Raw genomic sequence first — 51503 nt, 5'->3', positions numbered from 1 at the left:
CCCCCCCCCCTCCCACCCCACCCCCTCGACGCTGGGCCGACACCGTGCCGACACTCGCTCGGCGCTCGGCGCTCGGCGCTCAGCGCTCAGCGCACGGCACACGGCACACGGCACACGGCACACGGCGCTCAGCCGGCACACCTACCCGGCACCCGGCGTCGGGGCTGCGCGACAACCCCGACGCCGACCGCAGCGTCCACTGTTCGACTCGCCGAAGCCGGCGACCACTAGCAGCCCAGCTCTCACAGCCCGACCGCCTCCGCCGACCGCCCCCAGCTACATCACTTCGCTCCTCTCACTCACCCTCTGACCGCTCTCCGCTCACTCCCTGTCTGGTTACGCCCGTCGGCTGCTCTCCTCCAGCACTCCTCTTCCGGCACTTCTCCTCCGCCCCTCCCTCTCCTCGCACCCAGCTCCCCTGCTCACCCCTTCATGGAACCCACCTCAGCCAGCCCCCTCCAGCACTCCCTCACCCACCCCCAGACATCAGCCCCGTCACCCCAGCCGCTACCCCCGCCCGTTCGCCCCCCGCCCGCCCTGCGACCGCCGACCGTGCCTGGAGCTCCGCAACGGCAACTGTCCGCTCGGCCCCGGACCGAGCCCCGCCCCGTACGGCGCCCGCGACCCGCCCGGCCCAGCCCCAGGCCGCCCGCCCCGCGGGCGAACAGGCAGAGGCGGCCGCCCAGCACCCGCCGGCCTCCCCGCCCGGCCGGCCGGACCTCCCGCCCCCGAGGGCCGAGCCAAACCGGCCGTCCCGCCCCGCCATCCAGCCGCCCTCAGCGCCGAGGGCAGCGGAACCCTCCGCCGCCGCGAGGAGGACGCTCCCTCGGCCTCCCCGCCTCCTCCCCAACCGGGCGCATCCGCTTCCCCCGCCGTTCCGGCTCCCCCAGCGACCACCTCACGGCCCCGGTCCTTCCCGGCCCTGCGCAGCACGCGGCGGATCGACTCGGCGGCCAGCCCCTCGTCGCAGGCGTGGTGGAGGAGGAGGGCGAAGAGGTAGTCGGGGTCGGCTCGCAGTGCGAGGGCGAGGGCGACGCGGGCCTCGGTGCGGTCGCCGCTGGACCAGGCCACCCACCCGGCGAGGGCGAGCGGAGCGGCCGCGTATTCGTCGTAGGCGCCGGTGCAGCGGCGGGCGAGGGCGCGCCAGAGGCGCAGGGCGGGCGGGGCGAGTGGTCCCTCCATCCATTCGGCGGCGCGGTCCCTCGTTTCCCGGTCCTGGAGGCCGACGATGACGGTGGCTGCCTCCTCGATGCCGATCGCGCGGTCGTCGCAGGCGTCGGCCGCCTTCAGGTCCCGCACCTGGGGCAGGCGGTGGAGCCGGGTGAGGAGGTCGGCGGTGGTCGTGAGGGTCAGGTCGGCGACCTCCGCCGCCTCGCGTTCGTCCACGAGCCGGGGCAGCAGGTTGGCGCAGGCCGTGTCGAGGGCGGTGGTCCACCTCGGGTCGCCGCCGTCGTCCGGCGGGAGCAGCCGGCGTTGCATGGCGCGCAGGCTGCCGCGAACGGTCATGCCCGCGTAGGCCGCCGCCGCGGCGACGGCGGAGGTGCCCGGCGGTTTCTGCGCGTTCCCTTCCGGTGGGCAGCAGGCCGGATCGGGGCAGCAGTACGACCAGCAGCGGTGGTCGCAGAGGCAGAGGGCGTCCACCACCGGTACGTCGCGTGCTCCGGCGGCCAGCCGGACGTGCTGGGCGAGGGGGCGGAGGTACTCCATGACGGTGGTGCCGTTCTCGCCGGGGCCGGGTTCACGGCAGAGGAAGGCCACGATGCCCTCCGGCAGGCCCTGGCGGCGGGTGCTGCCCGTCACGAGGGCGTCGGTGACGGCGTCCGCCACCACCGCCCAGTCGGCGGGGTCGGTGGGGATGCCGACCGTGACCCGGCCGCCGAAGCGGCCCCGGGATCCGTGGACGGCGACGAGGACGAGGCTCTCGTCGGGCTGGAAGCCGAGGAGGTACGGCAGGGCGTCGGCCAGCTCGGTGTGGGTGCGGACGGTGACGCCGGGCTCGTCGGAATCGGTGGGCGTGGTGTTGGTGTGTTCGCTCATGCCGCCGACTCTCGCCGGGTTCCGGCGAGGCTGCTGGAGCCTGTGGACAGAGCCGGGTGACGGAGTTGTCCACAAGTGCCGGGTTGTCCACATCGGGGTGGTTGTCCACAGGTGGCCGGGCCCGTTCGCGGTTTGTCCGACCCATCGGGTTGCATGGAGGCCATGAGCAACGAAGAGCTGCGGACCACGGCCGACTCCGTCCTCGCCCGGCTGGTGGGCGACCCGACGGGCTCCGCCCGGCTGCGCGAGGACCAGTGGCTCGCCATCGAGGCGCTGGTCGCCGAGGGCCGCCGGGCGCTGGTCGTGCAGCGGACGGGCTGGGGCAAGTCGGCGGTGTACTTCGTGGCGACGGCGCTGCTGCGGGCCCGGGGCGCCGGGCCGACGGTGATCGTCTCACCGCTGCTGGCCCTCATGCGCAACCAGGTCGAGGCGGCCGCCCGCGCGGGGATCTCCGCGCGCACCATCAACTCGGCCAATCCCGAGGAGTGGGACGAGGTCCAGGCCCAGGTCGCGGCGGGCGAGGTGGACGTCCTGCTGGTCAGCCCCGAGCGGCTCAACAACCCGGACTTCCGGGACAACGTCCTGCCGAAGCTCTCGGCCGCCACCGGGCTGCTGGTGGTGGACGAGGCGCACTGCATCTCGGACTGGGGCCACGACTTCCGGCCGGACTACCGGCGGCTGCGTTCCATGCTGGCGGAGCTGCCGGCGGGCGTCCCGGTCCTCGCCACCACGGCGACGGCCAACGCCCGGGTGACGGCCGACGTCGCCGAGCAACTGGGCACCGGTTCGGGCTCGGACGCGCTGGTGCTGCGCGGGCCGCTGGACCGGGAGAGCCTCAGCCTCGGTGTGCTGCGGCTGCCCGACTCGGCACACCGGCTGGCGTGGCTGGCCGAGCACCTCGACGAGTTGCCGGGGTCGGGGATCATCTACACGCTGACGGTCGCCACCGCCGAGGAGGTCACCGCCTTCCTGCGCCAGCGGGGCCACACCGTCGCCTCGTACACGGGCCGGACCGAGAACGCCGACCGCCAGCAGGCGGAGGACGATCTCCTGGCGAACCGGGTGAAGGCGCTCGTCGCCACCTCCGCACTGGGGATGGGGTTCGACAAGCCGGACCTCGGCTTCGTCGTCCATCTCGGCTCGCCGTCCTCTCCCATCGCCTACTACCAGCAGGTCGGCCGCGCCGGACGCGGCGTGGACCACGCCGAGGTGCTGCTGCTGCCCGGCCGGGAGGACGAGGCGATCTGGACGTACTTCGCCTCGCTGGCCTTCCCGCCGGAGGAGCAGGTGCGCCGCACCCTCGACGTGCTGGCGGCGGCCGAGCGGCCGCTCTCGCTGCCGGCACTGGAGCCTCTGGTGGAGCTGCGCCGGTCCCGGCTGGAGACGATGCTGAAGGTCCTGGACGTGGACGGGGCGGTACGCCGGGTGCGCGGCGGCTGGGTGTCGACCGGCGAGCCGTGGTCGTACGACAGCGAGCGGTACGCCTGGGTAGCGAAGCAGCGGGCGGCGGAGCAGCAGGCGATGCGTGAGTACGCGGGGACCGGCGGGTGCCGGATGGAGTTCCTGCGCCGGCTGCTGGACGACGAGGAGGCGGCGCCCTGCGGCCGCTGCGACAACTGCGCGGGCCCCCGGTTCGGCGGGGACGTCTCCACCACCTCGCTGGAGGCGGCCACCGGCGAGCTGCGCCGGGCGGGTGTGGAGGTGGAGCCCCGCCGGATGTGGCCCACCGGGCTCGCCTCCGTCGGCCTGGACCTGAAGGGGCGCATTCCGCCGGGCGAGCAGGCCGCGCCGGGCCGGGCACTGGGCCGCCTCTCGGACATCGGCTGGGGGAACAGGCTCCGTCCCCTGCTGGCCCCGGACGCTCCGGACGAGCCGGTGTCCGAGGAGGTGACGCGTGCGGTGGTCGGGGTGCTGGCCGACTGGGCGAAGGGTCCCGGGGGCTGGGCGTCGGGTGACGCGGGCGCCCCGGCGCGCCCGGTGGGGGTGGTGACGGTGCCTTCGCGTCGCCGGCCGCGGCTGGTCGGCGCGCTCGGTGCGCGGATCGCCGAGATCGGGCGGATGCCGCTGCTCGGTTCGCTGGAGCTGACGCCGGAGGCGGCGGAGCGGATGCCGTCGCGGAGCAACAGCGCCCAGCGGCTGCGCGCGTTGGAGGGGGCGCTGACGGTGCCCGCGGAGCTGGCCGGGGCGCTGGCGGCGACGCCGGGTCCGGTGCTGCTGGTGGACGACACCACGGAGAGCGGGTGGACGCTGGCGGTCTCGGCGCGGCTGCTCCGGCGGGCCGGGGCGCAGGCGGTGTTGCCGCTGGTCCTGGCCGTGGAGGGCTGAGCGGGGCGTCAGTGGGCCGTGCGCTGGGAAGACTGAGGGAAAGGCGTATCGGCGGATACCGGTCGGCCGCCCGATTGCTCGTTGCCGCGGGCCGGTGCGGGGGCAAGAATGGGTTTCGCTCCCCGCGGCTCCGGTGGTCCGGCAGGGCTCTGCCGCGGTGCGCTCTCTCCTCGTCACCTCCTCGCCCGCGTGTGGGCGTGTACCCGAAGGGAGGACCGTGACCTTCGGATTGGCTCCGTCCGCGACGGCTTCGACGTCCCGACCGCTGATACCCGCCGGTGCGTCCGACCGGCTGGCCCGGATGCTGGTGCCCGCCCAGTGGGCGGCGGCGGGCATTCCCCTGCTGCGTGATCCCCGGGAGGTGGTGAGCGCGCTGCACGCCTTGCACCGGCCGACCGTGTCGACGGCTGTCGTGGCGGTGCTGGACCGTGACGAGCGGGTGTGCGCCAGCGCCTCGTTCGCCCGGGGGACCACCTCGGCCGACGGCTGGGTCCACCGGAACGCGCTGCTGGCCCAGTTGCGCCGGGTGGTCCCGCACGACCTGCGGCGGCGCTCGCCCACGCGGACGGCGGTGCTGCTGCACTGCCGTGACGGGGAGGGCCGCTGGACCGAGGAGGACGGCGCCTGGATGTGGGGGCTGCGGGACGCGTGCACGCTGCACGGTCTGCGCTGCGGGGCCTACATCACGCTGACTGGGTCCGGCTGGCAGGTCCTGGGGGAGGACCGGAGCGGGCGCCGGCCCCGTGTCGGGCCGGCATCCTCCGCGCCGGTGGACCAGGGCAGTTGGGAGCTGCCGGCGGCCCGGGGCGCGGTGCGGGCGGGCTGAGACCGGCCCGCGAGATCCGGAGACGGCACACCCCGGGGCGGACCCTGGGAGGTGCCGTGTGCGGTGCGACTGCGCCGCCCCGGCGCCGGAGGTCCGGCGCCGGGCTCGGCGTCAGACGCCCGCGCCCAGCACGGAGTTGATCTGCTGCGGGTCGCCGCAGACGATCAGCAGGGCCTGGGCCCGGGCGAGCGCGGTGGGGAGCACGGTCTTGACGGTGTCGTCGCCGCCGTTGGCCGCGACCACCACCACCGGGCGGGGCTTGGCCTGGTCGGCCGAGGCGCCGTCGGCGTAGAAGACGTCGTCGGCCGCGTCCTGCTGCCGCCAGTAGGCGTCCTCACCGAAGGACCGCTCGTGCGCGGTCCACGGGTGGGGGTCGCCGGTGGTCAGGACCAGCACCTCGGCCGGGGCGCGGCCGGAGTCGAGGAGCAGGTCGACCGCCTCGTCGGCGGCGTCCAGGGCACCGTCGGCCGGGGCCGGGATGAGCTGGATCTGCGGGGCGCCCTGGTCACCGGGGGATGCGGCGGAGGGCTTGGACGCGGGGGCCGGACCGGGCTTGGCTCCGGCGGCCCGCGGAGCGGGCGGCGCGGGGCGGGGGCCGGGACGGGGCGATACCGCGGAACGGGGTCCGGGTACGGGGCGAGGGGTCGGCGTCACGCGGCTGCTGGCCGGCGTGGTGCGGGGACCCTGGGCACTCTCGGAAATCTGAGGCTCCTCGGGAAAGGGAGGCATAAGGACGACATTTATCAAACGTCGACACGGGACATAAAGGGGGGTGGCACGCAAGTGCGGAAAAGATCAGAAATCGAAACCGAGTTGTCCCTCGATCTCCGTGACGTTCCCGCGTACCGGCACACGGACCTTCTTGAGGTGCTGCCACTGGGGCAGCGCGTCAAGATACGCCCAGGAGAGCCGGTGGTAAGGGGTGGGTCCCCGCTCGGCGAGCGCCGCCTGGTGCGCGGGCGAGGGGTATCCGGCGTTGTCCGCGAAGCAGAAGTCCTCGTGGCCGACGCCCAGTTCCGCCATCATCGCGTCCCTGCGCACCTTGGCGAGTACCGAGGCGGCGGCGACGCAGACACAGGACTGGTCTCCCTTGATGACCGTACGGACCTTCCAGGGCGCACCGAGGTAGTCGTGCTTCCCGTCCAGGATCACGGCGTCCGGGCGGACCGGCAGTCCCTCCAGGGCCCGCACGGCGGCGAGGCGGAGGGCGGCGGTCATGCCCAGGTCGTCGATCTCCTCGGGCGAGGAGTGGCCGAAGGCGTAGGCGGTGACCCAGCCCTCCAGCTCACCGGCGAGCGCGGTGCGCCGCTTGGGAGCGAGGAGCTTGGAGTCCGTGAGGCCTTCGGGCGCCCGGCGCAGTCCGGTGACGGCGGCACAGACGGAGACCGGGCCGGCCCAGGCCCCGCGTCCCACTTCGTCGACACCGGCAACGATCTTGGCTCCGGTCGTGGCGCGCAAGGACCGCTCGACGGTGTGCGTGGGTGATTCGTACGGCATGGCGCCAGACAGCGTACGCGGCCCGGTTCGGGGAGGACACCCCGGCTCCTCCCCTTGTCCGGATCGCGGGTGTCCGGGGCTCTCGGCCCGCTGCCCGCGCACCCCGGCGCGGGCAGCGGGCACACCCGTCGGCTCGTACCGTCCCGCGTCCGTCATGGCGTTCGCTTCCGCACAGAAAGGGTACTGCGGGCGGAGCGGGCCCTGCCAGGACGGCGAGGGGTGGGGGCGTGGCAGCGCCGCCCGGAAGGCTTATCGCCGGTCGGGAGAGTGGCGGCAGGGCAGGTCGGTTGACGCGTCCTGCCGCCGCTCTCCGGGGAGTTCGCGGGACGTCTCGGCGGGCTGGGGGTGGTGGGGTGAGGCGGGGCGGTTCGTCGGGGGTGCGGTGGTTGCGTATGCGAAGGGGGAGCAGGTGGGTCAGCGGACGGACGGGGAGATGTCGTCGGTGAGGAGGTCGCGGCAGGGGTGGTGGCGGACGGGGCGGGCCGTCAGGATGTCGTGGGCTCGGGCCTGGCTGAGACTGGTCGCGTACCAGGGGGCGTCGGGTACGGCGATCGAGCGCAGGGCGCAGGAGCGCAGGGGTTCGTCGAGGCGGTCGAGGGCCGGGACGGCGTCGGCGGAGAGACCGGCGAGGTAGCGGAGGTCGAGGGTGCGGCCGTCGCGGTGCGCGTCGAGGTTGCTCTCGGCGATCAGCTTGTCGGGCGAGGCCAGTCCGAAGGCGAGGACCGCCACCGCGCCCGAGGCGAGCACGGCGCGGGGCAGCAGCCGGGCGCCGAACACCCCGGCGGCGAGGATCAGCAGGACCACCGCGCCGAGCCACAGTTCCATGGCGACGACGGAGAGCCTGAGGCGGGTGAGCCCGTACTCGCCCATGTACAGGTCCATGCGGCGGACCGCGGAGGCGACCACGACCAGGGTGAGCAGGCAGAGCGTGCCGAGGACGGCGCGGACCAGGAGCTGGTCGCGCGGGCCCGAGCGGGGCGCGACGCGGACGGCCACCGAGATGACGGCGAGGGTCAGCACGGTGGCGAAGAGAAGCTGCCAGAACCCTTCCCGGGCGTACTCGGAGTAGGTGAGGCCGTTGCTGGCGCGGACCACGTCCTCGCCGCGCAGCAGGACGGCGGCCTGGACGGCGACGAAGGCGGCGAAGAGCAGGTCGAGGAGGACCAGCGGCAGCGCCCATTCGACGCGTCCCCGTGGGCGTCCCGGCCCGGGGCCGAGACCGTCCCAGCGGGTCGGGGCGGCGGCCGTGTGGGCGACGGCGAGCGCGGCGGCCAGCCCCAGGACGGCGAGGAAGAGTCGCCAGGGCACTCCGGATCCGCCGTCGACGTCCGGGACGAGGCTGCCGAGGAGATCGGCGAAGGCCCGGTCGGCGGCGGCGAAGAGGCCGCCGAAGACCACCAGCAGGACGACGGCGACCAGCACCGACCGCAGCAGCGGGCCGAGGTCCTTCTCCCCGCCGGCGGTCCGTTCGCGCGCCCCGCGCCAGCCCCAGACGAGCGCCCGCCGCACGGCGAGGACCGGCCCGAGGGGCGCCAGCAGCACCCCGGACCACTTCCGGCAGCCGTGCAGCGCGAGCGCGCCGAGCCCGGCCGCGGCGAGGACCGCGAGCAGCGTGGGCCACTCCGCGTCGCTCCACACCGGTACGGCGAGCAGTGCCAGCCCGCCGGCGCCCCAGCAGAGCGAGGACCGGCGCGGGCGCCGCCCTGCCTGCCGGGCGGCGAAACAGGCCCCGGCGGCGAGCGGGAGGGCGAGGATCAGGGCGTTGACGGCGAGGCCGTCGCCGAGCAGGAGCCCGCTCAGCAGGGCGGTGACGGCGGCGGCGACCAGGGTGGCGAGGCCGGGCGGGGCGGGAGGGCGGGCGCGGACCCCGTCCAGGATCGGCGGGGGCGCGTCGGGGAGCCGCTCGTAGCGGAGGCCGTCGCCGGCCTCGTCCGGGGCTTCCGGGTCATCGGGGGTGTCCGTGCTGTCCGGCGGGGCGTCGGCCGGTGTTCCGGAGGCGTCGGGGGCGTCGGGGGCGGCGTCATCGGCCTCGCCGATGGCCGGCTCGTCCGTCTTCGCGCCTGCCCGGGCCTCGGTGCGGCCGGCGGTTCCCGCCTTCACCAGGGGGGCCGGATCCGGCTGCGCGGCGGGTTCCGGTTCGCCGGGCCGGGGCTCGGGCACCCCCTGCGGCTCCGGACCCGCCGCGTCCCCGGTGCGGCGTCTCTCGTCGTTCCCCTCGACCCCGTCCGACACGGGACCCCCTCCCGGCCGGCCCGGGCAGGCCGCGTTCGGCTCCGGCGCGGGAGGCGAGGGAGGACGGGGCGTGGCGGGACCGGCGATCGTTCGTCGCTCCCGGCGTGATCGTCCGGGCGCGTGAGGGCAGGCTAGCCAGGGGCGGGACCTCGGCCCCGGCGAGCGGCGCGTTGTGGCATGACCGTGACACTTCCCGGCCGTCGGCGGCGGGTCAGCCGACCCAGGTCAGGCCGTGAGGTCACGCCGTGAGGGCCTCGTCCAGCCACGCGGGGAGCGGTTCGGTCTGCTCGGTCCACGCGGCGGGCGGCGCGGTGCCGGCCGCGGCGAGGATGCCGCCGACGATGGCGCAGGTGGTGTCGATGTCACCGCCGGCCTGGGCGGTCCGCCAGAACGTGGCCTCGTAGTCGTCGAGGCCGCGCGCCGCCGACCAGAGGGCGAAGGGCACCGTGTCGTGCGCGGTGGAGCGCCGCCCGCACCCGAGGACGGCGGCGACCGTGCCGGCGTCGCGGTAGTCGAGCATGTCGCGGGCGCGCCGCAGCCCCGCCTCGACGGCGCTGCGCGGGACCAGTTCCAGCACCCCGTCGAGCAGGGCGCGCCCGGTGGGCGGCCCGGCCGGGGAGGCGGCGAGCGCGGCGGCGGCGGCCACCGCCATGGCGCCGACGACGGCCTCCCGGTGCTGGTGGGTGGGGTAGGCGGAGATCTCCGCCTGGTGGGTGGCCTGCTCGGCGTCGCCGGCGTACCAGGCACCCAGCGGGGCGACGCGCATGGCGGCGCCGTTGCCCCAGGAGCCGTGGCCCTTGAACATGCCGACCGACAGGTCCCGCCAGTCCCCACCGGCCCTGACCTGCGCGAGGAGCCAGTCGGTGCCCCGGCCGTAGCCGCGTGCGGAGTCGTGGCGGCGGGCGAAGGCGGCGACCAGGCGGTCCTGGTCGACGCGGTGGTCGGCGGCGAGGGCGGCGACCACGGAGGAGGCCATCTCGGTGTCGTCGGTCCACCGCCAGGGCCCGTCGGGCAGTCGGCGGCGGCGCAGGAGGGGATGGCTGCCGGGGTGGGAGAACTGGGCGCCGAGGGCGTCGCCGACGGCCAGTCCGCGGAGGGAGGCCAGGGCGCGGGCGACGCGCGGGTCGGGGTTCGTGTCAGCGGTCATCGCGCTGTTCACTCTAGCCGGTGCGGCCGTACGGCTCGGGTTCCCGCCAGCGCTCGAAGGGCCGGTCGAGGCGGTAGTGGCCGTCCTCGCCCAGCTCCAGGACGCGCACCTCGCCGTTGTCCGGGTTGGAGAGCGACTCGAACTCGGCGACGGTCCAGTGGAACCAGCGCATGCAGAAGAGCCGCATGGTGAGGCCGTGGGTGACCAGCAGCACGTTGGGCGGGTGGTCGGGCGACTCGAAGCTGCGGTAGAGACTCTCCAGGAACGCCCCCACCCGGTCGTACACGTCGGCGCCGGACTCGCCCTGGGCGAACCGGTAGAAGAAGTGCCCGTACGCGTCGCGGTACGCCTTCTGGCGGCGGACGTCCTCGCGGTCCTGCCAGTTCCCCCAGTCCTGCTCGCGCAGGCGGGGCTCCTCGCGGATGCGGACGACCTGCGGGTCGAGGCCCAGGTGGGCGAGGGTCTGGTGGGTGCGGCGGTAGGGCGAGACGTAGACGCTGACGCGTTCGCGGCCGAAGAGTTCGCGCAGCCGCCCGCCCGCCTGGACGGCCTGGGCGCGGCCGGCCGCGGTGAGCGGCAGCGCGTGGTCGGGCTGGCGCTCGTACACGCTGTCGTCGGCGTTGCCCACCGATTCGCCGTGCCTCACGAGGACGATGCGTCGCGGTCGGACCATGGGCAAACCCTAGTTCGGCCGCGCCGGGCGGCGGCGGCCGGGGCGTGCGGGCGCGTCGCGGGCGGCGGCTCAGACCGTCCAGGAGGGTTCGAGGTCGACGACGGCGCCGGTCAGGGCGGCGACGTCGGCGGCGGTGCGGGCCCGCAGGGAGAGCCGCTCGATGCGCTCGGTGCGGTACTTGCCGTGCTCGGCGGCCGCCCGCCACATGGAGAGGATCAGGAACTCGTCGCCCGGTGCCTCACCGAAGAGCCCCCGGACCATGCCGGGTGATCCGGCCATCGCCGGGTTCCAGACCTTCTCCTGCATCAGGGCGAAGTTCTCGACGCGGTCGGGCCGTACCCGGCAGTGGGCGACCCGCACCACGTCCACGTCGGTGAAGCGCGGCTCGAACCCGGTCTTCACGTCGAAGCGGTGGGAGAAGAGGCGCACCCGCGCGCCCGTGAACGTCCCGGCCTGCGAGGCGGCGAGGCGGTCGTGGGAACGGGCCATGAAGGAGTCGTAGAAGGCACGGCTCTCCCAGAGGGTGAAGAGGTGGACCACGTCGGGCCGTGACCGGCTCCACCCGCCCCCCTGTCCCAGGAACCCCGGCTCCCCCGGGAGCCCCGCCCACTTGCGCTGCCCCCGCTCGAACCCCCGGCGGTCCTTCACGGTGCAACGCGTCCACTTGACCAGCACCGCGCCATCGTACGGGCCGGGGCGCCCGCGCAGGGCCCCCGCGCACGAAGCACGGGTGGCCGAACTTCCGCGCCTCGCGCATCCGTTCGCCGGCGTGGAGGCTTCCCGTCCGGGGAAGCGGGGCATAGGGATCTCCGACGCCGTGTCAGAACGGCGTGGCAGGATGGGATTTCCGGCCCTGACGAGGGCCGTCGGGGTATGTCACAGGGGGAAGGACCGCGATGAGCACGCCCAACAAGAATCTGGGGACGATCGAGATCCGGCTGAAGTGGGACCCGAGCCCGCTCGGCGAGGCCGCCCACGACCTCGACCTGATCGCGGCCGCCTTCTCCGTCGAGGACCCGCACGGCGCCCCCGACCACCTGGTCCACTTCGACGCCCGCTCCCCCGACGGCACCATCCACCTCCAGCGGGAGAGCCGCACCGGTCAGGGGCTCGGCTTCGACGAGGTGATGAGCCTGGAGTTCGAGCGGATGTCGGAGCGGCTGGACCGCATCGTCATCGGCGTCGCCATACAGCAGCGCACCGGCACCAAGACCTTCTCCGGCATCCCCGGCACGGAGGCGGAGATCGTCGAGGAGTACGACACCCTCGCCACCTACGACTTCTCGGAGGTCGGCGACGCCACGGCGGCGACCATCGCGGTCTTCCGGCGCACGGAGTCCGGCGCCTGGCAGCTGGAACGCGCCGTGCGAGGCTTCACCGACGCCGACCCGGACGCCTTCGCGCAGCTCATGGGCGGCGTCTCCGTCTGAGCCCACCACAGGGCCCCGGTCAGCCTCCGGCGGTGCCGGGGCCGCCGGGGCCGGGTCCTCGGTGAGGTCGGTGTCCAGGTCGCTGCGGGCGGTGAACCTGCCCCCGGCCGCCGATCCGCCGAGCACGGCGGCGCGGGCGGGGGCACGGCCCCGGCTCAGACCGACCGGGCGAGGCGGAACCCGAGGTCGTCGATGCGCAGTGTCGGATGGCTCTTGCGGCGGCAGGCGGCGCGGACGCCACGCGGCTCGTCCTGCCAGCCGCCGCCCCGGAAGACCCGGTACGGCCCGTAGACCCCGGGGTCGTACAGGTCCCAGCACCACTCCCAGACGTTGCCGAGCATGTCGTACAGGCCGAAGGCGTTGGGCTGCCTGGTGGCCACGGGGTGGAGGCGGCCGCCGGAGTTGCCCCGGTGGCGGGCGACGGCGTCCAGCGGTCCGTAGCGGACCTCCGGCGAACCGGCGCGGCAGGCGTACTCCCACTCGGCCTCGGTCGGCAGGCGGAAGCCGTCGGCGTCCTGGTCCCAGCGGGTGGCGCGGGCGTCCGGGTCGTCGCCGAGGCGGTAGCAGGGGCGCAGGCCCAGTGCCTGCGACAGCAGGTTGCAGTAGCGCAGGGCGTCGGCCCAGGAGACCTCGGTGACCGGGGCGTCCGGGCCTCCGGGGCCCGCCGGGACCGTGCCGGTGACCGCCTCGTACCGCTCCCGGGTGACCGGACAGGCGCCGAGTTCGAAGGCGGTCACGGCGACGGTCCGCTCGGTCTTCGCGGCCTCGTCGCGCAGGACGACCTCGCCGGCGGGCAGGAAGAGCAGGCCGTCCTGCCCGGTGTGGGACCTGGTGACTTCCCGGGTGCGCGTCATCCGCCCTTCCTACCGGCTGCGGCAGGCGGGCGGAGGCGGAACGGGGGCATCCGTTCGGGGGTGTTCCGGGGCGCGGGAGCGGCCGTGGACGGCGAAGAGGGAGCCGGCCCGTAGGTCGGCTCCCTCTCTCACGTGCAGGTCAGCGGCCCGGGCGGCCGGTGCTCAGAGGCATCGGCCGCCCGGCGTTCACCTGTCGGCTCAGCTGCACCCGCTGGTGGAGCCGCAGCCCTCGCAGATGTAGCAGGAGCCGGCGCGCTGCATCTTGGTGCCGCAGGAGAAGCAGAGCGGGGCGTCGGCGCTGATGCCGAGCTGCATCTCGACCAGTTCGGCCGAGGTGTGGGCCTGCTGCTCCGGCTTGGCCTGCGGGATCTCCGTGCCGGTCGCCGGGGCGGAGATCTCCGGGGCGGACGCGGCCGGCTCGGCCTGCTCCTCCTCGGCGGGCTCGTAGGAGCCGGTCTCCAGGTGGCGGCGGCGCTCGTCGGCGGAGTGGATGCCGAGGGCCGAGCGGGTCTCGAAGGGCAGGAAGTCCAGCGCCAGGCGGCGGAAGATGTAGTCGACGATCGACTGCGCCATCCGCACGTCCGGGTCGTCGGTCATACCGGCCGGCTCGAAGCGCATGTTGGTGAACTTCGAGACGTACGTCTCCAGCGGCACGCCGTACTGGAGGCCGACCGAGACGGCGATGGAGAAGGCGTCCATCATGCCCGCGAGGGTGGAGCCCTGCTTGGACATCTTCAGGAAGACCTCGCCGAGACCGTCGTCCGGGTAGGAGTTGGCCGTCATGTAGCCCTCGGCGCCGCCCACCGTGAAGGAGGTGGTGATGCCGGGGCGGCCCTTGGGGAGACGCTTGCGGACCGGGCGGTACTCGACGACCTTCTCCACGGCGGCGCGGATGGTCTCCTCGGCCTGCTCGGTGATCTCGGCCTTCTCCTCCTCCTTCTTCTTGGCGGAGAGGGGCTGGCCGACCTTGCAGTTGTCGCGGTAGATCGCGAGGGCCTTGACGCCGAGCTTCCATGCCTCGAAGTAGACCTCCTCGACGTCCTCGACGGTGGCGGTCTCGGGGAGGTTGACCGTCTTGGAGAGGGCGCCGGAGATCCAGGGCTGGATCGCGGCCATCATCCGGACGTGGCCCATCGCGGAGATGGAGCGCTCGCCCATGGCGCAGTCGAAGACCTCGTAGTGCTCGGGCTTGAGCGCGGGGGCGTCGATCACGTTGCCGTGCTCGGCGATGTGGGCGACGATCGCCTCGATCTGCTCCTCGGAGTAGTTCATGCGGCGCAGCGCCTGCGGCACGGTGCCGTTGACGATCTGCATGGAGCCGCCGCCGACCAGCTTCTTGAACTTGACCAGGGCGAGGTCGGGCTCCAGGCCGGTGGTGTCGCAGGACATCGCGAGACCGATGGTGCCGGTCGGGGCGATGACGGACGCCTGGGCGTTGCGGAAGCCGTTCTTCGCGCCGAGGCGCACCACGTCCTGCCACGCCTCGGTGGCGGCGGCCCAGATCGGGTTGTCCAGGTCGTCGGTGCGCACGGCCTTGGCGTTGGCGTCGGCGTGCTGCTTCATGACCCGCTGGTGCGGCTCGGCGTTGCGGGCGTACCCGTCGTACGGGCCGACCACGGCCGCCAGCTCGGCGGAGCGTCGGTAGGAGGTGCCGGTCATCAGCGAGGTGATGGCACCGGCCAGCGCGCGGCCGCCGTCGGAGTCGTAGGCGTGGCCCGTCGCCATGAGCAGGGCGCCGAGGTTGGCGTAGCCGATGCCCAGCTGGCGGAAGGCGCGGGTGTTCTCACCGATCTTCTGGGTGGGGAAGTCGGCGAAGCAGATGGAGATGTCCATCGCGGTGATGACCAGCTCGACGACCTTGGAGAACCGCTCGGACTCGAAGGACTGGTTGCCCTTGCCGTCGTCCTTGAGGAACTTCATGAGGTTGAGCGAGGCGAGGTTGCACGAGGTGTTGTCCAGGTGCATGTACTCGCTGCACGGGTTCGAGCCGTTGATGCGGCCGGACTCCGGGCAGGTGTGCCAGGCGTTGATGGTGTCGTCGTACTGGATGCCGGGGTCGGCGCAGGCCCAGGCGGCCTCGGCCATCTTGCGGAAGAGGGACTTGGCGTCGACCTCCTCGATGACCTCGCCGGTCATGCGGGCCCGCAGCCCGAAGGTGGAGCCGGACTCGACGGCCTTCATGAACTCGTCGTTCACGCGGACCGAGTTGTTGGCGTTCTGGTACTGGACGGACGTGATGTCGTCGCCGCCCAGGTCCATGTCGAAGCCCGCGTCACGCAGGGCGCGGATCTTCTCCTCCTCGCTGACCTTGGTCTGGATGAAGTCCTCGATGTCGGGGTGGTCGACGTCGAGGATGACCATCTTGGCCGCGCGGCGGGTGGCGCCACCGGACTTGATCGTTCCTGCGGAGGCGTCGGCGCCGCGCATGAAGGAGACCGGGCCGGAGGCGTTGCCGCCGGAGGAGAGCAGCTCCTTGGAGGAGCGGATGCGGGAGAGGTTCAGGCCGGCACCGGAGCCGCCCTTGAAGATCATCCCCTCTTCCTTGTACCAGTCGAGGATCGACTCCATGGAGTCGTCGACGGAGAGGATGAAGCAGGCCGAGACCTGCTGGGGCTGGGGCGTGCCGACGTTGAACCACACCGGGGAGTTGAAGCTGAAGATCTGGTGCAGCAGCGCGTAGGCCAGCTCGTGCTCGAAGATCTCCGCATCGGCGGGCGAGGCGAAGTAGTTGTTCTCCTCACCGGCCTTGCGGTACGTCTTCACGATGCGGTCGATGAGCTGCTTGAGCCCCGTCTCGCGCTGCGGGGTACCGACTGCCCCGCGGAAGTACTTGCTGGTGACGATGTTGACCGCGTTCACCGACCAGAAGTCGGGGAACTCGACGCCACGCTGCTCGAAGTTGACCGAGCCGTCGCGCCAGTTGGTCATGACGACGTCACGAAGCTCCCACTGGACCTCGTCGTACGGGTGCACGCCGGGCGTCGTGTGGATGCGCTCGATACGCAGACCCTTGGCCTTGGAACCCTTCGTACGGGAACCTCGTGCCGGGCCGCTCGCCGTCTCTGTCATGCCGCCTCCCATATGTGGGTGAAACACCCAAAAGTGCGCAGAGCTTCCCTGCAGCACGGTCTGTCTTGTCTTCCGGGCGCCGCCGCAGCGCCCGGTCACATCCTTCTTCCGCCGCCCGGGGCGACGGCCCGGCCCACTCAGTCCGTGGACGTGGCGGGGGCCGGGATTCCCGGCTCCTGCTCCTCGCCGGCCCGCGTCCCGCCGCGCTCACGCGCCCGCAGCTCGGTGATGGCGGCCTCGAAGTCGTCCAGCGAGTCGAACGCCCGGTAGACCGAGGCGAACCGCAGGTAGGCCACGAGGTCCAGCTCCTGGAGCGGGCCCAGTATGGCGAGGCCCACGTCGTGCGTGGCCAGCTCGGCGCTGCCGGTGGCGCGCAGCGCCTCCTCGACCCGCTGGCCGAGCTGCGCGAGCGCGTCCTCGGTGACCGGCCGGCCCTGGCACGCCTTGCGGACGCCGCTGATGACCTTGGCCCGGCTGAAGGGCTCGGTCACGCCGCTGCGCTTGACGACCATCAGGGAGCAGGACTCCACGGTGGTGAAGCGCCGGGAGCAGTCGGGGCACTGACGGCGACGTCTGATCGACGTTCCGTCGTCGGTGGTGCGGCTGTCCACGACACGGCTGTCGGGGTGCCTGCAGAAGGGGCAGTGCACGAGACTCCGAACCCTCCTTCACAGCACGACTCAGTGGCTCGCCGGGACCGCGTGGTCCCCTCGAAGCAGGCTCCAGCATAGGCGATGAACCACCGCCCGAATCACCGGCACCACAACTTGTGGGCTCTCTCTTCCGTCCCACCACTAGATCTGGTGTCTGGGGCGGAAGTTGCCCCTATTGGCGTGTCGCCGGGACAAGCCGCGCGAACCGCCTCCCACGGGGGCCGGCCCGCGGCCTCGCGCGGGCACGCCCCGGCCCGGCGAACCGGAGCGGTTCGCGGACGACGGGGACGGTTGTGCAGCATACGGAGCGCCCGCGCACGCGCCCGCGAAGGGGGCCGGTGAGTCCGCCGCCCGGTCCCGGATGGCAGACTGTGACCTCGCCGGGAGCGGTTCGCCCCGCCTCCGGCATCCGGCCACGGCGGTGGAGGTTACCGCACAGCCGCTCGACACGGGCCCGGCCCGGGCGGGGCACCCCGCCACGACCGGCCTCGCTCTATACACCCGAACGCCTACGCACGTCAGCTGAACTGCGGTTTTTCACTCGAACGTGTGTTTGGCGCAACCTTTCGAAAGCAACTACCGTTGGCTATCCAGGGAGTACACACCGAGAGGGGCCGACGTGACCACGACCGCAGACAGCGCCACCATCACCGCCCAGGGCCGGTCCCAGGGACGACGGGAGTCGGTGCACGCCATGAATGAGCCCGCCTCGCCCCAGGAGGGGGCGAAGCCCGCCCGCTCGCTCCCCGGACGACCTCCGGGCATCCGCGCGGACAGCTCAGGACTGACCGACCGGCAGCGCCGCGTGATCGAGGTCATCCGCGACTCGGTGCAGCGCCGCGGCTACCCGCCGTCGATGCGGGAGATCGGGCAGGCCGTCGGCCTCTCCAGCACCTCCTCGGTGGCCCACCAGCTGATGGCCCTGGAGCGCAAGGGCTTCCTCCGCCGCGACCCGCACCGCCCCCGGGCGTACGAGGTGCGCGGCTCCGACCAGCCGAGCGCGCAGCCCGCGGACACCACGGGCAAGCCCGCCGCCTCCTACGTGCCGCTGGTCGGCCGGATCGCGGCCGGCGGGCCGATCCTCGCCGAGGAGTCGGTCGAGGACGTCTTCCCCCTCCCCCGCCAGCTGGTCGGCGACGGTGAGCTCTTCGTGCTCAAGGTCGTCGGTGACTCCATGATCGAGGCGGCGATCTGCGACGGCGACTGGGTCACCGTCCGCCGCCAGCCCGTCGCGGAGAACGGCGACATCGTCGCCGCGATGCTGGACGGCGAGGCCACCGTGAAGCGGTTCAAGCGCGAGGACAACCACATCTGGCTCCTCCCGCACAACGCGGCCTACCAGCCGATCCCCGGCGACGAGGCCACCATCCTCGGCAAGGTCGTCGCGGTCCTGCGGCGGGTCTGACCCCCGCCGGTACCCCCTGGCGAGTCCCGGAACCTCTGCGCCGGTTCCGGGACTCTTCTCTGCCCGCTCCCCTTCTTCTCCGTCTCCTCTTCCCTTACTTCCCCTCCGCGCGGGCCGCCTCGTCGATCGCGGCCAGCGAGCGGCGGACCTGGTTCCGGTCGGTGGTGTACCAGAAGTCCGGCAGCGAGGCGCGGAGGTAGCTGCCGTAGCGGGCGGTGGCGAGGCGCGGGTCGAGGACGGCCACGACGCCCCGGTCCCCGGTGGCGCGGACCAGGCGGCCGGCGCCCTGCGCCATGAGCAGCGCGGAGTGGGTGGCGGCGACCGCCATGAAGCCGTTGCCCCCGGCCTCCTCCACCGCCTTCTGGCGGGCCGACATCAGCGGGTCGTCGGGGCGCGGGAACGGGATGCGGTCCATCACCACCAGCTGGCAGCTGGGCCCCGGCACGTCCACGCCCTGCCAGAGGGAGAGCGTGCCGAAGAGGCAGGTGCGGGGGTCGGCCGCGAAGTTCTTGATCAGCTCGCCCAGGGTCTCCTCGCCCTGGAGCAGGATCGGCACGTCCAGGCGCCCGCGCAGCTCCTCGGCGGCGGCGCGGGCCGCGCGCATCGAGGAGAAGAGCCCCAGGGTGCGGCCGCCGGCCGCCTCCACCAGTTCGGCCAGCTCGTCGGTCATGTCGGCGCGGGTGCCCTCGCGGCCGGGGTTGTTCAGGTGGCGGGCGACGTAGAGGATGCCCTGCTTCGGGTAGTCGAAGGGGGAGCCGACGTCGACGCCCTTCCAGACCGGGAGGTCGGCGCCGGGGGTGCCGTCGACTCCGGCGGTGCCCTCGGGGGCGAGACCCAGCGAGGCGCCGACGCCGTTGAAGTCGCCGCCGAGCTTGAGGGTGGCGGAGGTCAGGGTGACCGAGCGGTCGGCGAAGAGCTTCTCGCGCAGCAGCCCCGAGACGGAGAGCGGCGCGACCCGCAGGGAGGCGCCGAAGCGGTCGTGCCGCTCGTACCAGACCACGTCGTACTCGGAGCGCTGGGTGATGCGCTCGGCGACGGTGTGGATCGACTCGACGGAGGCGAGGGCCTGCTTGCGGACGGCGTCCTCGTCCTGCACCGACTTGTCGCGGGTGGCGCCGATGGCAGAGATCACCGTACGGGCGGCGTCGCGCAGGGCGGCCAGGGCGTACTCCAGGTCCTCCGGGATGGTCTCCAGGCGGCCCGGGAGGGCCAGCTCCATCAGCCCCTCGAAGGTCTCGGAGGCGGTCTGGAGGGCGTCGGCCGCCTTCTCGTTGACCAGCTTGGCGGCGCGGCGGACGGCGCGGTTGACCTGGCCCGGGGTCAGCTCGCCGGTGGCGACGCCGGTGACCCGGGAGACCAGTTCGTGGGCCTCGTCGACGATCAGCACCTCGTGCGAGGGGAGGATCGGGGCGCCCTCGATGGCGTCGATGGCGAGCAGGGCGTGGTTGGTGACGACCACGTCGGCGAGGCGGGCCCGCTCCTTGGCCAGCTCGGCGAAGCACTCCTGGCCGTAGGCGCAGCGGCTGGCGCCGAGGCACTCGCGGGAGGAGACGGAGACCTGCGACCAGGCGCGGTCGGAGACGCCGGGGGTCAGGTCGTCCCGGTCGCCGGTCTCCGTCTCGTCGGACCAGTCGCGCAGCCGCAGCAGGTCGGTGCCGAGCTTGCTGGTGGGGGTGGCCGCCTCGAACGGGTCGAAGAGGCCCTCTTCCTCCTCCTGCGGGACGCCCTCGTGCAGCCGGTGCAGGCAGAGGTAGTTCGACCGGCCCTTGAGCATGGCGAACTCGGGGCGGCGGCGCAGCACCGGATGGAGCGCCTCCACCGTGCGCGGCAGGTCCCGCTCGACCAGCTGGCGCTGGAGGGCCAGCGTCGCCGTGGCGACGACGACCCGCTCCCCGTGGGCCAGGGCGGGCACGAGGTAGCCGAGCGACTTACCGGTGCCGGTGCCCGCCTGGACGAGCAGATGGGAGGAGTCGTCGATGGCCGAGGCGACGGCTTCGGCCATGGCCACCTGCCCGGGCCGCTCGGTGCCGCCCACGGCGGCGACGGCGGCGTGCAGGAGCTCGGTGAGTGAGGGCTTCGTCATAGCCGCTCCAGCCTACGGTGCGCCACCGACAGCCCCGTCCCGTTCCGCCGCCCGGCCGCGCGTACGCCCCCGGCGCGCGCCCCTGCTCATTCCGGTGTGAGGGGGTGCGGCGGCTCCGCGTGCAGGGGGTTGGGGACCGTGCCGTGGACGGCGGCGTGCGGGCGGGCGGCGCGGTCCCGGTAGCCGTCGAGGTGGAGCCGGTTGCGGTTGAGGCAGAGCCGCTCGATCTCGGGGGCGAAGAGGTCGAAGAGCTCGTACCGCTCCTTGAGGTGGGGGAAGCGCGTCTGGTGGCGGACGATCTCGGCGCGGACCAGCTGCCAGAAGTCGTTCTCGGGGACGTCGAGCTGGGTGGCGCAGAGCGGTGCCAGGTAGCGGAAGACGCCGATGAACAGGCCGGAGTGGATGAACTGCGGCAGGAAGTCCGGGGTCTCGGTCAGCAGGACCTCGCGGACCGCCTCGGGCATCTCCGCGTGCTCGGGGAGCGGCTCGGAGCTGATGTTGACGTCGTCGACGAAGTCCTTGACCGCGAGCCGGGTGGGGATGTCGTGCTCGTCGAAGACGACGATGGCGTTCTCCCCGTGCGGCGAGAAGACGGTGCCGTACTGGTGGAGGAAGTGCAGCAGCGGCGGGAGCAGGGCGGCGAAGAGGTGGCGCAGCCAGTCGCGGGGGGCGAGGCCGGAGCGGGCGACGAGTTCGGCGGTGAAGGCGCGGCCGTCGCGGTCGGTGTGGATCAGGGAGGCGAGGGTGCGGGCGCGCTCCCCCGGGTCGAGGTGGCCGGCGAGCGGCTCACGCCAGATGGCGCCCAGCAACTCCTTGAACTGGTACGGGACTTCCGGCAGCCGGTCGTAGACGGGGTGGAGGACGGTGACGGAGGCGACCTCGCCGAGGAGGATGACGCGGCACTCGTCGCGCAGGTAGGGGTCCTGGTCGCGCAGGCGGTGGACCCAGTGGGTGACGGCCGGGGCGGCGAGGGTGCGTTCGGTCGGCAGGCCGCGCCAGACGAGGGTGTTGAGGATGGAGAGCGGGAGTTTGACGGTGCGGCGGTGGGGGTGGCTGAGGTTGAGGAAGGTGCGGATGGACTGCTGGGGAAGCCGCTCGTCGGGGTCGGCGGTGAGCGGCACGATGCGCCCGTCGGCGACGGCCGGGGCGAAGAGCGGCACCACCGTGTCGTCCCACTGCCAGGGGTGGACGGGCAGGCAGAGGTAGGCGTCCGGGTCCAGGCCGCGCTCGCGCAGGGTGGCGGCGAAGAGTTCGCGGGTCGCCTCGTCCAGTTCCTCCTCGTAGAGCCGGTCGGCGTCGAGTCCGGGGATGCCCCGGTAGGCGGCGAGGGAGGTGTGGACGGCGATCCAGGGCAGCCGCGCCGGACGGCGGGCCTCCGGCGCCCACCGCGCGCTGTCCTCGGCCGAGAAACCGATTCGCCCCTTGTTGAGGACGAGCCAGGGGTGCCCGGTCTGGTGGCCTTCGAGAGCGGCGTAGTCGAGGCCGGCCAGTTCGGCGGCGGTCAGCGCGGTCGCGTCGAGGCGGGTGTCGGCGGCGAGGGTGCGGGTGAGTTCGCGCAGGACGTGGCCGAGCGTGTCGCCGTCGAGCCCCAGCAGCGGCCTGGCCCGCACCAGGAAGTCCAGCGGATCACCGAACGGCCCCGGCTCGCCCCCGCCCTCGGCGAGCGTGACGCTCTCCGCCTCGACCTGCCAGTGCCCGTACGCCCAGCGGCGCGCCCGGAACCGCAGTTCGGCCTCGCCGGGGCCGCCGAGCGGCAGGGCGTACGCGGCGCCGCCGGGTCCGGGCGGGGTCAGCGGGTGGGGCTCGATGATCTCCTCGTAGGCGAACTCGCCGAGCATCTTGGCCAGCAGCCGTCGCTCAGCCCGCCGCCAGGCGTCGGCGGTCAGTTCGGGCGGGGCGTGGAGGGCGTGGCCTTCGGGCCGGGGCTGGTCTGCGGGGGAATGCGGCACGGGGACTCCTCGGTAGGGAACCGGATCGGAACGGCCGGACGTCGCTCGCCGACGCCCGGAGCGGAACGGTCGCAGTGATCGGGCCACGAGGGAACAGGGCCCGGCGCACGACCCACGGCCGCACGCGGGGGCGTACGCCCCCTTGGGAAGCAGCCGGTCGGGGGCTGGGTTCGGTGGGGGCACGCGGGTGAGGGGCGCGTCCAGGGGCGTGCGCGAGGCCCGGGGTGGGGTGCGGTCCCGGCGTCCCGGACCCGGGCTCGGACGCGTGGTGGAACCGGTGGCCGGGGGCGGCAGTTGCCCGCGTGCCGTTCGGTCCGTGCCCTCGGGGAGCACCGGCGTCCCACCGGCGCGGGGAGGCACGCTGTCGCAGCGGCGTAGGGCGCGGCCTGGCCGCGCCGGGGTGGGTGAGGCGGGATGGGCCCGGAGTGAGGGACCGCGCGTTGCGGTCCCCTGCCCCGCGGTCACCGGCGTGCGGGTGCCGGTTCCGTCGGGGTGGTTCTCCTGCGGACCATCAGGGCCGCGCGCTTGTCCGGGAGGTCGATCTCGGCGTCGAGGTGGAAGCCGGCGCGGCGGAAGGCGGCGACCGAGGGGGCGTTGCGGACGTCGGGTTCGGCGACGACGCGGGCGCAGCGGGGGCGGTGGGCGAGGACCAGGCAGGTGACCGCGCGGAGCAGGGCGGTGCCCAGGCCCCGGCCCCGGTCGGCGGCGCCGCCCAGCAGCAGGTGGACGCCGGTGTCGTGAGGCCGGGCCGGGTAGTGGCGGGCCAGCGGGTCGAGGTCGGCGCGGTACAGCTCCCAGTAGCTCATCGGGCGCCCGTCGAGGAGGCCGAGGCAGGGGACGCTGCGTCCGTCGCCGGAGAGCTGGGCGTGGACGTGGGCCGCGGTGGTCGCGGGGGGCCCGGCCAGTTCCCAGAAGGCGGCGACTGCCGGGTCGTTCATCCAGGCGGTGAGGAGGGCGAGGTCGTCGCCTGGGGTGAGGGGGGCGAGCCGGAATATGCCGAACGGGGTGGCGGCGGGGGCCCACCGGCCGACCCGGTCGAGCAGGGTCCCCCCGTCGCCGCCGGGCCCGGCGGGAGCCTCGGCGGCGGTGTCGGGGGCCTCGGTGTCCCGGGCCGCCCCCGCCCCGGCGGAGCCCGGCGGCCCGGCCTGGCCGTGGTCCCGCCGGGCGGGCGCGGGCGCGGGCACGCCGGGGCGGGCCCCGGCGGTGGGGGCGGCGGGTCCGTGGGGCGGGGTGGCGGCTGGGGGCACGCGGGGCTCCTTCCGGGCGGGGGTACTCAGGCCCCGGCGGTGTGCAGCGGGTTGGCGATCGTGACGTAGACGGACTGGGTGTCGACCGGTCCGACCAGTTCGTCCAGGCCGTGCAGGCGGGTGAGGAGGTTGGCCTTGCAGCGCAGGACCGGGGAGTCCAGGAGCAGGCCGGGCAGCGGGGAGACGGGGCCGGGGCGGGCGGCCTCCTCGGCGAGGAAGCGGCGCAGCACGGTCAGCAGCAGCCGCTCGTCGGCGAGGCGCTGGGAGCCGAAGGCCCCGATCAGGCCGAGGATGTTGTTGATGCCGAGGTAGTAGGCGAACCGCTCGTCGGTGACGGCGTCGGCGACGAAGGTGTCGCTGGCCTCGCCCGCGCCGGGCAGCCGGGCCTGGAGGGCGTCGCGGTGCGAGGTGCGGAAGTAGTAGCCCTGGTTGTCGCGGTAGCGGCCGCCGGTGGGCCAGCCGTCGGCGTCGAGGAGGACCAGGGTGTTCTGCTGGTGGGCCTCCAGGGCGATCCCGGCGTGGCCGTCGAGCCAGAGCACGGGGGCGACGACCCGCTTGAGGTAGCGGGCGAACCACTCGGTGGAGACGGCGCCGCGGGTGCGGCCCTCGCGTCCGGCGATCCGGGTGACGAGTTCGCCGAGGCGGGAGCGCATCCCGAGGCGGCCGCCGGTGCGGGCGTCGCCTGCGGGGCGGGGCGAGACCAGTCCGGCGACGCAGGTCACGTCGTCGTCCGGGGTGAAGGGGTTGTCCCGGATCATCACGTCGAGGCCGGTGACGGGGGTGCCGTCGGGCCCGTCGACGGCGAGCCACGCCGGGTCGCGCACGATGTCGAAGCCGGGGTGGGCCTCCTGCCAGCGCGCGCCGAGCCCGGTCCGCAGCAGCCGGTGCACCTCGGCGCCCCGGGCCAGTTCCTTGCGGAGGTTCTCCCGGCGGGAGTTGGTGATGCGCAGGCCGAGCGAGAGCTTGAGCATGGCGGGGGCGCCCGGGCGGTAGACGGTGCGCACCGAGGAGGTGGGGTACCAGGGTTCGCCGCACGGGCCGAGGTCGCGCAGGGCGCCGGCGTCGAGGAGGGCGGCGGCCTCGGGGCGGCGGCGCAGTTCGCGGATCTGCCAGGGGTGGACGGGCAGGGCGGCGGTGCCCTCGGGCAGCCGCAGGCCGGGCCCGGCGAGGCGCGCGGTGAGCTGTTCGGCGGGGACGGGGGCGCCGTCCTCGTGCCAGGCGGAGTCCTGGGCGAGGACCGAACGGTCGACGGCGAGCCAGTGCAGCGGGAACGATCCGCCCAGCTCCGGCGAGTAGGCGCGGGACTCGGCCTCGGTCAGCCCCTCGCGGCTCTTGGGGGTGGGGTGCAGCGGGTGGCCGAGGACGAGGGACTGTTCGGCGGCGAGGAAGCGGTCCGGCTCCTCCTGGGCCCGGGCGCGGCGCTCGGCGAGGAAGAGGGCGGTGCGCCGGGCGGAGTCGCCGACCCGCTCCAGCAGGTCCCCGTCGTGGGCCTCGGTGGCCGACTCGCGCTCCAGGAGTTCGGCGACGGCGGCCACGTCGAGCAGCGGCGAGGCCCCGGCGGGGGCGTCCTCGCGCACCGGCGGCCCGAACCGGTGCCAGCCCGCGAGCGACCAGTGCCGGACCGGGACGAGCAGCGCGGTGCCGCTGGCGGGCAGCGGGACGCGGAGCACCCCGTGGGTGGGGGCGGGCGGGGAGGTCTCGCGGACCCAGCAGCGCAGCAGGCTCTCCAGCGCGGCGGCCTCGGCGGCGATCCGGGCGTCGGGGTGTTCGAGCAGGTCGGTGCCGCCGCCGGGGAACCGGAGGGTCCCGACGCCGCCGGGCTGGCGGGGTACGGTCGCCCCGTCGGCCGGGATCTCGCGCGTGGCGGAGGTGCCGCGCGGGGAGGAGTGGCGGCCGCCGTCGGGTGCGGGGGTGACGTTCAAGAGTGCTTCCTTGGGGCGTGGAGCGGATTCCGTGCGCCGGCCGGCTCAGCGGGGGCGGCACCGGGTGGGGTCATCCGGGGAAGTCCCTGGCCGCAGCCGTGAGGGCGTCGGTCAGGCGGTCGAGCACCGCGTCGGCCTGCTCGTCGGTGAGGGTCAGCGGCGGCAGCAGGCGGACGACGGCACTGCGGCGTCCGCCCAGCTCGACGATGAGGCCCCGGTCCAGGCACGCGCGCTGCACGGCGGTGGCGATCCGGGGAGCGGGGGGTGGCGGCGTACCGGCGGGGGTGTCGGCGGCGGGGTCGACCAGTTCGACGCCGATCATCAGGCCGCGGCCGCGCACGTCGCCGACGAAGGGGTGCCCGGCGGCGAACTCCCGCAGCCGGCCGAGCATGCGGGCGCCGAGGGTGTCCGCGCGGTCGGCCAGGCCGTTCTCCCGGACGTGGGCGAGGGTGGCGGCGCCGGCGGCCATGGCGAGCTGGTTGCCGCGGAAGGTGCCGGCGTGGGCGCCGGGCCGCCAGACGTCGAGGTCGTCGCGGTAGACGAGGACGGCGAGCGGGAGGCTGCCGCCGATGGCCTTGGAGAGGACCATCACGTCCGGGACGATCCCGCTGTGGTCGACGCCCCAGAACCGTCCGGTGCGTCCCACCCCGGTCTGCACCTCGTCGGCGATCAGCGGGATCGAGCGGTCCTCGGTGAGCTTCCGAATGCGGCGGAGCCAGGCGTCGGGCGCCGGGTTGACGCCGCCTTCGCCCTGCACCGGCTCGACCAGCAGGCAGGAGGCCTCGGGGACGCCGGACTTGGTGTCGTCGAGCAGCGACTCGGTCCAGCGGGCGGCGAGTTCGGCGCCCTGCTCACCGCCGACACCGAAGGGGCAGCGGTACTCCTGCGGGAACGGCAGCCGGGTGACGCGCCCTTCACGCCCGCCGCCGGAGGCGGCCAGGGCCCCGGCGGTCATGCCGTGGTACGCGCCGGTGAAGGCGAGGACGCCGGAGCGGCCGGTGGCGGTACGGGTCAGTGTCAGCGCGGCCTCGACGGCGTCGGTGCCGGCCGGGCCGCAGAACTGGATGCGGGCGCGTGCGGCGAGGGCCGGAGGCAGGGTCGCGAACAGTTCGGTGGTGAAGGCGTCCTTGACCGGGGTGGCGAGGTCGAGCACGTGGAGCGGGGCGCCGGAGTCGAGGACCTTGCGGATGGCTTCGAGGACCACCGGGTGGTTGTGGCCGAGAGCGAGGGTGCCGGCGCCGGAGAGGCAGTCGAGGTAGCGGCGGCCGTCGGCGCCCTCGATCGTCACGCCGCGGGCGCGGACGGGGACGATGGGCAGGGAGCGCGCGTAGGTGCGCGCGGCCGACTCGCGGGACGCCTGGCGGCGCAGGATGCCCAGGTGCGCGGTGGTCGCGGTGGCGGGCGCCTGGGCTTGCTCGGTCACGGCCACAGGTGTGGTTCCTCCCGTGGTAGCAGGTGCGTCGTGCGGTGGTTCCGCGCACGGCGCGGGCCCCCCGCACCTACCAACGACCGTGCGGCGAAAGGAACACGGGCGCGGAGAAGATCCTTCGGCCGCGCCCCCGGGCGGCGGTCCCGTGACGGAACCGTTGCCGCCCCGTGGATCGTCCCCCAGAGCACCCGCATAGTCTGGGGGGCCACAACCCGCCGCCCACGAGGGCGGATTCACGTCCGAATCCAGGGGGAATCCGACATGCGACCCATACGCCCACTTCGTCCCGGACGCCGGAGGGGAGCGCGCGGCCGGTCCGGTGCGGTTTCCGCGGTGGCCCTGTGCGCGGCGCTGGCCCTGACCGCGACCGCCTGCGGGCCCGAGGAGGACAACGCCGGGGGTGACCCGTCGGCCTCGGCCTCCGCGGAGTCCGACGGCAAGATCCGCATCCCGGACAGTCTCAAGGACCGGCTCAAGGAGCACGGCCTCGACCTGGACGAGTGGAAGGACGGCGCCTGGAAGGACTGGTCGCGCGACGACTGGCTGCGCGAGGCCGAGGACTTCATCAACCCGGTCATCGCGGACCTGTGGGACCCGGACCGGATGCGTGAGGCGGACGACCCGACCGAGCAGGAGGTCGACGAGGAGGACATCTCCGGCGACCAGGGTGTGACCGACCCGACGCCGCAGCCGGTGGACGCCGCCTCGGTCCCCGCCAAGTACCACGACCAGGCGCCGGAGGCGGGCAAGCTCCTCTTCGACGGCCCCAAGGGCTCGATGGTCTGCTCGGCCACCGTCATCGCCGACCCGGCCAACCCGGGCAAGTCCAACCTGGTGTGGACCGCCGGGCACTGCGTCCACGCGGGCAAGGAGGGCGGCTGGTACCGGAACATCATCTTCGTCCCCTCCTACAACGACGGCGCGCTCTCCACCGAGCAGCTCCAGAGCGCCACACAGGAGCAGGTCGCCCCGTACGGCGTCTGGTGGAGCGACTGGGCGCAGACCTCGGACCAGTGGATCGAGCAGGGCGGCCAGACCGGCGGCGACGGCGCCTCGTACGACTTCGCGGTGCTGCACGTGACCCCGCAGGACGGCGGGGGCAAGTCGCTGGAGGAGACCGTCGGTTCGGCGCTCCCGGTGAACTTCAACGCGCCGGCCGCGGACAAGATCGCCTCGATGACGGCGACCGGGTACCCGGCGGCGCCGCCCTTCGACGGCCAGAAGATGTTCCAGTGCCAGGACGAGCCGGGCCGGCTCTCGGTGACCAAGGACGACCCGACGATGCACCGGATCGGCTGCACCATGACGGGCGGCTCGTCGGGCGGCGGCTGGGTCGCCGAGGGGGCCGACGGCAAGCCGGCGCTGGTCTCCAACACCTCCATCGGCCCGGTGAACGCCGGATGGCTGGCCGGTCCCCGGCTGGGCAAGGAGGCCGAGGGCATCTACACGGCGGTCAGCAAGAAGTTCGCCGACAAGTGATGTCCGGGCGCCCGGGGAACTCCCCCGGGCGCCCGCCCGCTCCGGGCCCGCCCCCGTACGCGTGACGGCGGCTCCCCCGGAGCCACACATGACACGCACATGACATCTGCCACCACCGGGGAGCCGCTCCCCGCCGCACACGGGGGTACCACCACACCATGCGTTCCCTGCGCGGGCCGTCGCGCCCGCTGCTCGCCGCCGCCTCCCTCACCGCCGCGCTCGCCCTGACCCTGACCGCCTGCGGCGGCGGGACACCGGCCGCCGACCCGAAGCCCTCCGCCGGCGGGCAGGAGTCGGGGGCAGCCGAGGAGGGCGGCAAGGAGTCCGGCGACCGCGCCCAGGCCGCCAAGGACCTCGCCGACCGGCTGAAGAAGCACGGCATCGACGCCGAGCAGTGGAAGGACGGCGCCTGGAAGGACTGGTCGCGCGACGACTGGCTGCGCGAGGCGAAGGACTTCGTCAACCCGGTGATCCAGGGGCTGTGGAAGCCCGAGCGGATGCGCGGCGCCGAGGACCCCGGCAAGACCGTCACCACCAAGGACACCACCGCCGACCAGGGGCAGACCGACCCCGCCCCGCGCGCCGTCCCCGCCGAGCGCGAGAAGACGCCGTACCACGACCACGCGGCCCCCGTCGGCAAGGTCTTCTTCGACGCCCCCGCCGGGTCGATGGTCTGCTCGGCCACCGTCGTCAAGGACCCCCGCAACCCCGGGAAGTCCAACCTCGTCTGGACCGCGGGGCACTGCGTCCACGCCGGCGCCGAGGGCGGCTGGTACCGCAACATCGCCTTCGTCCCCTCCTACAACGACCTCGGCAAGGACGCGTCCGGCCTCGCCGCCGCCGCGCCCCACGAATCCGCCCCGTACGGCACCTGGTGGGCCGACTGGGCCGCGACCTCCAACGAGTGGATCGGCCAGGGCGCCGGATCGGGCGGCGCGGGCGCCCCGTACGACTACGCGGTGCTGCACGTGAAGCCGGAGAGCGGCGGCAAGTCGCTGGAGGAGACCGTCGGCAACGCCCTGGAGGTCGACTTCCGCGCACCCGGCACGGAGCGGATCGGCACGCTGGGCGCCTGGGGGTACCCGGCGGGGCCGCCCTACGACGGGCTGCTGATGCACCGGTGCGCCGACCGGCCCGGGCGCCTCTCGCTCGCGCCCGGACAGCCGACGATGTACCGCATCGGCTGCACGATGACCGGCGGCTCCTCCGGCGGCGGCTGGTTCCGGCAGGAGGGGAAGAAGAGCCTGCTGGTCTCCAACACCTCCATCGGCCCGGCCGACAACACCTGGCTCGCCGGCCCGCAGCTGGGCCGCCAGGCCGAGCGGCTCTTCGACATGATGAGCCAGAAGTACGGCGGCGGCTGACCCGGCCCGCCCCGGGCACGCCGAAGGCCCGCCCCCCGCACCGCTCGGCGGCAGGGGGGCGGGCCTTCGTGTGCGGTCAGCTCGCGGCGAGTTCGAACGTCGAGAGTTCCGACGCCAGTTCGCGGTGGACGCGCACCTTGAGCACGGTGCCCTCGGCGGTGTGCTCCTCGGAGAGCACCTCGCCCTCGGCGTGCGCCCGGGCGACGAGCTGACCCTGGGTGTACGGGATCAGCGCCTCCAGCTCCACCTCGGGGCGGGGCAGGATCTCGTCGATCATGCCGAGCAGCTCGCCGATGCCCGCGCCGGTCCGCGCCGACACCGCGATGGCGTGCTTCTCGACCCGCAGCAGCCGCTGGAGGACCAGCGGGTCGGCCGCGTCGGCCTTGTTGACCACGACGATCTCCGGGACGTTCACCGCGCCGACGTCGCGGATGACCTCGCGGACGGCGGCCAGCTGCTCCTCCGGGGCGGGGTGCGCGCCGTCCACCACGTGGAGGATCAGGTCGGAGTCGCCGACCTCCTCCATGGTGGAGCGGAACGCCTCGACCAGGTGGTGCGGCAGGTGCCGGACGAAGCCGACGGTGTCCGCCAGGGTGTAGAGCCGCCCGCTGGGCGTCTCCGCGCGGCGGACGGTGGGGTCCAGGGTGGCGAACAGGGCGTTCTCCACCAGGACTCCGGCGCCGGTGAGGCGGTTGAGCAGGGAGGACTTGCCGGCGTTGGTGTAGCCGGCGATGGCCACCGAGGGGACCTTGTTGCGCCGGCGTTCCTGGCGCTTGAGCTCGCGGCCGGTCTTCATCGCCGCGATCTCCCGGCGCATCTTCGCCATCTTCTCGCGGATGCGCCGCCGGTCCGTCTCGATCTTGGTCTCACCGGGACCACGGGTCGCCATCCCGCCGCCCCCGCTGGTGCCACCGCCACCCATCTGCCGGGAGAGCGACTGACCCCAGCCGCGCAGCCTCGGCAGCATGTACTGCATCTGGGCCAGCGAGACCTGGGCCTTGCCCTCACGGGACTTGGCGTGCTGGGCGAAGATGTCGAGGATCAGGGCGGTCCGGTCGACCACCTTGACCTTGACGACGTCCTCCAGGTGGATGAGCTGGCCGGGGCTCAGCTCACCGTCGCAGACCACGGTGTCGGCACCGGAGTCGCGGACGATGTCGTACAGCTCCTGCGCCTTGCCGGAGCCGATGTACGTCGCCGGGTCGGGCTTGTCGCGGCGCTGCACGACCCCGTCGAGGACGAGGGCGCCGGCGGTCTCGGCGAGGGCGGCCAGCTCGGCCAGGGAGCGGTCCGCGTCCTCGGCGGTGCCGGAGGTCCAGACGCCGACCAGGACGACCCGCTCCAGCCGCAGCTGGCGGTACTCGACCTCGGTGACGTCCTCCAGCTCGGTGGAGAGACCCGCCACGCGGCGCAGGGCCGCCCGCTCGGAACGGTCGTACTGGTCCCCGTCACGCTCACCGTCGACGGTGTGGCTCCAGGCGACGTCCTCTTCCATCAGGGCATCGGCCCGAAGGCTCTCGGCGTGCGACTCGTCGGCGGGGCCGGTCGCGTCGTGCGGGTGCTGCATGTCGTGCACGTCCTGGGAAGGGGAGGAAGAGGAGGTCATTGGGTCCTTACGTCGATCCGGTGGAGGGCGTTCCGGCCAGATGGACGGAGGTCGCCGTATGTGTCCCAACGCACGAGAGGCCCGGGAGATTCCCGCCGCCCGCTCCGTCGCGACAGGAAGATGTTCCCACCCGGCCGGGCACCGCGTCACCCGACTTTCCCGTACGCCGCCGGGTGGTCCCCCGCGTGGCGGCGCCGGCGGCTCAGGGGGCGTCGGAGCGCCAGTCCGGGTGGCCGGGGACGGCCGGGGTCCGCTCGCCGTACAGCCAGCCCTGGAAGAAGGCGGAGAGGTCGCGTCCGGCGGTGCGGGAGGCGAGGGTGACGAAGTCGGTGGTGGAGGCGCTGGTGTCGCGGTGCTCGCGGACCCACGCCCGCTGGAGCCGGCCGAAGGCGGCCTCGCCGATCTCCTGGCGGAGCGCGTAGAGGACCAGGGCGGAGCCGTCGTAGACGACCGGGCGGAAGAGGCTGATCTTCTCGCCGGGCTCGGGGGCCTTCGGGCGGGCCGGCGGGCCGCCGGCCGCGCGCCAGCCGTCGGAGTCGCGGTAGGCGCGGCGCATCCGTTCCTCCAGCGCGGGCCCGCCGTGCTCCGCGGCCCAGAGCGCCTCGTACCAGGTGGCGTGGGCCTCGCTGATCCACAGGTCGGACCAGGCGGCGGGCGAGACGCTGTCGCCGAACCACTGGTGGGCCAGTTCGTGCACCATGATCGACTCGGTGCCGGCGCGGTCGGCCTCGCCGTGGGTGAAGACGTTCTTCTCGAAGAGGGAGAGCGTCTGCGTCTCCAGCGCGAACCCGGTCTCGGCGTCGGCCACCAGCAGCCCGTAGGTCTCGAAGGGGTAGGGGCCCAGGCGGTCCTGGAGCCAGGCGAGGTGGCCGGGGGTGCGGTCCAGCCAGGGCTCCAGCGCCTCGCGGTCGGCGGTGGGGACGACGTCGCGCAGGGGCAGCCCGCCGGGGCCCTCGCGGCGGACCACGGCGAGGTCGCCGATGCCGACCTGGGCCAGTTCGGTGGCCATGGGGTGGGCGGTGCGGTAGGTCCAGGTGGTGGTGGCGCCCCGGGTGACCGGCTTGCCGGCGGGCAGCCCGGTGGCGACGGCGGTGAGCCGCTTCGGGGTGGTGACGCGGAAGGTGAAGGCGGCCTTGTCGGCGGGGTGGTCGTTGCAGGGGAAGACGCGGTGGGCGGCGTCGGCCTGGTTGGCCATGGCCAGCCCGTCGCGGGTCCGCACCCAGCCGCCCTGGCCGTCGGCGGGGTCGGCCGGGTCGGAGGTGTGGCGCACGGTGATCCGCAGCGGCGACCCGGCGGGGACCGGCGCCGCCGGGGTCACCACCAGGTCCTCCCCGGCCGGGGCGAAGCGGGCGGGCGCGCCGTCGACGGTGACCGAGGTGGCCTCGCCGTGCGCGAAGTCGAGGTTGATCCGCTCCAGCCGGGCGGTGGAGCGCGCGTCGATGACGGTGACGGCGTCCAGCGGCGCCGTGTTGTCGCCCGAGTAGGCGAGCGAGATGTCGTACGCGGTGACGTCGTAGCCCGGGTTGCCCAGGTGCGGGAAGAGCGGGTCGCCGATGCCGAGCGGCTGCGGGGGCGGGGCGGCGCCCAGCAGGGTCAGCGAGGCGGTGGCGAGCAGGGCGGCCTTGAGCCGGGCGGAGAGCAGCATCCCCCACCGCTACCAGCGGCCACCGCCGCCCGGTCGGCGGCGCGCGTCCGGGCCACCCGTACGAGGGGACCGGGCGCGGCGGGGTGACGGGCGGCCCTCAGCGGCGGGCGTCGGCGGAGCGCTGGGCGCGGCTGACGTCATAGACGCCGGGGACGTCGCGCATGGCGCGCATCAGGTCGGGCAGGCCGGCGGCGTCGGGGAGCTGGAGGGTGTAGGTGTGGCGGACCCGCTGCTCGGCGGGGGGTTCGACGGTGGCGGAGATGACGGCGACGCCCTCGGCGGCGATCGCCTCGGTGAGGTCGGCGAGGAGGTGCGGGCGGCCGAAGGACTCGGCGAAGAGGGTGACCCGGAACTCGGTGTTCTCGCCCCAGCGGACCCCGACGGGGTCCCGGCCGGAGGCGGCCATCCGGGCCACCGAGGGACACGCCGAGCGGTGGACTGTGACGACGCCGCCGCGTACCGCGAAGCCGGTGATCTCGTCCGGCGGGACCGGCGTGCAGCAGCGGGCCAGGCGCACCGTGGCGCCGGGCAGGTCGGTGACGGCGGCCTCCGGCGTCTCGTCGGCGGGGGTGGGGGCGGCGCCGGTGAGCGGGGGCTTGCGGGTGCCGGGGCCGGGCGCGGGCCGGTCGGGGTGGGCGTGCAGCCAGCGGCGGATGGCGATGCGGGCGGCGGGGGTGCGGGCGTGCTCCAGCCAGTCGGGGGACGGGCTGGCGTCGTCCCCGGCGGCGGCGAGCAGCGGGTGGACGGTGTCGCCGTCCTGCAGGACGGTGCTGAGGGTGGCGAGGCGGCCGTTGACCCGGGCGCCGATGCAGGCGTGGGCGCCCTCGCCGTACTGGGCGTAGGCGGCGTCGACGCAGCTGGCGCCGCCGGGCAGGGAGAGGGTGCCGCCGTCGGTGCGGAAGACGGTGATCTCGCCGTCCTGGGCGAGGTCCTCGCGCAGGGTGGACCAGAAGGTGTCGGCGTCGGGGGCGGCGCGCTGCCAGTCGAGGAGGCGGGAGAGCCAGCCGGGGCGGGTCGGGTCGGCCCGCTCGCCCTCGTGCGGGTCCTCGACGCCGGTGGCGCCGGGGGCGTACGGGTTGCCGAGGGCGACCACGCCGGCCTCGGCGACCTGGTGCATCTGGCGGGTGCGGATGAGGACCTCGACGACCTCGCCGTCGGCGCGGGCGACCGCGGTGTGCAGCGACTGGTAGAGGTTGAACTTCGGGACGGCGATGAAGTCCTTGAACTCCGAGACGACCGGGGTGAAACAGGTGTGCAGCTCACCGAGGACGGCGTAACAGTCCGCGTCCTCCTGGACCGTCACCAGGAGCCGGCCGAGGTCGACGCCGCGCAGCTCGCCGCGCTTCCCGCGGACCCGGTGCAGGGAGACCATGTGGCGGGGGCGGATCTCCACGTCGGCGGTGATGCCGGCCTCGCGGAGCACGGTGCGGAAGCGTCCGGCGGTCTCGGCGAGCGGGCCGGGGGCGGCCGCGTTCTCGTGGGCGGCGGCGATCTCGCGGGCGGCGGCGTACTCCTCGGGGTGGAGGATGGCGAAGACCAGGTCCTCCAGCTCGGTCTTGAGGGCCTGCACGCCGAGCCGCTCGGCGAGCGGGATCAGCACGTCGTGGGTGACCTTGGCGATGCGTACCTGTTTCTCGGGGCGCATCACGCCGAGGGTGCGCATGTTGTGCAGGCGGTCGGCGAGTTTGATCGACATGACGCGGACGTCGTTGCCGGTGGCGACGAGCATCTTGCGGAAGGTCTCGGGCTCGGCGGCGGCGCCGTAGTCGACCTTCTCCAGCTTGGTGACGCCGTCGACGAGATAGGCGACCTCGGGCCCGAACTCGTCGAGGACCTGGGTGAGGGTGACGTCGGTGTCCTCGACGGTGTCGTGGAGGAGGGCGGCGACCAGCGTGGTGGTCTCGGCGCCCAGCTCGGCGAGGATCAGGGTGACGGCGAGCGGGTGGGTGATGTACGGCTCGCCGCTCTTGCGCATCTGCCCGCGGTGGGACGCCTCGGCGAGGACGTAGGCGCGGCGCAGCGCCTCCGGGTCGGCCTCGGGATGGTGGGCGCGGTGCGCCTCGGCGACGTGGGCGATGGCGTCGGGGAGCCGGTCGCGGGAGGTGGGCCCGAGCAGGGCGGCGCGGCCGAGCCGGCGCAGGTCGATGCGGTGGCGGGGACGCTTGCGGGCGGCGGGCGCGGTGGGGCGGGCGCCCGGGGAGGCCGCCGGCGGCAGCAGCTCCGGGGGGATGGCAGGCGTCGTCGCAGGGTTCGTGGCCTCTGCACTCATGGGCACCTCCGGCTGCGTCGACCGGCGGGCTGGGGTTCCCTCCAGGACGCGGTGGGCTGGAGGGGCTGTCGGTCTCCCCCGTGTGGGCCGGTGCTTGATGCTACCGAGCCGACCACGGCCCGAAGTCCCGCTCCCGCCGAGCGTGAAACGGATCACCCATTCGAGCGACCGTCCCCGGGACCCCGGCGTGGCGTGCACCGCGTGGTGCGTACCGGCCGTAAGGGGTGGTGCGCGCGGCCGCGCCCCCGCCGGAGAGCGCCGCCGTGTGGAGGCGTCAACACGCCCGGCGGGGCTCGTATGCCCGGCCCGGAGGGTGACCGACGTCACCCTCCCGGAGCCGGCGGGTCAGCTGACCCCGGCGAGCCATTCGGCGTCGATCTCGCCCTCGGCGACGATCACGGCGGGCCCGGTCATGTCGACCGACCCGTCCGGGTACTCGGTGATCACCAGCCGCCCGCCGGGCAGGTCCACGGTGTACGTGACGGGGCTGCCGGTGACGGCCGGGTCGGCCCCGTCGCGGCGGGCGGCGGCGACGGCCACGGCGCAGGCGCCGGTGCCGCAGGAGCGGGTCTCGCCGGAGCCCCGCTCGTGGACGCGCATGGCGACGTGGCCGGGGCCCCGGTCCACGACGTACTCGACGTTGACCCCGTCGGGGTAGGCGCCGGCCGGGGTGACGGCGGGCGCGGAGAGCAGTTCCCCGGCGTCGGCGAGGGCGGCGACGAAGGCGACGGCGTGCGGGTTGCCCATGTTGACGTGGAGGGCGGGGGCGGTGCCGTGGGCGGTGGCCACGGTGACGTCCCCGCCGGGGAGCACGGCGCGGCCCATCGCGACGGTGACGGGGCCGGTGCCGGGTTCGGCACCGGGCTCGTCCTTGGCGAGGTGGGCGTGCTTGACCCCGCCGCGGGTGGCGATGGGCAGGTCGCCCTCGCCGGCGTGGCCGGCGCGCTGGAGGTAGCGGGCGAAGACGCGGACGCCGTTGCCGCACATCTCGGCGACGGAGCCGTCGGCGTTGCGGTAGTCCATGAACCACTCGGCCTCGTCGGCGAGGTGGCGGGCCTCGGGGTGGGCCGCGGAGCGCACCACGTGCAGGACGCCGTCAGCGCCGATCCCGGCGCGCCGGTCGCAGAGGGCGGCGACGGTCCGGGGCGAGAGGTCCAGGGCGTTGTCCGGGTCGGGGACGATGACGAAGTCGTTCTCGGTCCCGTGCCCCTTGAGGAAGGCGATCCGCGTGCTCATGGTTTCGATCGTACGGCGCCCGGCGGACGGGTGCGCCCGCGATCAGCGCAGGCGGTCGACGCGCCAGACGGCGAGGACGACGAGGGCGGCGACGACCACCGCGTAGGCGAGGACCACCCGCCAGTCCGGGCGGCCGCCGGAGCCCCGGGCGGGCAGGCCGGGCCAGGTGTGGCCGACCCGGCGGGCGGCCATCATGCCCCAGCCGGCCGCGCAGAAGCTGATGAGCAGGCCCAGCATGGCGATGACGGCGCCGCCGTCCCCCGTGCCGAAGGCGAGCGGGAAGGCGAACATCAGCGAGCCCATCGCGGCGAGGCCGACGATCGGCGCGAGCTGCCACAGCCTCAGACGGCGCTGCGGACGCAGCTCGACCTCGACCTCCTGGGGCGGCTCGGCTGGCTGCTCCAGGCCGTCGCCTTCGTCCTGCGCGGGACCGTCCGCGGTGAGCGCTTCCGGTCTGCTGTGTGTGGTGTCGCGAGGGCCGGCCTCCATCGCCACGCGCCCTCCCAACTCGGACTTCACTGGTCGATCGATGGTCGATGATGGCACGCCGTCAGGTGCCCCGATGACGGGTGGAGCGTCCCGATGCCATCACGTGATCAGGCTGTGACCGCTCGTTCGAGCAACGACAGGGCCCAGCCGGGGAGTTCCGCCCGGTCGGCGGCGGCACCGCTGAGCCAGTGGACGCGCGGGTCGCGGCGGAACCAGGAGTCCTGGCGGCGGGCGAACCGTTTGGTGGCGCGGACCGTCTCGGCGCGTGCCTCCTGGTCGGTGCACTCCCCCGCGAGGGCGGCGAGCACCTGCTGGTAGCCGAGGGCGCGGGAGGCGGTACGCCCCTCGCGCAGCCCCTCGGCCTCCAGCGCGCGGACCTCGTCGACCAGCCCGGCCGCCCACATCCGGTCGACCCGGTCGGCGATGCGGGCGTCCAGCTCCGGGCGGCCCACGTCGACGCCGATCTGGACGGTGTCGTAGACGGAGTCGTGGCGCGGCAGGTTGGCGGTGAAGGGGCGGCCGGTGATCTCGATGACCTCCAAGGCGCGCACGATGCGCCGGCCGTTGCTCGGCAGGATCGCGGTGGCGGCCTCGGGGTCGGCGGCGGCGAGCCGGGTATGGAGCGGGCCGGGGCCGTGCGCGGCCAGCTCCTCCTCCAGACGGGCGCGGACCTCGGGGTCGGTGCCGGGGAAGTCGAGGTGGTCGACGGCGCCGCGCACGTAGAGGCCGGAGCCGCCGACGAGGACGGGGGTGCGGCCCTCGGCGAGGAGCCGGTCGATCTCGGCGCGGGCCAGGCGCTGGTACTCGGCGACGCTGGCGGTCTCGGTGACCGGCCAGATGTCGAGCAGCCGGTGCGGGACACCGCCGCGCTCGGCCTCGGTGAGTTTGGCGGTGCCGATGTCCATGCCCCGGTAGAGCTGCATGGAGTCGGCGTTGACGACCTCGCCGCCGAGGTGCTGGGCGAGGAAGACGCCCAGGTCCGACTTGCCGGCGGCGGTCGGGCCGACGACGGCGATGACCCGGGGTGCAAGGGGTGCGCTGCTCACCGTCCCAGTCTCGCAAACGGCGGGCGGGGGCGCGGCGCCGAGGGGTGCCGAGGGGTGCCGAGGGGTCTCAAGGGGTGGAGAACGGCCGGATGGGGAAAACTTGAGGTCATGAGCTTCCTGGACAACCTCAAGGCAAAGATCGCCCCCGCCAAGGAGAAGGTCGCGGACCTGACCCGGCAGCACGGCGACAAGATCGACCAGGGTCTGGACAAGGCCGCGCAGGCCGTGGACAGCCGCACCAAGGGCAAGTACAGCGACAAGATCCGCACCGGCACCGACAAGGCGAAGAGCGCCCTGGACCAGCTGAACCAGGACGGCACCCAGAAGGGCGGGCCCGAGAAGGGCGGGCAGGCCCCCGGCGCCCGCGAGGACGCCACGCGCCCGCAGCACCCCGAGACGGGCGCCCGCAAGCCGGAGGGTGAAGGCCCCGCCGGCTCCTGACCGGGCGGGCCCGGGGCGGGCGCGCGGTCAGGCCCGCCCCTCCCCGCTACTCCCCCGCGGCCAGGTCCCGGCTGTCGCGGACGACCACGACGTTGCAGCGGGCGTGCTGGGTGACGTGGCGGCTGACCGAGCCGAGCACGGCGCCCTTGATGCCACTGTGGCCCCGGGTGCCGACGACGATCAGCGTCGCGCCCTCGGAGGCGTCCACCAGGACACGGGTGGCGGGTCCCTGGACCACGCGTACCTCGACGGGGACGCCGGGCTCCTCGCCCAGCGTCCCGGTGAGCAGCTCCTCGACCTTGGCACGGGTCAGCTCCTCCATGGAGGGCGTGTCGGCGTCGGGCGCGGCGTACTCCAGGGCCGGGCCGATCAGGTTGAACGGGCTCGACCACTCCCAGCCGCAGACCACCCGCAGGGTGGCGGTGCGCAGCCGGGCCTCCTCGGCGGCCCAGCGCAGCGCCTCACGGGAGGTCGGCGAGCCGTCGACCCCGGCGACGATCACGGGGCGGGACGCGGTGGCGTTCTCGGTCACGGAAGTGCTCCTCTCGGCTGCCCGGGCTCGTGCCCCGGGCGGGGTCGGGCATGCGGGCCGGCTCAGCTCCAGGCGGCGACGAAGTAGCCGACCCCGTAGGGGGCCTCGTCGTACAGCAGCTTCCCGGCCAGGCCCGCCCCGGCCGCGGCGCCGGCCAGCACCTGCCACGGGGCGCGTCCGGCGGCCCCGAGTTCCTCGGCGAGGACGGGGTCGAGTCCGGCCAGGGCGGCGGTGTCGGCCGTGCCGAGGGCCTCGGCGGCCAGGGCGTCGAAGGGGGCGGCCCGCTCGTCGAGGTAGCCCGGCGCCTTCACGGTGCGGCAGGCGCTGCCGTCGCCGAGGACCAGCAGCGCGGTGCGGGCCGGTCCGGCGGCCAGCCCGGCGCCCAGTTCCGCACACCGCGCGGGCGGGCATCCGGTGCCCACCGCGAGCCCTTCGACGGGGCAGGCGGCCCAGCCGTGGTCGGCCAGCAGCCAGGCGCCGACGGCGAGGGAGGCGGGCAGCGGGGCGGCGCCGGGGGCGGGAGTGCCGGAGCCGAGGACGACGTCGACGGCGGCGCCGAAGCCCCGGAAGGAGCCCGGGGTCCCCGACGGGTACGGCGTGGGCTCCGCGCCCGCGCCCGGACCGAGGACGACCAGGCGGTCGGGGCGGGCCTCGGCGAGGGTGTCGAGGGCGGCGGCACAGCTCTCCCGCAGGGCGGCCAGTTCGGCGGCGGCCCCGGCCGCGACCTGCGGCTGGAGCAGGGGCGGGCAGGGGCAGACGGCGGCGGCGGCAAGCATGCCCGGAGCCTAACCCCCGGCCCCGGGAGCCGGCCGCGGGGCCGGGCCGGGCGGCGCGTGGCCCGGCCCGGGGGCGTCTCGGGTCAGCAGGTGGAGCAGCCGCCCGCCGGGGCCGGCTGGGGGGCGGGGGCGCCGACGGTGGGGAGGCCGAGCATGACGCCGGGGGCCGGGGCGGGGGCGGCGTTGCGGCGCGCCCAGGCGTCGCCGGCGCGGGTGCGGCGGACGGCGAGCGGGGCGCCCTCGGCGAGCAGGTGGTGCGGGGCGGCGTAGGTGATCTCCACGGTGACCACGTCGCCGGGGCGGACCTCCTCGTCCGGCTTGGTGAAGTGGACGAGGCGGTTGTCGGGGGCGCGGCCGGAGAGGCGCCGGGTGGCGCCGTCCTTGCGGCCCTCGCCCTCGGCGACCATGACCTCCAGGACGCGGCCGGTCTGCTTCTTGTTCTCCTCCCAGGAGATCTCCTCCTGGAGCGCGACCAGGCGCATGTACCGCTCCTGGACGACCTCCTTGGGGATCTGCCCGTCCATCTCGGCGGCGGGGGTGCCGGGACGCTTGGAGTACTGGAAGGTGAACGCCTGGGCGAAGCGGGCCTCGCGGACCGTGTGCAGGGTCTGCTGGAAGTCCTCCTCGGTCTCGCCGGGGAAGCCCACGATGATGTCGGTGGTGATCGCGGCGTCCGGGATGGCGGCGCGGACCTTCTCGATGATGGAGAGGAACCGCTCCTGGCGGTAGGAGCGGCGCATCGCCCGCAGCACGGTGTCGGAGCCGGACTGGAGCGGCATGTGCAGCTGCGGCATGACGTTGGGCGTCTCGGCCATCGCGGCGATCACGTCGTCGGTGAAGTCGCGCGGGTGCGGCGAGGTGAAGCGGACCCGCTCCAGGCCCTCGATCTTCCCGCAGGCGCGGAGCAGCTTGGAGAACGCCTGGCGGTCGCCGATGTCGCTGCCGTAGGCGTTGACGTTCTGGCCGAGCAGGGTGATCTCGCTGACGCCCTCGGCGACCAGCGCCTCCACCTCGGCGAGGATGTCGCCGGTCCGGCGGTCCTTCTCCTTGCCGCGCAGGGCGGGGACGATGCAGAAGGTGCAGGTGTTGTTGCAGCCGACGGAGACCGAGACCCAGGCGGCGTAGGCACTCTCCCGGCGGGTCGGCAGCGTGGAGGGGAAGGCTTCCAGCGACTCGGCGATCTCGACCTGCGCCTCCTCCTGGACGCGGGCGCGCTCCAGCAGGACGGGCAGCTTGCCGATGTTGTGGGTGCCGAAGACCACGTCGACCCAGGGGGCGCGCTTGGTGATGGTGTCGCGGTCCTTCTGGGCGAGGCAGCCGCCGACGGCGATCTGCATGCCGGGCCGCCGGGTCTTCATCGGGGCGAGCCGGCCGAGGTTGCCGTAGAGGCGGTTGTCGGCGTTCTCCCGGACGGCGCAGGTGTTGAAGACGACGACGTCCGCGTCGCCCTCCTCGGTGCCCTCGGGGGACCGGACGTACCCGGCGCCCTCCAGCAGCCCGGCGAGCCGTTCGGAGTCGTGGACGTTCATCTGGCACCCGTAGGTGCGCACCTCGTACGTCTTCACGCCGCCCGCGTGCGTCTGCTCGCCGTCCACCACTTCGCCCGCCACGTTGTTCCCGCTCATCCGTCCAGAGTAAGGGCTGGGGCGGAGCGCTCCGTCCGGTGGGCGGCCGCCCCTGGTCAGCGGGGGCCCGGGCTGGCAGGATCACCCGCATGGTCCCGGTTTCCCTCCGTACGCGCGGGCGCGCCCTGACCGCCGCGGGCGCGGCGGTGGTGGCGCTCTCCCTGCTGCTGTGGTGGCTGTCGCCGTTCGGCGAGCCGCCGCCGCGCACCCCGCTCACCATGAGCACCGGGGTGAGCACGGGGGTCTACGCCAAGTACGGCACGCTGCTGCGCAAGGCCCTCGACAAGGACGTCCCCGAGATCGACCTGACGCTGCGGCCCAGCGAGGGCTCGCAGGAGAACGTGCGGCGGGTGGCGACCGGGGAGTCCGACTTCACCATCGCCACCGCCGACGCCGTGGAGCAGTACCGCGCCGAGGGCGGCCCCGACGCGGACCGGCTGCGCAGCAGCGCGCGGCTCTACGACGACTACATCCAGGTGGTCGTGGACGAGGACTCCGACTTCCACGAGGTCGCCGACCTGCGGGGCAAGCGGGTCGCGATCGGCCAGGTCGCCTCGGGGGTGCGGCTGGTGGCCGAGCGGGTGCTGCGGGCCGCGGGGCTGGACGCGGAGAAGGACATCGTCGCCTCGCCCGCGGGCATCGGGGAGACGCCGAAGGCCCTGCGCGAGGGCCGGATCGACGCCTTCTTCTGGTCCGGCGGGCTGACCACGCAGGCGGTGCGGGACCTGTCGAAGAGCCACGAGATCCGGCTGCTGCCGCTCAGCTCCCTGATCGACCGGCTCCACCACGGCGGCGGCTCCTCCAGCTACTACCGGACCGCCGTGATGCCCGCCGACGCCTATCCGCTGGCGCAGCGCGGCTCCGACGTGCCCACCCTGGCGGTGGCCAACATCCTCGTCACCACCGACCGGATGGACGACGACCTGGCGGAGCGGATCACCCGTACCGTGATCGGCAGCCGCGACCACATCGGCGCCCAGGTGCACGCGGCGCAGCTGGTCGACGTGCGCACCGCGATCTACACCGACCCGCTGGAGCTGCACGACGGCGCGCGCCGCTACTTCCGCTCGGTCAAGCCCTGACGGGGCTCACTGGACCAGGCCCTCCGCCGGCTCCTCCGGCGCGTGCCGGGGCACCGTCAGCGTGACCTCCAGGCCGCCGGTGGCGGCCCGGGCGTACGCCAGGCTGCCGCCGCCGGTGCCGAGCAGGGCGCGGGAGATGGAGAGGCCGAGCCCCGAGCCCCGGACGTTCTGGTGGCGCCCGCTGCGCCAGAACCGGTCGCCGATCCGCTCCAGCTCCTCGTCGGTGAGGCCGGGCCCCGCGTCGGCCACCTCGACGGTGGTGTACGCCCCCGAGGAGGCGGCGCGCACGGTGACCCGCTCCCCGCCGGGCGTGAACTTCAGGGCGTTGTCGATGACGGCGTCCAGCGCGCTGGAGAAGGCGACCGGGTCGGCCCAGCCGGTGACGGCCGGGCAGTGTGCCTCCAGGCGGATGCCGTGCTCCTCGGCGAGCGGGCGCCAGGCGGCGGCGCGTTCCTCGGCGAGCTGGCCGAGGTCGGTGAGGTGCAGGTCGGGGGCGGCGTGCTCGGCGAGGGCCAGGTCCAGCAGGTCGTCCAGGACCCGGGCCAGGCGCTTGCCCTCGGCGCGTACGGAGGCGATCTCCTCGTTGCCCTCGGGGAGCTCCAGGGCGAGCAGCTCGATGCGGAGCAGCAGTGCGGAGAGGGGGTTGCGCAGCTGGTGGGAGGCGTCGGCGACGAAGGCCCGCTGCTGTTCGAGGACGTCCTGGACGTGGTCGGCCATCTCGTTGAAGGAGCGGGCCAGGCGGCGCAGCTCGGGCGGTCCGCCGGCGGGGGCGACGCGGGACTTGAGCCGGCCCGTGGCGATGTCGTGGGTGGTGGCGTCGAGGACCCGGACGGGGGTGAGGACCCAGCCGGTCAGGCGCAGCGCGAAGGCGACGGCGACGAGCATGGCGAGCGCCTCACCGGCGGCGATGAGGAGCAGGCCGTGCTGGATGCGGGAGCGCATCTCGCCGGTCGGCGAGTCGGTGACGACGACCGCGATCACGTCGCCGTCGCGGATCACCGGCGAGGCGACGACGATCCGGCCGTCCTGCCAGGGCCAGACCTGGCCGGGGTCGTGGCTGCGGCGGGACATCAGCGAGGTGGTGAACGCCTCCCGGGTGTCACCGGTCTCGGGGATCTCCCAGTTCTCCGGGGCGCGGGCCATGGGTTCGCCGTTGCGGTAGAAGACGCCCGCCTTGATGCCGTACACGGCGTGGTAGCGGGAGAGTTCCTGCTGGAGGGTCTCGCGGCGCTCGTCCTTGCCGATGAGCGGGGCGGAGCCGGTGGTGCGCTTGGTGACGTACTGGGCGAGGGAGGCGAAGCGGGCGGTGTCGTCGATGCGGTCGACGACCACCTTCTGCTGCTCGGCGGCGGCCACGTTCTGCCCGAGGGGCACGCCCAGCATGACCAGCACCACGGCGAGCAGGGTGATGAGGAGCTGGAGCAGGCGGGTACGCACGGGCGGCTACGCGCCGGGGTCGACGAGGCGGTAGCCGACGCCGCGGACCGTCTCGATCAGGGCGGGGCGGCGCAGCTTGGAGCGGAGCGAGGCGACGTGCACCTCCAGCGTCCGGCCGGTCCCCTCCCAACTGGTGCGCCAGACCTCGCTGATGATCTGCTCCCGGCGGAAGACCACCCCGGGGCGCTGCACCAGCAGGGCGAGCAGGTCGAACTCCTTGCGGGTCAGCGCGACGACCTCACCGTCGACGCTGACGCGCCGGGTGGGCAGCTCGACCTGGACGGCGCCGATGACCAGCGCGCCCGGTGCGGGGGTGGCCGCGCCCTCGGCGTCCCCCGGCTGGTTGCGCCGGGCCACGGCGTGGATACGGGCGAGGAGTTCCCCGGTGTCGTACGGCTTGACCACGTAGTCGTCGGCGCCGAGGTTGAGCCCGTGTATGCGCGAGCGGACGTCGGCGCGGGCGGTGACCATGATGACCGGCACGGAGGTGCGGGCGCGGATCTTGCCGCAGACCTCGTAGCCGTCCTGGTCGGGCAGGCCGAGGTCGAGCAGGACGACGCCGAACGGCGGGCCGCCGGCGGGGAGCAGGGCCTTGAGCGCCTCCTCGCCGCTGCGGGCGTGGGTCACCTGGAAGCCGTGGCGGGAGAGGATCGCGGAGAGGGCGCCCGCGACGTGGTTGTCGTCCTCGACAAGCAGCAGTCTCACGGCCGGCCTCCTCGGTAGCTCTGGGTCGTGTCCTCGGCGGCCGGCGCCGCGCCTGGGGGTACTGAGCATCCACGCGGATCGCGGGGGTGCGCGTCAAGAGCCTGCGGGTCACGGGCTTGTTCCGTTATCCACCCGGTACGCGAGGAGACCGTCCCGTTCACGGCCTGTGTCCGGTTGAAGCCGGATCGTTATGCTCAATTTCCGCTCAGATGTAATGACGGTGATCGCACTGCGTGACTACTGTCCTCCCCAACCGAGGAGGATGGAGCAAGACCCCGATGAGTGACGTATCGGTGACCAAGGACACCATTCCCGCGGCAGAGGCAGACGCACTGGTCGCGCTCAGCAATGTGAACAAGCACTTCGGTGCGCTGCACGTGCTCCAGGACATCGATCTGACCATCGCCCGGGGCGAGGTCGTGGTCGTCATCGGCCCTTCGGGTTCGGGCAAGTCCACGCTGTGCCGCACGATCAACCGCCTGGAGTCGGTCGACTCCGGCAGCATCACCCTGGACGGGAAGCCGCTCCCGGCCGAGGGCCGGGAACTGGCCCGGCTCCGCGCCGACGTGGGCATGGTCTTCCAGTCCTTCAACCTCTTCGCGCACAAGACGGTGCTCGAGAACGTGATGCTGGGCCAGATCAAGGTCCGCAAGAAGGACAAGGCCGAGGCCGAGCAGTCGGCCCGTGCCCTGCTCGACCGGGTGGGCGTGGCCAACCAGGCCGACAAGTACCCGGCCCAGCTCTCCGGCGGCCAGCAGCAGCGGGTGGCCATCGCCCGCGCGCTGGCGATGGAGCCGAAGGTGATGCTCTTCGACGAGCCGACCTCCGCGCTCGACCCGGAGATGATCAACGAGGTGCTGGAGGTCATGCAGCAGCTCGCCCGGGACGGCATGACGATGGTCGTCGTGACGCACGAGATGGGCTTCGCCCGCTCCGCGGCCAACCGCGTGGTCTTCATGGCGGACGGCCAGATCGTCGAGCAGGCGACCCCCGAGCAGTTCTTCACCAACCCGCGCAGCGACCGGGCGAAGGACTTCCTCTCGAAGATCCTGCACCACTGAGCCTCCCCCGAGGAGACCGGCCCCACGGCCCCCGGGACCTGTTCCGGGGGCCCACGGCCGCCCTTCCCCACGGGCCGACACCCCACTCCCCTCCGGGAGGGCCCCGCACCCGCCGGCGTACACGCTGTCGCACCCTCTGACTACGCAAAGGATGTCCACGATGAACCTCCGCAAGGTTTCGGCCGCCTCGGCCGCCGTCCTCGCCCTCGCCCTGACCGCCACGGCCTGCGGGTCCGGCGAGTCCGAGGACGGCGGCAAGAACGACGGCAAGACGATCAAGGTCGGCATCAAGTTCGACCAGCCCGGCATCGGCCAGAAGACGCCGCAGGGCACCTTCACCGGTTTCGACGTGGACGTCGCGACCTACGTGGCCAAGGAGCTCGGCTACACCGAGAAGCAGATCGAGTTCAAGGAGACCCCGAGCGCCGACCGCGAGAACGCCCTCTCGCGCGGCGACGTCGAGTTCATCGCCGCCTCGTACTCGATCAACGACGAGCGCGAGGCCAAGGTCGACTTCGCCGGCCCGTACCTGCTGGCCCACCAGGACCTGCTGATCCGCGCCGACGACAAGATCAGCAAGGCCGAGGAGCTGGACGGCAAGACCCTCTGCTCGGTGGCCGGTTCGACCTCCGCGCAGAACGTCAAGGAGAAGTTCGCCAAGGGTGCCCAGCTCAAGGAGTACGGCACGTACTCCGAGTGCCTGGAGGGTCTGCAGACCGGTGCCGTCGACGCGCTGACCACCGACGACTCGATCCTCGCCGGCTACGCCTCGCAGGAGCAGTACAAGGGCAAGTTCAAGCTGTCCGGCCTGAGCCTGTCCAACGAGAACTACGGCATCGGCGTCAAGGAGGGCTCCGCCCTCAAGGACAAGATCAACAAGGCGCTCGAGAAGATGGTCGAGGACGGCAGCTGGGACAAGGCCGTCGAGGCCAACTTCGGCCCGGCCAACTACAAGAACGAGCCCGCCCCGAAGATCGGCGACATCGTCAAGTGACCCCCGGGTCCCACTGACCGAAGTCCTGCCGGCACGCCGCCCCGACGCGGGCGGCGTGCCGCGCCGCCCACCATGCGAGAGCGCGGGAGATCGTGTTCGACTTTCTTCAAGACTATGACTTGCTCGGGGCCTTCTGGGTGACGGTGAAGCTCACCCTCCTCTCGGGCGCCGGTTCCCTCGTCCTGGGCACCGTGCTGGCCGCGATGCGGGTCAGTCCCGTGCCCCTCATGCGTGGCTTCGCCACGGCGTACGTGAACATCGTCCGGAACATTCCGCTGACGGTCATCATCGTGTTCACCTCGCTGGGCCTGGCCGACACCTTCCGGCTCACCCTCGGCGGCGAGGGCGTCAAGGAGGTCGCCTTCCGGATGGCGGTGCTCGGACTGAGCACCTACACCGCCGCGTTCGTCTGCGAGTCGGTGCGCTCCGGCATCAACACCGTCCCCGTGGGCCAGGCCGAGGCGGCCCGCGCGCTCGGGCTGAACTTCACCCAGGTGCTCACCCTCATCGTGCTGCCGCAGGCGTTCCGCACGGTGATCGGCCCGCTGGCCAACGTCCTGATCGCGCTGACCAAGAACACCACGGTCGCGGCGGCGATCGGCGTCGGCGAGGCCTCCCTCCTGATGAAGGAGATGGTCGAGAACGAGGCGCAACTGGTGCTGATCACCGCTGTCTTCGCCCTCGGCTTCGTGATCCTGACACTTCCCACCGGCCTCCTGCTGGGATGGCTGGGCAAGCGGCTGGCGGTGAAGCGATGAGCTCCGTTCTGTACGACACCCCGGGACCGCGCGCCAAGGCGCGCAACCTGATCGTCTCCGTCGTCTTCGCCGTCGCGCTGGCGGCGGGCGTCTGGTGGCTGGTCTCCGCCCTCGGCGACAAGGGCCACCTCGAATGGGCGAAGTGGAAGCCCTTCACCGAGTCCTCGTCGTGGACCGTGTACCTCCTGCCGGGCCTCGGCAACACCCTGAAGGCCGCCGCCCTGTCGATGATCATCGCCCTGCCCCTGGGCGCGGTCTTCGGCATAGCCCGGCTCTCCGACCACGCGTGGGTGCGGATTCCCGCCGGCACCGTCGTGGAGTTCTTCCGCGCCATCCCGGTCCTCATCCTGATGGTCTTCGCCAACGAGCTGTACTCGGGCTCCGTCGAGCCGGACGTCCGCCCGCTGTACGCGGTCGTCACCGGCCTCGTGCTCTACAACGCCTCGGTGCTCGCGGAGATCGTCCGGGCCGGCATCCTCTCGCTGCCCAGCGGACAGGCCGAGGCGGGCCGGGCGATCGGCCTGCGCAAGAGCCAGACGATGCGGTTCATCCTGCTGCCGCAGGCGGTCACCGCGATGCTCCCCGCCATCGTCAGCCAGCTGGTCGTCATCGTGAAGGACACCGCGCTCGGCGGCGCCATGATCGGCTTCACCGAGCTGCTCCGCTCGCGCGGCACCATGAGCGCCTTCTACGGCAACACCATCCCGAGCTTCATCGTGGTGGCCGTGATCTTCGTGGTGCTCAACCTGATCCTCACCACCTTCGCCTCGTGGCTGGAGAAGTGGCTGCGCAGCAGGAAGAAGTCGAGCGGCGCCGTACTTGGCGCGGCGGCCATCGAGGACGCCAAGACGGTGGGCGCCAAGGCGAACACCGACGGCGGCGCCCGGTAACGGCCCGCCCGGGGCCGTTCGGCCCCAGGGACACCCTCCCGGCCCCGCGAAAGGCGGCGACGATCATGTCGCCGCCTTTCGTCGCTTGACGCGGACAGCGGCAATGGGTTGCATACGTTCTGTGATCGCGCACCGGGCTCCAGCTGCCAGTTCCCGCCCCGCCCCACCCCTCTCACCTGCCCCTGAGGCACCCCGGGAGGCGACCCCGTGGACCCGGTGATCATCGTCGGGGCGGGACCCGCCGGGCTCGCCCTGTCGCTGGCGCTCGCCCGCCACGAGGTCCCCACCCTCCTCCTCGACCAGTCCACCGGCGAGGACGAGGAACGCTTCGCCCGCACCGTCGTCCTGCGCGAGGACACGGCGGCACTCGCGGCCCGCCTCGCGGGCACCGGCTTCACGCAGAGCGGCACCCGGCTGACCGGCGTACGCTCCCTGCGCCGCCGCCAGGAGGTCGCCGCCCACACCTTCGACGAGGCGCTGCCCGCCCCGCTCCACCTGCCGCAGCACACCCTCACCCGAGCCCTGCGCGACGCCCTCGACCGCCAGCCCCTCGCCCGCCTGATCCGCGGCACCCGCCTGGACCGCCTGGAGCAGGACAGCGGCGGAGTCACCGCGCACACCAGCCCGGCCGGCACCGGCGGCGCGGCGGCCGCGTCCGGCGGGTCGACGTGGCGAGGCAGCCACCTGATCGGCTGCGACGGCCCCCGCTCCACCGTCCGCAAACTCCTCGACATCCGCTTCCCCGGCCGCACCGCCGTGGAACGGCACGCCGTCGCCGCGGTCCGCTGCACCCTGCCGTTCGCCGGCGAGGCGATCCTGCACCGCACCCCGCCGTGGCGCGGCTCCGGCGCCGAGGTCACTGCCCGGCCGCTCCCCGGCGAGCGCTGGCGCATCGACTGGCTGCTGCCGCCCGGCGACGAACTCGTCACCCCCGAGGCACTGGTGGCACGGGTACGCGCCACCCTGGCCGGCTGGACCGACGGCACCACACCGCCCTACGACCTCCTCGACACCGGCGTGTACACCGTCCACCACCGCCTCGCCCGGCGCTGGCGCGCGGGCCGGGTCCTGCTCGCCGGGGACGCCGCGCACCTGCTGGGCGCCCTCGGCACTCCCGCCGTCGACGAGGGACTGCGGGACATCGACAACCTCGCCTGGAAACTGGCCCTGGTCCGCCACGGCCACGCCGCGAAGGAACTCCTCGACAGCTACCAGGAGGAGCGCCGCGCCGTGGTCGCCTCCCGGCTGCGCGCGGCCGACCAGTCGCTGCCGATACTGCGGGGCGGCTCCCCGCTGCGCCCCCTGCTGCCCGGTTCCGCACGCGGCCACGAGGCGCTGCACAGCGACGGCCACCTCGGCCGGGGGCCGCTCGGCGCGCCCCCCGCCCACCTCCACTCGCCGCTCACCCCGACACCGCCCCACCCGCGCACCAGCGCCGACGCGGGCGTGGGCGACCTCGTCACCAACGTGCCCGTCACCGCCGAGGACGGCTCGACGGTGCGGCTCCGCGACCGCCTGGGACGCACCGCCCTGCTGGTGGTCCTGGTCGCGCCCGGCACGGGGGTCTGGGACCGGCGGCACTGGATGACGGCCGGGGTCATGCCGCGCCTCGCCGAGGCCGTCGCCGGCCTCCCCCAGCCCGCCGAACTCCTCGTCGCCGAGACCTATCCCGGCGCCGCCGCCCACACCGTCCTGCTGGTCCGCCCCGACGGCCACCTCGCCCTCGCCCTGAGCGGCGTCGACGAGTCCCAGCTCCGCGCGGCGGCACGCACCGTGTGCGGGGCGGACGCGGGCACCCGGGAGGAGGCGGCCCGGGCGGCACGCTGAGAGGCGGAGGGGGCGGCATCACCGGCGTACACCTGCGCGGTCCTGCCGGGCCGCTACGAGGCGTATCGCCCAAGGTCCCTACGCCGTACGTGCGTTGGACGCTCGGTCTTCCACCGGAGCCGAGCGCGCGGGGCGCGCCCCGGCCGGCCCCTGGACACCCGGTTGACCATGGTCCGCCCCCATGGTCTACTCCGGAACGTGACCGACACCGAGACGCGCCTGTGGCGGAGGGTCCATATGGACCTCGTCCGCTACGCGGGCTGCGTGTGTCGCCCCTGCTGCTGACTTCGCCCCCTTCTCCTCGTACGAGGCCGCCGCGCCCCCGTGGCCATCGCCCGGCGCACACGGCTCTTCCCGTGGTCCGCGCGCCGCCGCCCGTACGTCCTCAGCGAACCTCAGGACGGCACACGTGTCCCCTCTCCCTCCCCCGGTCGCCCCCGCCGGCGCTCCGGTTCTCCCCTCCCCCACCCCCGAGACGCCCGCGGCCCACACCGCCGAGGGCCCCGGCCAGGCCGAACTGCTCGCATTCGTCCGCCGCGCCGCCGCCGACACCGCCCTCGTCGCCACCCTCCCCCTCGACCCGGAGGGCCGCACCTGGCTCCGCCTCGACGGGCCGGGCGGCAGCGAGGCCTGGCTGATCGGCTGGCCGCCCGGGACCGGCACCGGCTGGCACGACCACGGCGGCTCGTACGGCGCGTTCGCCACGGCGGCGGGCAGCCTCCGCGAGGACTCCCTCGCCCACCGGCTGCCCACCGACGGCAGAACCGGCACGACCCTGGAACTCCCCGAAGGCATCGACCGCACAAGGGAGTTGAGCCCGCCCCAGGGACGCGCCTTCGGCCCGCACCACGTCCACCAGGTGCTCAACACCGCCGACCACACCCACGCCGTCTCGGTGCACGCCTACTACCCGCCGCTCCCCCTGATGCGTCGCTACAGCCGCTCGGGGCAGGCGCTGAGGCTGGAACAGATCGAACGCCCGGAGGACTGGCAGTGAGCTTCGTTTCCTTGCCGAGTGCGGCTTTCGGCTCGGCCGATTCGGCTTCGGTCTTGGCCGATGCGGCTTTGCCTCTGGCCGGTTCGGCTTCCCCGGGGGCCCCCTCCCCCCGCCCCGCCCCCGCCTCCCCCTCCCCCCGTCCGGCCCCGACCGAAGCGCTCTCAGCGAGCACCACGGCAGCCGGGCACCCGACCCCTCCCCCGACCCCACCCGCCACCCCCATCACCACCACGCACGGCCACGCCGGCCCGCCCACCGACGGCCTCGCCGCGAACGCGGCCGCAGGTGACCCCGCAGGTGACTCCCCGAGCACGCCCACCGGCGACTCCACCGAGACCGACGCCGACGCCGACGCCCCGCTCAACACCCCAGACGCACCCCGGAACACGCACTACGCCGGCCTCCCCACAAACGCAGCCCCACACCTGTCTCTTATACACATCTCCGAGCCCACGAGACCAGAGAG

The 51503-nt window shown here is 74.0% G+C and carries 40 protein-coding genes and 1 pseudogene; 15 read left to right on the top strand and 26 right to left on the bottom strand.

Annotation, left to right across the window (positions count from 1 at the left end; genetic code table 11):
* Positions 1-507 precede the first annotated feature (507 nt).
* Positions 508-2037 carry a DUF4192 domain-containing protein gene (locus IF45_RS0126730; RefSeq protein ID WP_015506985.1) on the bottom strand — a complete coding sequence of 510 codons (1530 nt, stop codon included), beginning with the start codon at positions 2035-2037 and terminating at the stop codon, positions 508-510.
* 162 nt (positions 2038-2199) lie between these two features.
* Here IF45_RS0126730 and IF45_RS0126725 point away from each other — a divergent pair, with 162 nt between their 5' ends.
* Together IF45_RS0126725 and IF45_RS0126720 are read left to right on the top strand one after the other, a co-directional pair.
* Positions 2200-4362: a RecQ family ATP-dependent DNA helicase gene (locus IF45_RS0126725; RefSeq protein ID WP_030310010.1), complete on the top strand. Its 2163-nt coding sequence runs from the start codon at positions 2200-2202 to the stop codon at positions 4360-4362.
* A 217-nt stretch (positions 4363-4579) separates the two neighbouring features.
* Positions 4580-5188: a hypothetical protein gene (locus tag IF45_RS0126720; RefSeq protein WP_018896097.1), complete on the top strand. Its 609-nt coding sequence runs from the start codon at positions 4580-4582 to the stop codon at positions 5186-5188.
* A 111-nt stretch (positions 5189-5299) separates the two neighbouring features.
* Here IF45_RS0126720 and IF45_RS0126715 read toward each other — a convergent pair whose 3' ends face one another.
* From IF45_RS0126715 to IF45_RS0126690, 6 genes are all read right to left on the bottom strand, one after another.
* Complete coding sequence (locus IF45_RS0126715) at positions 5300-5917, bottom strand: hypothetical protein (protein ID WP_030310008.1); 618 nt, start codon at positions 5915-5917, stop codon at positions 5300-5302.
* Positions 5918-5983: 66 nt separating this feature from the next.
* Positions 5984-6685, bottom strand: a complete 702-nt coding sequence (gene rnhB, locus IF45_RS0126710) for a ribonuclease HII (protein ID WP_003951292.1) — start codon at positions 6683-6685, stop codon at positions 5984-5986.
* 414 nt (positions 6686-7099) lie between these two features.
* Entirely contained in the window at positions 7100-8917 is a 1818-nt protein-coding gene (locus IF45_RS0126705) for a DUF4153 domain-containing protein (protein WP_030310005.1), read from the bottom strand.
* 238 nt (positions 8918-9155) lie between these two features.
* Positions 9156-10064: an ADP-ribosylglycohydrolase family protein gene (locus tag IF45_RS0126700; protein ID WP_030310004.1), complete on the bottom strand. Its 909-nt coding sequence runs from the start codon at positions 10062-10064 to the stop codon at positions 9156-9158.
* A gap of 13 nt (positions 10065-10077) precedes the next feature.
* Complete coding sequence (locus IF45_RS0126695) at positions 10078-10737, bottom strand: histidine phosphatase family protein (RefSeq protein WP_008410822.1); 660 nt, start codon at positions 10735-10737, stop codon at positions 10078-10080.
* 69 nt (positions 10738-10806) lie between these two features.
* Positions 10807-11412 carry a YdbC family protein gene (locus tag IF45_RS0126690; RefSeq protein WP_015506987.1) on the bottom strand — a complete coding sequence of 202 codons (606 nt, stop codon included), beginning with the start codon at positions 11410-11412 and terminating at the stop codon, positions 10807-10809.
* Between the two features lie 218 nt (positions 11413-11630).
* Between IF45_RS0126690 and IF45_RS0126685 the strand changes: the two are divergent.
* Positions 11631-12167: pseudogene (locus IF45_RS0126685) on the top strand (TerD family protein); the annotation flags it as partial.
* Positions 12168-12322: 155 nt separating this feature from the next.
* On the opposite strand, the gene IF45_RS0126680 reads toward IF45_RS0126685, so the two are convergent.
* From IF45_RS0126680 to nrdR, 3 genes are all read right to left on the bottom strand, one after another.
* Positions 12323-13021 carry a formylglycine-generating enzyme family protein gene (locus IF45_RS0126680; protein ID WP_030310001.1) on the bottom strand — a complete coding sequence of 233 codons (699 nt, stop codon included), beginning with the start codon at positions 13019-13021 and terminating at the stop codon, positions 12323-12325.
* A 198-nt stretch (positions 13022-13219) separates the two neighbouring features.
* Entirely contained in the window at positions 13220-16090 is a 2871-nt protein-coding gene (locus tag IF45_RS0126675) for a vitamin B12-dependent ribonucleotide reductase (protein WP_008410831.1), read from the bottom strand.
* Positions 16091-16227: 137 nt separating this feature from the next.
* Positions 16228-16740 (bottom strand): transcriptional regulator NrdR, encoded by a 513-nt coding sequence (gene nrdR / locus IF45_RS0126670; protein ID WP_003951283.1) that lies wholly within the window; start codon positions 16738-16740, stop codon positions 16228-16230.
* A gap of 622 nt (positions 16741-17362) precedes the next feature.
* Between nrdR and lexA the strand changes: the two genes are divergently transcribed.
* Positions 17363-18148 carry a transcriptional repressor LexA gene (gene lexA / locus IF45_RS0126665; protein WP_003951282.1) on the top strand — a complete coding sequence of 262 codons (786 nt, stop codon included), beginning with the start codon at positions 17363-17365 and terminating at the stop codon, positions 18146-18148.
* 94 nt (positions 18149-18242) lie between these two features.
* Here lexA and IF45_RS0126660 read toward each other — a convergent pair whose 3' ends face one another.
* From IF45_RS0126660 to IF45_RS0126640, 5 genes are all read right to left on the bottom strand, one after another.
* Positions 18243-20231: an ATP-dependent DNA helicase gene (locus IF45_RS0126660; protein WP_003951281.1), complete on the bottom strand. Its 1989-nt coding sequence runs from the start codon at positions 20229-20231 to the stop codon at positions 18243-18245.
* Between the two features lie 86 nt (positions 20232-20317).
* The gene (locus tag IF45_RS0126655; protein ID WP_030310000.1) at positions 20318-22180 is read right to left on the bottom strand and encodes an IucA/IucC family protein; all 1863 of its coding nucleotides are present in this window, start codon (positions 22178-22180) and stop codon (positions 20318-20320) included.
* A 461-nt stretch (positions 22181-22641) separates the two neighbouring features.
* Positions 22642-23427: a GNAT family N-acetyltransferase gene (locus IF45_RS0126650; protein WP_030309999.1), complete on the bottom strand. Its 786-nt coding sequence runs from the start codon at positions 23425-23427 to the stop codon at positions 22642-22644.
* 26 nt (positions 23428-23453) lie between these two features.
* Positions 23454-25349, bottom strand: coding sequence for an IucA/IucC family protein (locus IF45_RS0126645; RefSeq protein WP_030309996.1), 1896 nt, complete (start codon positions 25347-25349; stop codon positions 23454-23456).
* Between the two features lie 70 nt (positions 25350-25419).
* The gene (locus IF45_RS0126640; RefSeq protein WP_015506991.1) at positions 25420-26778 is read right to left on the bottom strand and encodes a diaminobutyrate--2-oxoglutarate transaminase family protein; all 1359 of its coding nucleotides are present in this window, start codon (positions 26776-26778) and stop codon (positions 25420-25422) included.
* Between the two features lie 261 nt (positions 26779-27039).
* Here IF45_RS0126640 and IF45_RS0126635 point away from each other — a divergent pair, with 261 nt between their 5' ends.
* Positions 27040-28257, top strand: a complete 1218-nt coding sequence (locus IF45_RS0126635) for a trypsin-like serine peptidase (protein WP_051720742.1) — start codon at positions 27040-27042, stop codon at positions 28255-28257.
* Between the two features lie 158 nt (positions 28258-28415).
* Entirely contained in the window at positions 28416-29621 is a 1206-nt protein-coding gene (locus IF45_RS0126630) for a trypsin-like serine peptidase (RefSeq protein WP_030309992.1), read from the top strand.
* A gap of 76 nt (positions 29622-29697) precedes the next feature.
* Here IF45_RS0126630 and hflX read toward each other — a convergent pair whose 3' ends face one another.
* From hflX to miaA, 6 genes are all read right to left on the bottom strand, one after another.
* Positions 29698-31227, bottom strand: a complete 1530-nt coding sequence (hflX, locus tag IF45_RS0126625) for a GTPase HflX (protein ID WP_003951273.1) — start codon at positions 31225-31227, stop codon at positions 29698-29700.
* Between the two features lie 202 nt (positions 31228-31429).
* Positions 31430-32872 (bottom strand): M1 family metallopeptidase, encoded by a 1443-nt coding sequence (locus IF45_RS0126620; RefSeq protein ID WP_030309990.1) that lies wholly within the window; start codon positions 32870-32872, stop codon positions 31430-31432.
* Positions 32873-32969: 97 nt separating this feature from the next.
* Positions 32970-35141, bottom strand: a complete 2172-nt coding sequence (locus IF45_RS0126615) for a RelA/SpoT family protein (protein ID WP_010641724.1) — start codon at positions 35139-35141, stop codon at positions 32970-32972.
* A 345-nt stretch (positions 35142-35486) separates the two neighbouring features.
* Positions 35487-36377 (bottom strand): diaminopimelate epimerase, encoded by an 891-nt coding sequence (gene dapF / locus IF45_RS0126610; RefSeq protein WP_030309988.1) that lies wholly within the window; start codon positions 36375-36377, stop codon positions 35487-35489.
* A gap of 42 nt (positions 36378-36419) precedes the next feature.
* The gene (locus IF45_RS0126605; RefSeq protein WP_030309987.1) at positions 36420-36866 is read right to left on the bottom strand and encodes a membrane protein; all 447 of its coding nucleotides are present in this window, start codon (positions 36864-36866) and stop codon (positions 36420-36422) included.
* A 107-nt stretch (positions 36867-36973) separates the two neighbouring features.
* Positions 36974-37912 carry a tRNA (adenosine(37)-N6)-dimethylallyltransferase MiaA gene (gene miaA / locus IF45_RS0126600; protein ID WP_030309986.1) on the bottom strand — a complete coding sequence of 313 codons (939 nt, stop codon included), beginning with the start codon at positions 37910-37912 and terminating at the stop codon, positions 36974-36976.
* A gap of 108 nt (positions 37913-38020) precedes the next feature.
* Between miaA and IF45_RS0126595 the strand changes: the two genes are divergently transcribed.
* Complete coding sequence (locus IF45_RS0126595) at positions 38021-38353, top strand: antitoxin (protein ID WP_008404159.1); 333 nt, start codon at positions 38021-38023, stop codon at positions 38351-38353.
* A gap of 46 nt (positions 38354-38399) precedes the next feature.
* Here the strand turns inward: IF45_RS0126595 and IF45_RS0126590 are convergent, their stop codons facing one another.
* The 3 genes from IF45_RS0126590 to miaB all read right to left on the bottom strand — a co-directional run bounded on the left by IF45_RS0126590 (position 38400) and on the right by miaB (position 41286).
* Positions 38400-38885, bottom strand: coding sequence for a universal stress protein (locus IF45_RS0126590; RefSeq protein WP_030309983.1), 486 nt, complete (start codon positions 38883-38885; stop codon positions 38400-38402).
* 62 nt (positions 38886-38947) lie between these two features.
* Complete coding sequence (locus IF45_RS0126585; RefSeq protein ID WP_008404164.1) at positions 38948-39661, bottom strand: class III extradiol dioxygenase subunit B-like domain-containing protein; 714 nt, start codon at positions 39659-39661, stop codon at positions 38948-38950.
* 83 nt (positions 39662-39744) lie between these two features.
* A complete protein-coding gene (gene miaB, locus IF45_RS0126580; protein WP_030309981.1) occupies positions 39745-41286 on the bottom strand; it encodes a tRNA (N6-isopentenyl adenosine(37)-C2)-methylthiotransferase MiaB in 1542 nt (513 codons plus the stop codon).
* Between the two features lie 89 nt (positions 41287-41375).
* On the opposite strand from miaB, the gene IF45_RS0126575 reads away from it, so the two are divergent.
* The gene (locus IF45_RS0126575) at positions 41376-42368 is read left to right on the top strand and encodes a TAXI family TRAP transporter solute-binding subunit (RefSeq protein WP_008404168.1); all 993 of its coding nucleotides are present in this window, start codon (positions 41376-41378) and stop codon (positions 42366-42368) included.
* A 6-nt stretch (positions 42369-42374) separates the two neighbouring features.
* Here IF45_RS0126575 and IF45_RS0126570 read toward each other — a convergent pair whose 3' ends face one another.
* Both IF45_RS0126570 and IF45_RS0126565 read right to left on the bottom strand, forming a co-directional pair.
* Positions 42375-43805 carry an ATP-binding protein gene (locus IF45_RS0126570; RefSeq protein WP_030309979.1) on the bottom strand — a complete coding sequence of 477 codons (1431 nt, stop codon included), beginning with the start codon at positions 43803-43805 and terminating at the stop codon, positions 42375-42377.
* Positions 43806-43811: 6 nt separating this feature from the next.
* Positions 43812-44510 carry a response regulator transcription factor gene (locus IF45_RS0126565; protein WP_003951261.1) on the bottom strand — a complete coding sequence of 233 codons (699 nt, stop codon included), beginning with the start codon at positions 44508-44510 and terminating at the stop codon, positions 43812-43814.
* 278 nt (positions 44511-44788) lie between these two features.
* Between IF45_RS0126565 and IF45_RS0126560 the strand changes: the two genes are divergently transcribed.
* The 7 genes from IF45_RS0126560 (at position 44789) to IF45_RS0126535 (ending at position 51037) form a co-directional block, all read left to right on the top strand.
* Positions 44789-45571 carry an amino acid ABC transporter ATP-binding protein gene (locus IF45_RS0126560; protein WP_003951260.1) on the top strand — a complete coding sequence of 261 codons (783 nt, stop codon included), beginning with the start codon at positions 44789-44791 and terminating at the stop codon, positions 45569-45571.
* Between the two features lie 160 nt (positions 45572-45731).
* A complete protein-coding gene (locus tag IF45_RS0126555) occupies positions 45732-46565 on the top strand; it encodes a glutamate ABC transporter substrate-binding protein (protein WP_008404177.1) in 834 nt (277 codons plus the stop codon).
* 92 nt (positions 46566-46657) lie between these two features.
* Positions 46658-47323 carry an amino acid ABC transporter permease gene (locus IF45_RS0126550; protein ID WP_003951258.1) on the top strand — a complete coding sequence of 222 codons (666 nt, stop codon included), beginning with the start codon at positions 46658-46660 and terminating at the stop codon, positions 47321-47323.
* Entirely contained in the window at positions 47320-48213 is an 894-nt protein-coding gene (locus tag IF45_RS0126545; RefSeq protein WP_008404180.1) for an amino acid ABC transporter permease, read from the top strand. The genes IF45_RS0126550 and IF45_RS0126545 overlap by 4 nt, the downstream gene beginning before the upstream one ends.
* A gap of 207 nt (positions 48214-48420) precedes the next feature.
* The gene (locus tag IF45_RS0126540) at positions 48421-50040 is read left to right on the top strand and encodes an FAD-dependent monooxygenase (RefSeq protein WP_030309975.1); all 1620 of its coding nucleotides are present in this window, start codon (positions 48421-48423) and stop codon (positions 50038-50040) included.
* 168 nt (positions 50041-50208) lie between these two features.
* A complete protein-coding gene (locus IF45_RS34475) occupies positions 50209-50325 on the top strand; it encodes a putative leader peptide (protein WP_310592537.1) in 117 nt (38 codons plus the stop codon).
* A 124-nt stretch (positions 50326-50449) separates the two neighbouring features.
* Entirely contained in the window at positions 50450-51037 is a 588-nt protein-coding gene (locus IF45_RS0126535) for a cupin domain-containing protein (RefSeq protein WP_008404185.1), read from the top strand.
* The last annotated feature ends 466 nt before the right edge of the window (positions 51038-51503 follow it).

Origin of the sequence: Streptomyces albidoflavus, from assembly GCF_000719955.1 — a bacterium.
In the GTDB taxonomy this organism is placed as follows: Bacteria; Actinomycetota; Actinomycetes; order Streptomycetales; family Streptomycetaceae; genus Streptomyces; species Streptomyces albidoflavus.
This window is presented reverse-complemented; position numbering and strand designations above follow the sequence as displayed.

Excerpts from the sequence above, each read along its gene's own strand:
- IF45_RS0126730 (WP_015506985.1), bottom strand. The coding sequence starts at position 2,037 with ATGAGCGAACACACCAACACCACGCCCACCGATTCCGACGAGCCCGGC.
- IF45_RS0126725 (WP_030310010.1), top strand. The coding sequence starts at position 2,200 with ATGAGCAACGAAGAGCTGCGGACCACGGCCGACTCCGTCCTCGCCCGG.
- IF45_RS0126715 (WP_030310008.1), bottom strand. The coding sequence starts at position 5,917 with ATGCCTCCCTTTCCCGAGGAGCCTCAGATTTCCGAGAGTGCCCAGGGT.
- rnhB (WP_003951292.1), bottom strand. The coding sequence starts at position 6,685 with ATGCCGTACGAATCACCCACGCACACCGTCGAGCGGTCCTTGCGCGCC.
- IF45_RS0126700 (WP_030310004.1), bottom strand. The coding sequence starts at position 10,064 with ATGACCGCTGACACGAACCCCGACCCGCGCGTCGCCCGCGCCCTGGCC.
- IF45_RS0126695 (WP_008410822.1), bottom strand. The coding sequence starts at position 10,737 with ATGGTCCGACCGCGACGCATCGTCCTCGTGAGGCACGGCGAATCGGTG.
- IF45_RS0126680 (WP_030310001.1), bottom strand. The coding sequence starts at position 13,021 with ATGACGCGCACCCGGGAAGTCACCAGGTCCCACACCGGGCAGGACGGC.
- IF45_RS0126675 (WP_008410831.1), bottom strand. The coding sequence starts at position 16,090 with ATGACAGAGACGGCGAGCGGCCCGGCACGAGGTTCCCGTACGAAGGGT.
- IF45_RS0126660 (WP_003951281.1), bottom strand. The coding sequence starts at position 20,231 with ATGACGAAGCCCTCACTCACCGAGCTCCTGCACGCCGCCGTCGCCGCC.
- IF45_RS0126635 (WP_051720742.1), top strand. The coding sequence starts at position 27,040 with ATGCGACCCATACGCCCACTTCGTCCCGGACGCCGGAGGGGAGCGCGC.
- IF45_RS0126630 (WP_030309992.1), top strand. The coding sequence starts at position 28,416 with ATGCGTTCCCTGCGCGGGCCGTCGCGCCCGCTGCTCGCCGCCGCCTCC.
- hflX (WP_003951273.1), bottom strand. The coding sequence starts at position 31,227 with ATGACCTCCTCTTCCTCCCCTTCCCAGGACGTGCACGACATGCAGCAC.
- IF45_RS0126620 (WP_030309990.1), bottom strand. The coding sequence starts at position 32,872 with ATGCTGCTCTCCGCCCGGCTCAAGGCCGCCCTGCTCGCCACCGCCTCG.
- IF45_RS0126615 (WP_010641724.1), bottom strand. The coding sequence starts at position 35,141 with ATGAGTGCAGAGGCCACGAACCCTGCGACGACGCCTGCCATCCCCCCG.
- dapF (WP_030309988.1), bottom strand. The coding sequence starts at position 36,377 with ATGAGCACGCGGATCGCCTTCCTCAAGGGGCACGGGACCGAGAACGAC.
- IF45_RS0126605 (WP_030309987.1), bottom strand. The coding sequence starts at position 36,866 with ATGGAGGCCGGCCCTCGCGACACCACACACAGCAGACCGGAAGCGCTC.
- IF45_RS0126595 (WP_008404159.1), top strand. The coding sequence starts at position 38,021 with ATGAGCTTCCTGGACAACCTCAAGGCAAAGATCGCCCCCGCCAAGGAG.
- IF45_RS0126585 (WP_008404164.1), bottom strand. The coding sequence starts at position 39,661 with ATGCTTGCCGCCGCCGCCGTCTGCCCCTGCCCGCCCCTGCTCCAGCCG.
- miaB (WP_030309981.1), bottom strand. The coding sequence starts at position 41,286 with ATGAGCGGGAACAACGTGGCGGGCGAAGTGGTGGACGGCGAGCAGACG.
- IF45_RS0126575 (WP_008404168.1), top strand. The coding sequence starts at position 41,376 with ATGGTCCCGGTTTCCCTCCGTACGCGCGGGCGCGCCCTGACCGCCGCG.
- IF45_RS0126560 (WP_003951260.1), top strand. The coding sequence starts at position 44,789 with ATGAGTGACGTATCGGTGACCAAGGACACCATTCCCGCGGCAGAGGCA.
- IF45_RS0126555 (WP_008404177.1), top strand. The coding sequence starts at position 45,732 with ATGAACCTCCGCAAGGTTTCGGCCGCCTCGGCCGCCGTCCTCGCCCTC.
- IF45_RS0126545 (WP_008404180.1), top strand. The coding sequence starts at position 47,320 with ATGAGCTCCGTTCTGTACGACACCCCGGGACCGCGCGCCAAGGCGCGC.
- IF45_RS34475 (WP_310592537.1), top strand. The coding sequence starts at position 50,209 with ATGGTCCGCCCCCATGGTCTACTCCGGAACGTGACCGACACCGAGACG.